The organism is Bradyrhizobium sp. (assembly GCF_022844465.1).
Taxonomy (GTDB): Bacteria; Pseudomonadota; Alphaproteobacteria; order Rhizobiales; family Xanthobacteraceae; genus Bradyrhizobium.
Genome location: NZ_JALHLP010000015.1, coordinates 55,774 through 106,110, shown reverse-complemented (window position 1 = coordinate 106,110; position 50,337 = coordinate 55,774). Strand labels below are relative to the sequence as shown.

Annotated in this window: 53 protein-coding genes and 2 pseudogenes; 18 read left to right on the top strand and 37 right to left on the bottom strand. The window is 63.9% G+C overall.

Annotation, left to right across the window (positions count from 1 at the left end):
- Nucleotides 1-20 precede the first annotated feature (20 nt).
- Complete coding sequence (locus Q0D31_RS19440; RefSeq protein ID WP_291854583.1) at nucleotides 21-206, bottom strand: DUF465 domain-containing protein; 186 nt, start codon at nucleotides 204-206, stop codon at nucleotides 21-23.
- A 237-nt stretch (nucleotides 207-443) separates the two neighbouring features.
- On the opposite strand from Q0D31_RS19440, the gene Q0D31_RS19435 reads away from it, so the two are divergent.
- The 3 genes from Q0D31_RS19435 to Q0D31_RS19425 all read left to right on the top strand — a co-directional run bounded on the left by Q0D31_RS19435 (nucleotide 444) and on the right by Q0D31_RS19425 (nucleotide 1,321).
- Nucleotides 444-650 carry a DUF465 domain-containing protein gene (locus tag Q0D31_RS19435; RefSeq protein WP_291854580.1) on the top strand — a complete coding sequence of 69 codons (207 nt, stop codon included), beginning with the start codon at nucleotides 444-446 and terminating at the stop codon, nucleotides 648-650.
- A 118-nt stretch (nucleotides 651-768) separates the two neighbouring features.
- The gene (locus Q0D31_RS19430; protein ID WP_291854577.1) at nucleotides 769-1,041 is read left to right on the top strand and encodes a hypothetical protein; all 273 of its coding nucleotides are present in this window, start codon (nucleotides 769-771) and stop codon (nucleotides 1,039-1,041) included.
- A 28-nt stretch (nucleotides 1,042-1,069) separates the two neighbouring features.
- Nucleotides 1,070-1,321, top strand: coding sequence for a hypothetical protein (locus tag Q0D31_RS19425; protein WP_291854574.1), 252 nt, complete (start codon nucleotides 1,070-1,072; stop codon nucleotides 1,319-1,321).
- A 28-nt stretch (nucleotides 1,322-1,349) separates the two neighbouring features.
- Here Q0D31_RS19425 and Q0D31_RS19420 read toward each other — a convergent pair whose 3' ends face one another.
- Entirely contained in the window at nucleotides 1,350-2,021 is a 672-nt protein-coding gene (locus Q0D31_RS19420) for a GGDEF domain-containing protein (protein WP_291854571.1), read from the bottom strand.
- Between the two features lie 152 nt (nucleotides 2,022-2,173).
- On the opposite strand from Q0D31_RS19420, the gene purE reads away from it, so the two are divergent.
- From purE to Q0D31_RS19400, 4 genes are all read left to right on the top strand, one after another.
- On the top strand, nucleotides 2,174-2,662 hold the full coding sequence (purE, locus tag Q0D31_RS19415; protein WP_291854568.1) for a 5-(carboxyamino)imidazole ribonucleotide mutase: 489 nt from the start codon (nucleotides 2,174-2,176) through the stop codon (nucleotides 2,660-2,662).
- On the top strand, nucleotides 2,659-3,762 hold the full coding sequence (locus Q0D31_RS19410; RefSeq protein ID WP_291854566.1) for a 5-(carboxyamino)imidazole ribonucleotide synthase: 1,104 nt from the start codon (nucleotides 2,659-2,661) through the stop codon (nucleotides 3,760-3,762). Before purE ends, Q0D31_RS19410 begins: the two co-directional genes overlap by 4 nt.
- 311 nt (nucleotides 3,763-4,073) lie before the next feature.
- Nucleotides 4,074-4,382 (top strand): 30S ribosomal protein S21, encoded by a 309-nt coding sequence (gene rpsU / locus Q0D31_RS19405; protein WP_291854563.1) that lies wholly within the window; start codon nucleotides 4,074-4,076, stop codon nucleotides 4,380-4,382.
- A gap of 299 nt (nucleotides 4,383-4,681) precedes the next feature.
- Nucleotides 4,682-5,173, top strand: coding sequence for a tetratricopeptide repeat protein (locus Q0D31_RS19400; RefSeq protein ID WP_291854560.1), 492 nt, complete (start codon nucleotides 4,682-4,684; stop codon nucleotides 5,171-5,173).
- Nucleotides 5,174-5,309: 136 nt separating this feature from the next.
- Here Q0D31_RS19400 and Q0D31_RS19395 read toward each other — a convergent pair whose 3' ends face one another.
- The 13 genes and pseudogenes from Q0D31_RS19395 to Q0D31_RS19335 form a co-directional block, all read right to left on the bottom strand.
- On the bottom strand, nucleotides 5,310-6,215 hold the full coding sequence (locus Q0D31_RS19395; RefSeq protein WP_291854558.1) for a hypothetical protein: 906 nt from the start codon (nucleotides 6,213-6,215) through the stop codon (nucleotides 5,310-5,312).
- A gap of 208 nt (nucleotides 6,216-6,423) precedes the next feature.
- Complete coding sequence (locus Q0D31_RS19390) at nucleotides 6,424-6,708, bottom strand: cupin domain-containing protein (protein WP_291854555.1); 285 nt, start codon at nucleotides 6,706-6,708, stop codon at nucleotides 6,424-6,426.
- A 58-nt stretch (nucleotides 6,709-6,766) separates the two neighbouring features.
- Nucleotides 6,767-6,994: pseudogene (locus tag Q0D31_RS19385) on the bottom strand (sodium:proton antiporter); the annotation flags it as partial.
- Nucleotides 6,995-7,033: 39 nt separating this feature from the next.
- A complete protein-coding gene (locus Q0D31_RS19380; protein ID WP_291854553.1) occupies nucleotides 7,034-7,840 on the bottom strand; it encodes an alpha/beta hydrolase in 807 nt (268 codons plus the stop codon).
- Nucleotides 7,841-7,856: 16 nt separating this feature from the next.
- On the bottom strand, nucleotides 7,857-9,254 hold the full coding sequence (locus tag Q0D31_RS19375) for an NAD(P)(+) transhydrogenase (Re/Si-specific) subunit beta (protein ID WP_291854551.1): 1,398 nt from the start codon (nucleotides 9,252-9,254) through the stop codon (nucleotides 7,857-7,859).
- Nucleotides 9,255-9,332: 78 nt separating this feature from the next.
- Complete coding sequence (locus tag Q0D31_RS19370; protein WP_291854549.1) at nucleotides 9,333-9,638, bottom strand: proton-translocating transhydrogenase family protein; 306 nt, start codon at nucleotides 9,636-9,638, stop codon at nucleotides 9,333-9,335.
- An 11-nt stretch (nucleotides 9,639-9,649) separates the two neighbouring features.
- Nucleotides 9,650-10,780, bottom strand: a complete 1,131-nt coding sequence (locus tag Q0D31_RS19365) for a Re/Si-specific NAD(P)(+) transhydrogenase subunit alpha (RefSeq protein WP_291854547.1) — start codon at nucleotides 10,778-10,780, stop codon at nucleotides 9,650-9,652.
- Between the two features lie 136 nt (nucleotides 10,781-10,916).
- Entirely contained in the window at nucleotides 10,917-11,069 is a 153-nt protein-coding gene (locus Q0D31_RS19360) for an aa3-type cytochrome c oxidase subunit IV (RefSeq protein ID WP_291854545.1), read from the bottom strand.
- Between the two features lie 93 nt (nucleotides 11,070-11,162).
- The gene (locus tag Q0D31_RS19355) at nucleotides 11,163-11,549 is read right to left on the bottom strand and encodes a type II toxin-antitoxin system death-on-curing family toxin (RefSeq protein ID WP_291854543.1); all 387 of its coding nucleotides are present in this window, start codon (nucleotides 11,547-11,549) and stop codon (nucleotides 11,163-11,165) included.
- Complete coding sequence (locus Q0D31_RS19350; protein WP_291854541.1) at nucleotides 11,546-11,818, bottom strand: AbrB family transcriptional regulator; 273 nt, start codon at nucleotides 11,816-11,818, stop codon at nucleotides 11,546-11,548. The genes Q0D31_RS19355 and Q0D31_RS19350 overlap by 4 nt, the downstream gene beginning before the upstream one ends.
- Before the next feature lie 133 nt (nucleotides 11,819-11,951).
- The gene (locus Q0D31_RS19345; protein ID WP_291854539.1) at nucleotides 11,952-13,823 is read right to left on the bottom strand and encodes a M3 family oligoendopeptidase; all 1,872 of its coding nucleotides are present in this window, start codon (nucleotides 13,821-13,823) and stop codon (nucleotides 11,952-11,954) included.
- 75 nt (nucleotides 13,824-13,898) lie between these two features.
- The gene (locus tag Q0D31_RS19340; RefSeq protein ID WP_291854537.1) at nucleotides 13,899-14,342 is read right to left on the bottom strand and encodes a hypothetical protein; all 444 of its coding nucleotides are present in this window, start codon (nucleotides 14,340-14,342) and stop codon (nucleotides 13,899-13,901) included.
- Nucleotides 14,339-14,671 carry a helix-turn-helix transcriptional regulator gene (locus Q0D31_RS19335; protein WP_291854535.1) on the bottom strand — a complete coding sequence of 111 codons (333 nt, stop codon included), beginning with the start codon at nucleotides 14,669-14,671 and terminating at the stop codon, nucleotides 14,339-14,341. Before Q0D31_RS19335 ends, Q0D31_RS19340 begins: the two co-directional genes overlap by 4 nt.
- Before the next feature lie 101 nt (nucleotides 14,672-14,772).
- Between Q0D31_RS19335 and Q0D31_RS19330 the strand changes: the two genes are divergently transcribed.
- From Q0D31_RS19330 to Q0D31_RS19310, 5 genes are all read left to right on the top strand, one after another.
- On the top strand, nucleotides 14,773-15,114 hold the full coding sequence (locus tag Q0D31_RS19330) for a hypothetical protein (protein WP_291854534.1): 342 nt from the start codon (nucleotides 14,773-14,775) through the stop codon (nucleotides 15,112-15,114).
- Nucleotides 15,115-15,230: 116 nt separating this feature from the next.
- On the top strand, nucleotides 15,231-15,872 hold the full coding sequence (locus Q0D31_RS19325; RefSeq protein ID WP_291854532.1) for a TerC family protein: 642 nt from the start codon (nucleotides 15,231-15,233) through the stop codon (nucleotides 15,870-15,872).
- 83 nt (nucleotides 15,873-15,955) lie between these two features.
- Nucleotides 15,956-17,434 carry a sigma-54 dependent transcriptional regulator gene (locus tag Q0D31_RS19320; RefSeq protein WP_291854530.1) on the top strand — a complete coding sequence of 493 codons (1,479 nt, stop codon included), beginning with the start codon at nucleotides 15,956-15,958 and terminating at the stop codon, nucleotides 17,432-17,434.
- 338 nt (nucleotides 17,435-17,772) lie between these two features.
- Nucleotides 17,773-19,824 (top strand): L,D-transpeptidase family protein, encoded by a 2,052-nt coding sequence (locus Q0D31_RS19315; RefSeq protein ID WP_291854528.1) that lies wholly within the window; start codon nucleotides 17,773-17,775, stop codon nucleotides 19,822-19,824.
- 269 nt (nucleotides 19,825-20,093) lie between these two features.
- A complete protein-coding gene (locus Q0D31_RS19310; RefSeq protein ID WP_291854526.1) occupies nucleotides 20,094-21,704 on the top strand; it encodes a DUF882 domain-containing protein in 1,611 nt (536 codons plus the stop codon).
- 76 nt (nucleotides 21,705-21,780) lie between these two features.
- Here Q0D31_RS19310 and Q0D31_RS19305 read toward each other — a convergent pair whose 3' ends face one another.
- Nucleotides 21,781-22,053, bottom strand: coding sequence for a DUF2312 domain-containing protein (locus Q0D31_RS19305; RefSeq protein ID WP_291854524.1), 273 nt, complete (start codon nucleotides 22,051-22,053; stop codon nucleotides 21,781-21,783).
- A gap of 162 nt (nucleotides 22,054-22,215) precedes the next feature.
- Nucleotides 22,216-22,518 (bottom strand): DUF1244 domain-containing protein, encoded by a 303-nt coding sequence (locus Q0D31_RS19300; RefSeq protein WP_291854522.1) that lies wholly within the window; start codon nucleotides 22,516-22,518, stop codon nucleotides 22,216-22,218.
- A gap of 238 nt (nucleotides 22,519-22,756) precedes the next feature.
- Between Q0D31_RS19300 and Q0D31_RS19295 the strand changes: the two genes are divergently transcribed.
- Together Q0D31_RS19295 and pyk are read left to right on the top strand one after the other, a co-directional pair.
- Entirely contained in the window at nucleotides 22,757-23,323 is a 567-nt protein-coding gene (locus Q0D31_RS19295; protein WP_291854520.1) for a DUF1036 domain-containing protein, read from the top strand.
- A complete protein-coding gene (gene pyk / locus Q0D31_RS19290; protein ID WP_291854518.1) occupies nucleotides 23,320-24,756 on the top strand; it encodes a pyruvate kinase in 1,437 nt (478 codons plus the stop codon). The genes Q0D31_RS19295 and pyk overlap by 4 nt, the downstream gene beginning before the upstream one ends.
- Before the next feature lie 121 nt (nucleotides 24,757-24,877).
- Here pyk and Q0D31_RS19285 read toward each other — a convergent pair whose 3' ends face one another.
- Nucleotides 24,878-25,552, bottom strand: a complete 675-nt coding sequence (locus Q0D31_RS19285; protein WP_291854516.1) for a TetR/AcrR family transcriptional regulator — start codon at nucleotides 25,550-25,552, stop codon at nucleotides 24,878-24,880.
- A gap of 444 nt (nucleotides 25,553-25,996) precedes the next feature.
- Here Q0D31_RS19285 and Q0D31_RS19280 point away from each other — a divergent pair, with 444 nt between their 5' ends.
- A complete protein-coding gene (locus tag Q0D31_RS19280; protein ID WP_291854513.1) occupies nucleotides 25,997-27,496 on the top strand; it encodes a hypothetical protein in 1,500 nt (499 codons plus the stop codon).
- Nucleotides 27,497-27,587: 91 nt separating this feature from the next.
- On the opposite strand, the gene ftsH is transcribed toward Q0D31_RS19280, so the two are convergent.
- From ftsH to Q0D31_RS19225, 11 genes are all read right to left on the bottom strand, one after another.
- On the bottom strand, nucleotides 27,588-29,510 hold the full coding sequence (gene ftsH, locus Q0D31_RS19275) for an ATP-dependent zinc metalloprotease FtsH (RefSeq protein ID WP_291854511.1): 1,923 nt from the start codon (nucleotides 29,508-29,510) through the stop codon (nucleotides 27,588-27,590).
- A 253-nt stretch (nucleotides 29,511-29,763) separates the two neighbouring features.
- Nucleotides 29,764-30,801, bottom strand: a complete 1,038-nt coding sequence (tilS, locus tag Q0D31_RS19270; RefSeq protein WP_291854509.1) for a tRNA lysidine(34) synthetase TilS — start codon at nucleotides 30,799-30,801, stop codon at nucleotides 29,764-29,766.
- Nucleotides 30,802-30,852: 51 nt separating this feature from the next.
- Nucleotides 30,853-31,911, bottom strand: a complete 1,059-nt coding sequence (gene ybgF, locus Q0D31_RS19265) for a tol-pal system protein YbgF (RefSeq protein ID WP_291854507.1) — start codon at nucleotides 31,909-31,911, stop codon at nucleotides 30,853-30,855.
- 228 nt (nucleotides 31,912-32,139) lie between these two features.
- Nucleotides 32,140-32,628, bottom strand: coding sequence for a peptidoglycan-associated lipoprotein Pal (gene pal / locus Q0D31_RS19260; protein WP_291854505.1), 489 nt, complete (start codon nucleotides 32,626-32,628; stop codon nucleotides 32,140-32,142).
- A 287-nt stretch (nucleotides 32,629-32,915) separates the two neighbouring features.
- On the bottom strand, nucleotides 32,916-33,644 hold the full coding sequence (locus tag Q0D31_RS19255; protein ID WP_291854503.1) for a hypothetical protein: 729 nt from the start codon (nucleotides 33,642-33,644) through the stop codon (nucleotides 32,916-32,918).
- Nucleotides 33,645-33,775: 131 nt separating this feature from the next.
- Complete coding sequence (locus Q0D31_RS19250; RefSeq protein ID WP_291854501.1) at nucleotides 33,776-36,109, bottom strand: EAL domain-containing protein; 2,334 nt, start codon at nucleotides 36,107-36,109, stop codon at nucleotides 33,776-33,778.
- 172 nt (nucleotides 36,110-36,281) lie between these two features.
- The gene (gene tolB, locus Q0D31_RS19245; RefSeq protein WP_291854499.1) at nucleotides 36,282-37,646 is read right to left on the bottom strand and encodes a Tol-Pal system beta propeller repeat protein TolB; all 1,365 of its coding nucleotides are present in this window, start codon (nucleotides 37,644-37,646) and stop codon (nucleotides 36,282-36,284) included.
- Nucleotides 37,647-37,695: 49 nt separating this feature from the next.
- Entirely contained in the window at nucleotides 37,696-38,571 is an 876-nt protein-coding gene (locus Q0D31_RS19240) for a protein TolA (protein ID WP_291854599.1), read from the bottom strand.
- Nucleotides 38,572-38,684: 113 nt separating this feature from the next.
- Entirely contained in the window at nucleotides 38,685-39,158 is a 474-nt protein-coding gene (locus Q0D31_RS19235) for a biopolymer transporter ExbD (protein ID WP_291854497.1), read from the bottom strand.
- A gap of 37 nt (nucleotides 39,159-39,195) precedes the next feature.
- Nucleotides 39,196-39,909: a protein TolQ gene (gene tolQ, locus Q0D31_RS19230; RefSeq protein ID WP_291854495.1), complete on the bottom strand. Its 714-nt coding sequence runs from the start codon at nucleotides 39,907-39,909 to the stop codon at nucleotides 39,196-39,198.
- Nucleotides 39,910-40,427: 518 nt separating this feature from the next.
- The gene (locus Q0D31_RS19225) at nucleotides 40,428-41,195 is read right to left on the bottom strand and encodes a serine acetyltransferase (protein ID WP_291854594.1); all 768 of its coding nucleotides are present in this window, start codon (nucleotides 41,193-41,195) and stop codon (nucleotides 40,428-40,430) included.
- A 173-nt stretch (nucleotides 41,196-41,368) separates the two neighbouring features.
- Between Q0D31_RS19225 and Q0D31_RS19220 the strand changes: the two genes are divergently transcribed.
- Nucleotides 41,369-42,457, top strand: a complete 1,089-nt coding sequence (locus tag Q0D31_RS19220) for a substrate-binding domain-containing protein (protein WP_291854493.1) — start codon at nucleotides 41,369-41,371, stop codon at nucleotides 42,455-42,457.
- 200 nt (nucleotides 42,458-42,657) lie between these two features.
- On the opposite strand, the gene Q0D31_RS19215 is transcribed toward Q0D31_RS19220, so the two are convergent.
- Nucleotides 42,658-42,963 carry a hypothetical protein gene (locus Q0D31_RS19215; RefSeq protein WP_291854491.1) on the bottom strand — a complete coding sequence of 102 codons (306 nt, stop codon included), beginning with the start codon at nucleotides 42,961-42,963 and terminating at the stop codon, nucleotides 42,658-42,660.
- A gap of 441 nt (nucleotides 42,964-43,404) precedes the next feature.
- Here Q0D31_RS19215 and Q0D31_RS19210 point away from each other — a divergent pair, with 441 nt between their 5' ends.
- Nucleotides 43,405-43,698, top strand: a complete 294-nt coding sequence (locus tag Q0D31_RS19210) for a GlsB/YeaQ/YmgE family stress response membrane protein (RefSeq protein WP_291854591.1) — start codon at nucleotides 43,405-43,407, stop codon at nucleotides 43,696-43,698.
- Nucleotides 43,699-43,758: 60 nt separating this feature from the next.
- On the opposite strand, the pseudogene Q0D31_RS19205 reads toward Q0D31_RS19210, so the two are convergent.
- The 7 genes and pseudogenes from Q0D31_RS19205 to cobS form a co-directional block, all read right to left on the bottom strand.
- Nucleotides 43,759-44,430: pseudogene (locus Q0D31_RS19205) on the bottom strand (Crp/Fnr family transcriptional regulator); the annotation flags it as partial.
- A gap of 299 nt (nucleotides 44,431-44,729) precedes the next feature.
- Nucleotides 44,730-45,176: a CBS domain-containing protein gene (locus tag Q0D31_RS19200; RefSeq protein ID WP_291854489.1), complete on the bottom strand. Its 447-nt coding sequence runs from the start codon at nucleotides 45,174-45,176 to the stop codon at nucleotides 44,730-44,732.
- A 229-nt stretch (nucleotides 45,177-45,405) separates the two neighbouring features.
- The gene (locus Q0D31_RS19195) at nucleotides 45,406-45,891 is read right to left on the bottom strand and encodes a DUF2852 domain-containing protein (RefSeq protein ID WP_291854488.1); all 486 of its coding nucleotides are present in this window, start codon (nucleotides 45,889-45,891) and stop codon (nucleotides 45,406-45,408) included.
- Nucleotides 45,892-45,996: 105 nt separating this feature from the next.
- On the bottom strand, nucleotides 45,997-46,704 hold the full coding sequence (locus Q0D31_RS19190; protein ID WP_291854486.1) for a TetR/AcrR family transcriptional regulator: 708 nt from the start codon (nucleotides 46,702-46,704) through the stop codon (nucleotides 45,997-45,999).
- Nucleotides 46,705-46,952: 248 nt separating this feature from the next.
- Complete coding sequence (locus Q0D31_RS19185) at nucleotides 46,953-47,378, bottom strand: YciI family protein (RefSeq protein ID WP_291854484.1); 426 nt, start codon at nucleotides 47,376-47,378, stop codon at nucleotides 46,953-46,955.
- 316 nt (nucleotides 47,379-47,694) lie between these two features.
- Nucleotides 47,695-48,276 carry a histidine phosphatase family protein gene (locus tag Q0D31_RS19180; protein ID WP_291854588.1) on the bottom strand — a complete coding sequence of 194 codons (582 nt, stop codon included), beginning with the start codon at nucleotides 48,274-48,276 and terminating at the stop codon, nucleotides 47,695-47,697.
- Between the two features lie 38 nt (nucleotides 48,277-48,314).
- On the bottom strand, nucleotides 48,315-49,073 hold the full coding sequence (cobS, locus tag Q0D31_RS19175) for an adenosylcobinamide-GDP ribazoletransferase (RefSeq protein WP_291854482.1): 759 nt from the start codon (nucleotides 49,071-49,073) through the stop codon (nucleotides 48,315-48,317).
- Nucleotides 49,074-49,264: 191 nt separating this feature from the next.
- Here cobS and cobT point away from each other — a divergent pair, with 191 nt between their 5' ends.
- A complete protein-coding gene (cobT, locus tag Q0D31_RS19170; RefSeq protein WP_291854480.1) occupies nucleotides 49,265-50,281 on the top strand; it encodes a nicotinate-nucleotide--dimethylbenzimidazole phosphoribosyltransferase in 1,017 nt (338 codons plus the stop codon).
- Nucleotides 50,282-50,337: the final 56 nt, after the last annotated feature.

Sequence of the window (50,337 nt, the reverse complement as noted above, 5' to 3'; positions counted from 1 at the left end):
TGAATACTCTGCTGGATGAATTAGTGGAGAGTTCCGCTGGCGGTTTTCTTCAGCCGCTCAATCTCATCCTTGACCATCAACTTGCGGCGCTTCAACTCGACAATCTGCAGGTCGTCTGTGGAAAGGTGCACGAGCGCTTCGTGCAATTCATTCTCGAGAATCTTGTGTTTGCGTTCAAGTTCAACAAGATGCGCCTGTATTGCCATACGAAATCTCCTCGGCGGTTGAAACCTCAGATTCGATCCGGATGAGAAAGTGTACACCAGCGGCGAAATCTGTCGATGGCTATCCGAAATCCGGCCGCTCATATTTTGGCGATTGGCTGTAACCAATCGTGAGCAGGGAACCAGGTCGACTTGCGGAGCAGCCCCGCAGGGAGGATATTTAATCCGGGCTTTGCAATCATGTTGACAACTGAACCGCGTCTTTAGCCAACATACACCATGACCGAAGAAGATGAGCGCGAGCTCGAAAACGAACTCGCCCGCCTGCAGCAGGAGCATCGCGATCTCGACGCGGCGATCGATGCGCTGCATCAATCGCCAGCGCCTGACTTGCTGCGGCTGCAGCGGCTGAAGAAGCGCAAGCTGCAACTGCGTGACCGCATTGCCTTTATCGAAGATCAGATCACGCCCGATATCATCGCCTGATTGCGACGGTCGCGACCGAGCGGCGGGGAAAACAGGTCGCGACGCGCCGTCACACCTTGACTCTTATAGAACAAAAGATGAACATTCGGGATCAACCCGGCAGTAAAGGGAGTCCACCATGTCCGGTCCCGTATCCCGATCCGACGAAAGCCACCACCGTTACGAGCAGGCTTGCGATCAGGCCATTGCGATGTGCGACGGCAACCTGCGATCGACCATCAAGGCGCTGATCATGGCCAACGAGTATCTGGAAATCGAACTGGACGAAGTGCGGGCTGCGGTCGAAGCGGGCCGCGGATCGACCAAAGTCCTTTCAGGTGAACCCGGTATCGGTTCGCTTGAAGCCAACGCATCAACCCCCGCGCCAGCGGCCAGCCGCAACGCCGCCTGAACTGGAGCGATTACCCAGGAGCGATATAATGGCTGATGTCACCTACTACGTCGCCATGCCATTTCTGCAGGACGACAGCGGCTCCCCGGTAGCGGGGGCCGCGGAGGAGTGCCCGAGTCCGACCACAGCGCTGCGGCGAGCCGAAACGATGTCGCGAATGGCCGGCAGCATCGGCGCGGTCGCCTTCAGCCGCAGCGGCGATCCCATGATCGGCGAATTCGGCGATCCACGCTTGTTGCGGAAATTCGGCAGCGTACCGGACGATCTCAGCGGGCTGTAGCCACTGCCACGAGAGGGCGCGTCCGCGCTCATGAAACCTCGTGCCGCCGCTGGGCCTTGCGCACGTACATGGCGCTGTCAGCCACTTCCAGCGCGCGGCCGGCTTCGGCGTGGAGGTCGAGGACCGCGACGCCGGCCGACGCGCCGGCGGTGATGGTGCTGCCGCGAAAAACGAAGGTAAGGCGATCGATCGCCTCTTCCAGCGCGGCCGCCTTGGCCCTGGCGTCCGTCTCGCTGAGATTCCACACCAGGAGCGCGAACTCGTCGCCGCCGAGCCGGCCGACCACGTCGGACGACCGCACCTGACCCTGGATCGTCGAGACGATGGCCTTGAGTACCTGATCGCCTGCGGCGTGACCAAAGGCGTCGTTGATCGGCTTCAGGCGGTCGACGTCGATTACGATCAGGGCGCCGTGGGCGTGGTAGCGCTTGATGTAGGCGATCGAGCGGTGAAGCTCGCGCTCAAAGCCGCGCCTGTTCGGAATATCCAGCAGAAAGTCGGTGTCGGCAGCAGCCTCCAGCTCCGCGATTCGCGCCTGGGCCTTGGCCAGTTTCGCCTTCAACCGACGAATGGTCGACTTGGGGTCTTCGGGCGGGGAAACCGGCGCTGGCGGGAGATGCGGCGCGAGATTGCGCCCGGCACCCGCGTTTCTGGGGCGTTTTGCCGCTCTGGCGGCGGTCGCGCTGGATTTCTTCTTCATGGCCTTCCCTGTGCAGGCCGGCGTATGAAGGCTTGCCGGGATTCACCAAGACAGGATAGTCCATTGCTGATCCCTTGCCACGCCTTGGATGATCCAGGGGCGCCCCCTATAATCCAGCCTATGTTTCTGGATTCCCGAACAGAATTGACGAGATGACCGCACCCGTCGCCATCATCATGGGCAGCCAGTCGGACTGGGAGACCATGCGCCACGCCGCCGAAACTCTGGCGGCGCTTGGAATTGAATGCGAGGAACGAATCATCTCCGCCCATCGAACGCCGGACCGGCTGTTCAGCTTCGCCAAGGGCGCCAAGGCTGCGGGCTTCAAGCTCATCATCGCGGGTGCCGGCGGCGCGGCCCACCTGCCCGGCATGGCCGCTGCGCTGACGGAGCTGCCGGTGTTCGGAGTTCCCGTCGAATCCAAGGCGCTCTCGGGTGTCGATTCGCTTTACTCGATTGTGCAGATGCCGGCCGGCGTTCCGGTCGGGACGCTGGCGATCGGAAAGTCCGGCGCCATCAACGCCGCACTGCTCGCAGCAAGCGTGCTCGCGCTCAACGATGCGGCGCTGGCGATACGGCTCGCCGACTGGCGCAAGCAACTGACGGACGCGGTCAAAGAGCGCCCGGAGGATCCGGCGTGACGGCTTCAGGTCATGTGCGGCTGAAGCCCGGCGACACCATCGGAATTCTCGGCGGCGGACAATTGGGCAGGATGCTGGCCATGGCCGCGGCGCGCCTCGGCCTCAAGTGCCAGGTGTTCTCGCCCGATCCGGATTCGCCCGCGTTCGACGTCGTGCTGAACGCAACCTGCGCCGAATATGCCGACGTAGAGGCGCTCGAGCTTTTCGCCAACGATGTCGATGTCATCACCTACGAGTTCGAAAATGTTCCGGCGGCGACCGCGATGGTGCTGGCGGCACGGCGTCCGGTTCTGCCGGCCCAGAGCATTCTCGAAACCACCCAGGACCGGCTGATCGAAAAGGACTTCGTCAAGCGGCTGGGCATCGGTACCGCCGACTACGCCGACGTCTCGTCGGTGGAGACCCTGCGCGCCGCGATCGCCCGCATCGGCCGTCCCGCCGTGATCAAGACCCGTCGTTTCGGCTATGACGGCAAAGGCCAGGCGATCATCCGCGATGGCGACGATCCCAACCAGGTCTGGGAAGACCTCGGCACCAAATCCGCGATCCTCGAAGCCTTCATTCCGTTCGAGCGCGAAGTTTCCGTGATCGTCGCGCGCTCGGCGGACGGCGAGGTCGAATGCTACGACGTTACCGAGAACGAGCATCGCGATCATATCCTGAAAATCTCGCGCGCACCGGCGGCGATATCCGATGAGCTGGCGACACAGGCGCGCGCGGTCGCCGAGAAGATCGCCAATGCACTGGACTATGTCGGCGTGCTCGCGGTCGAGATGTTCGTGGTCGCCGGGCCGGGCGGGCCGCAGGTGCTGGTCAACGAGATCGCGCCACGGGTGCATAACTCAGGACATTGGACGCTGGACGGCGCCTCGGTTTCCCAGTTCGAGCAGCACATCCGCGCGATCGCCGGCTGGCCGCTCGCCAAGCCGATCCGCCATGGGCAGGTCACCATGACCAACCTGATCGGCGACGACGTGCTGGACTATGAGCGGTGGCTGACGGTTCCCGGTGCGACCGTGCATCTCTACGGCAAGGGGACGCCGCGACCCGGCCGCAAGATGGGCCATGTGACCGAGGTGAGGCCAGGCTCCGGAAAATAGCCTGATCGTCCGGTCGCACCGAAACAGCAAATCACCCGGTTCATGCGTGCGGCAATTCCACACGTTTTCATGACTCTACCCTGGGCCCTTGAAGCGGGGCGAAAATCGGTCGGCGTCAGGAAAACGCATCGAATCGGCCGTCGATGCCCCATCCATTCCACCGAAACCAAGCTGGCAGGAATGGTCGCCTCGCCGGTGGACATTCGCGTTATTGTCTGCTACATGCCCGCCTTCAGGTTCGGGGCGAGGCTGCTCGCCAGCCCTTTGACCTTGCCAGAATTCTTATCCTGTCAATTGAAAGAGGATGCCGCGTGCAGGTTCTCGTCCGCGATAACAACGTCGATCAAGCCCTCAAGGCGCTGAAGAAAAAGATGCAGCGCGAGGGTATCTTCCGCGAGATGAAGCTGCGCGGCCATTACGAAAAGCCCTCCGAGAAGAAGGCCCGTGAAAAGGCCGAGGCCGTGCGCCGCGCGCGCAAGCTGGCCCGCAAGAAGCTGCAGCGCGAAGGCCTGCTGCCGATGAAGCCGAAGCCGGTGTTCGGCGCCGGTCCCGGCGGCGAGCGCGGGGGCGCTGCTGGTGGTCGTGGCGGCCCGGGTGCGGGTCCGCGCGGACCGCGTTGAACGCAATCGGGAAACTGGGACTGGAAAACGCGGGCCTTCGGTCCGCGTTTTGTTTTTCTGCCACTGCGCCGGCAACGCCAGGCCAATCTTGACCGATGCCTTTCTCGGTCCGGCAGGCTACCTATTGCCGCATCGGACGCCCGGGTATTCGCTTCATGGCCATTTTGCTTTGCAACGTTTTTTCCCGACCTTCCCGCAGTTCCGCACCCGCCGCAGCGCTGCTCGCGATCACCCTCCCCCTGGCGGGCTGCTCGTTCGATTTGGGATCCTGGGGATCCAATAACGACAGGCCGCCAGTCGTGCAGAAGCCGGGCGGCAACGCTGCCGAGCAAGGCGCCCGCGATGCGCAGGGCCATACCGCACGCGGCCAAGAACTCGCCCGATCGGGCAGGGCGTCAGAAGCACTCGCCGAGTTCGACCGGGCGCTCGCACTCGATCCCTACAATGTGCCGGCCCTGTACGGCCGCGGGCTGATCCATCAGGGCGAGAAACGGCACCAGCAGGCGATCGAGGATTTCACCGCCGCCAACGGCCTGAAACCGCAGCAGGTCGAGCCGCTGCTGGCGCGGGCGACGAGCTATCTCGCACTCGACAAGGCCAGGGAAGCCGCTTCCGATCTGGACGAAGCGGTACAGGCCGATCCGAACAATGCGCAAGCCTGGACCGCCCGCGGCCTCGCCTATGAACGGATCGGAGAAAAGGTTACGGCGTCCGCATCTTACGGCCGCGCGCTGACGCTCCGCCCCAAGGACGAAGCCGCGCGAAGCGGCCTCGCGCGCAACGGCGGATAGAGCATGATCCGGAAAAGTGTGCAGCGGTTTTCCGAAGAGATCATGCTCAAACGAAAGAGCTGAAGCGCGATGATGATTCATCCCAATCTCATCGCGCTTTAGGCCCTGCCGCCGACGCTTTGGACCTGCGACGGCGCTATTTCGGCAGCACCGCCTGGAACAGCGATTTCGCGGTCGACATCACCTCTTCGGCAACCGCAGTGCCGCGCTCACGCACCGAAGGCTCCGCAACTTCGGCGCGCAGGTCGAGCGGCCGCGACGGGATTTCGGCGGGCGGCGTCGGGCGGTCCGCGGCCCCGGGAGTTGCGGCCAGGGGCGGCCTCGCCTGCGATGAGGGCTGGCCGGGGAGTTCGCCGGTCGGCGGCGTCGCAACCAGGATCGGCGGCGGCAGCGGGCGCGGTACGGGCGCAGCCGCGGGCGGCGCCGCCACGACGCGGGAGACATCCGGCGGACGCGCGGGTTCCGGCATCCGCGGCGAATGGTCTGCGTTGCCGCGCAGGCGTTCGATCGCCGCCCGCGCCAGTTCGTTGGCGTCGCGACGTTCGTCCGGCACGGACTCGGCCGCGGGCGATGCGACCGGGGCGGCGGCGGACGGCGAAGGTTGCACGGGCGACGGCAGCACGACCCTGATCTTTTCCCTTTCGCGCGGCGCGACCGGTTGACGCCGCGGCTCGGCGGGAATGCTCGCGGTTTCTGCCGGGCTGGCGGCGCTTTTCGCGTCGAGCCTTGGTTCGGCTTTGTCTTGCGGTTTTTCGTGGATCTTTTCTGCCACCGCCGGCCTTTCAGCGGCGGTCCTCTCCATCAGGGCCTTCTCGGAAATGCCCCTGGCCTTGACGCCCGCGGCAGGAAGATTGCTGACTTCGGCCGCTGTCTCGGCCGGCGTGGCGCTGGTATCCGCCCTGCCCTTCGCGGCGACCGAAGCGGCGGGGGTATTCGTCGCCGGCTTGCTCACGATGTAGTGGTTGACGATGTAGGCCCCGATGACGGTCGCAGCCACCGAGGGAAAAATGTCCACGGCGAATTTCTTCAGGTATTTCAGCATTCAAGGCACTCCGCGCTGCGGAATTTTTGCTGGAACTTTGAGGCGCATTGAGGGATCAACTGCGACGGATCGGTGGCAATTGGCGCTCCCGGTGGGCCAGTTGGCGGTCCCCAGGCAGCCGCGACGCGAAAAGCGCGGTTCTGGTTTCTCAAAGGTTAACGCCGGCCGCGGCGCGATCCCGCATTCCCAACAGGTCGCCGCCGGCTGGTCACGGCTTCAGCTCGACCTCCAGGAACACGATTTCGCTCGCGGTTTCATTGAGCACGTCGTGCTTGACGCCGGCTTTGCGGAAATAGGACTTGCCGACCCCGAGCTGCGCCTTGGAGCGGTCGCCGTTCGGCGCGACAATGGTCATTTCGCCCGATGTCACTGGCACGATCACATAGTCCATCTCATGGGTGTGATGGCCGGTAGCGCTACCCGGCGCCAGCCGCCATTCGGTGACGCGGACTTCGGGCGTATCGACCTGAACCTCGGACTTGGCGTTGAGCATGGTTATCGGTCTCCGGGTGAAAGGTTAACTTGAGATTCTCCAACTAGCGCGTTGCAGACTATCCGAGAACCGGCGCGAGCGGCAGCAAAGTCAGCAGCAGAAAGATCGGGAAAAGAATCGCGGACGCCCAAACCAGATATCCGAAGAAACTCGGCACCCTGATCCCCCGTTCGGTCGCAATGGCCGCGACCATCAGGTTCGGCGCGTTCCCGATATAGGTAAGCGCGCCCATATAGTCGGCGCCCATCGAAATCGCGGCGAGCGTCCCGGAGTATTCGTTCATCAATGCCTGCGCATCTCAACGATACGCCCACCATGCCATCCCTCAACCTTTGGCGGCGTCGATGAACCGGCGCGCGGCTTCGACTGCTCCGAAACTGTCCAGATCGTTGTGGCCGCCTTCGGCAAACCGGACGAACTGCTTCGGTTCCTGCGCCAGTTCGAACAGCCGCTCGCCGAACACGATGGGTATCGTCGGATCCTGCGCGCCATGCATGGCGAGCAGCGGAGCCTTGACCCGCCCGATGCGCTCGCTGGAACGGAACTGATCCCGCATCAGCAGCCGTACCGGCGCAAACCAGAACGCGGAGGCTGCGACATCGGCGATCGAGCTGTAGGGCGCTTCCAGGATCAGCTTGCCGACGGGCTGGTCAGCCGCCAATGCCACCGCGACGCCGCTGCCGAGCGAAAACCCCCAGACGACGATCTGGTCCGCGCTGTATCGCGCCGTCGTGAAGGCGTAGGCGGCGGCCGCATCCTGCAGTAATCCACGCTCGCTCGGTTGTCCGCTCGATCCGGCGTAACCGCGATAGGACAAGGCGACCACACCGGTCCCGTCGGCAATGATGTCGCGGAAGCGGCCGAAGAATCCGGCGAGATAGTCGCCATTGCCGTGGAAGTAGAGAATGACGGGGCGGCCCGGCTCCGCCGGAACATGCCAGAGGACGACCTTCTCGCCGTCCGCCGTCGTCAGCACATGCTCCTCGGCCGCCGGAAAGCCGGCCTGCTGGGGCGAGATGCGCTGCGTTGTCGGAACCGGAAACAGGACAGCGCGCTGCGCCAGGAACAGCACAGCGAGACCGCAGACGTAACCGACTGAGACGACCATCAAGATCCATTTCAGGGCGGTCATTGCTTCCTGCGCGGGGCTACAACCCCTTGACGATGCTTTCAGTGACCTTCTTGGCGTCGCCGAGCAGCATCATGGTGTTGTCGCGATAGAACAGCGGATTGTCGATGCCGGCATAACCCGACGCCAGCGAGCGCTTGATGAACATCACGGTGCCCGCCTTCCAGACCTGCAGCACCGGCATGCCGTAGATCGGCGAGGTCTTGTCGTCCTCGGCCGCCGGATTGGTGACGTCGTTGGCGCCGATCACAAAAGCGATGTCGGCCTGCGCGAACTCGGAATTGATGTCCTCCAGCTCGAACACCTCGTCATAGGGCACGTTGGCTTCGGCCAGCAGCACGTTCATGTGGCCGGGCATCCGGCCCGCGACCGGGTGAATCGCGTATTTGACCTCGACGCCTTCCTTCTTCAGCAGATCGCCCATTTCGCGCAGCGCATGCTGGGCCTGCGCCACCGCCATGCCGTAGCCGGGCACGATGATGACCTTGGAGGCATTCTTCATGATGAAGGCGGCGTCGTCGGCCGAACCGAGCTTTGCAGGCCGCTGTTCGCCGCCCCCGCCGCCCGCGGCAACGGTTTCGCCGCCGAAGCCGCCGAGAATGACCGAGATGAAGGAGCGGTTCATCGCGTGGCACATGATGTAGGACAGGATCGCGCCGGAGGAGCCGACCAGCGCGCCGGTGATGATCAGCGCGGAATTGCCGAGCGTGAAGCCGATGCCGGCGGCGGCCCAGCCGGAATAGGAATTCAGCATCGAGATCACGACCGGCATGTCGGCGCCGCCGATCGGGATGATCATCAGTACGCCGAGCACCAGCGCGATGATGGTGATTAGCCAGAAGTCGATCGCGCTGCCGGAGCGGACGAGGCCGAAGATGAAGAACGCCAGCGCCAGCGCGAGCGCGATGTTGATGACGTGGCGGAATGGCAGGATAATCGGCGCGCCGCTCATCCGCGCCGACAGTTTCAGGAACGCGATCACCGAGCCGGTGAAGGTGAGCGCGCCGATGGCGACGCCGAGCGACATTTCAACCAGGCTCGCGGCGTGAATGGCGCCGGGCTTGCCGATGCCGAAGGCCTCGGGCGCATAGAACGCCCCGGCCGCCACCAGCACCGCCGCCATGCCGACCAGCGAATGGAACGCGGCGACCAGTTCCGGCATCGAGGTCATCGGCACCCGGCGCGCGATCACGGCGCCGACGCCGCCGCCGATGGCGATGCCCAGCACGACCAGCAGCCACGCCAGCCCGTCCGCCGGCGGATGGCTCGCGAGCGTAGTGGCGATCGCGATCGCCATACCGATCATGCCGAACAGATTGCCCTGGCGCGACGTCGCCGGACTGGACAACCCGCGCAACGACAGGATGAAGAGCACGCCCGCCACGAGATACAGCAGTGCAGCCAGATTGGCGTTCATCTCAGGTCCCCATTGTCTTCGTCACCGCGAGGTGCACGCCGCGCGCCCGCCATCTCACTTGACCGCTCACTTGACCGCTCACTTGGCCTTCTTCTTGTACATCGCCAGCATGCGCTGGGTGACCAGGAAGCCGCCGAAGATATTCACGCAGGCAAAGATCAGCGCGATGAAGCCGAAGCCGCGCGCCCAGCCGCTGCCGCTGGAGATCATGGGAACGCCAACCGCGAGCAGCGCGCCGACCACGATCACCGAGGAGATCGCGTTGGTCACCGACATCAGCGGCGTGTGCAGCGCCGGGGTCACCGACCAGACCACGAAATAGCCGACGAAAACCGCAAGCACGAAGATCGAGAGCTGGAACACGAAGGGACTGACGGCATCCATGGCGGCTCTCCTCAGGCGGATTTGGGCTGGAAGTTCGGATGAATGACGGCGCCGTCCCGGGTCAGCGCCGTGGCCTTCACCAGTTCATCATCCCAATTGACCGCAAGCGCCTTGTTTGGCTTGTCGACCAGGGTCTCGATGAACGAAAACAGGTTGCGGGCGTAAAGGCTCGAGGCCGACTGCGCCACGCGGCCGGCGACATTGGTGTAACCGACGATCTTGACGCCGTCGGTCTCGACGACTTCGCCGGGCCTCGCGCCCTCGACATTGCCGCCGCGCTCGATGGCGAGGTCGATCAGCACCGAGCCGGGCCTCATCGACTTCACCATCGCCGAAGTGACGAGCCGTGGCGCCGGGCGGCCGGGGATCAGCGCCGTGGTGATGATGATGTCCTGCTTCTTGATGTGTTCGGCGGTCAATGCCGCCTGCTTGGCCTGGTATTCCCGAGACATTTCCTTGGCGTAGCCGCCGGCGGTCTGGGCGTTCTTGAATTCCTCGTCCTCGACCGCGAGGAACTTGGCGCCGAGCGATTCGACCTGCTCCTTGGTCGCCGGCCGCACGTCGGTCGCGGTGACCACGGCGCCGAGCCGGCGCGCCGTCGCGATCGCCTGCAGGCCGGCCACGCCGACGCCCATCACGAACACCTTCGCCGCCGGAATGGTGCCGGCCGCCGTCATCATCATCGGGAAGGCGCGGCCGAACGCCTCGGCCGCCTCGATCACCGCGCGGTAGCCTGCAAGGTTGGCCTGGCTCGACAGCACGTCCATCACTTGCGCGCGGGTGATCCGCGGCATCAACTCCATCGCGAACGCCGAGACCCCGGCCTCCGCGATCGTCTTCAGCGCCGCCTCGTTTCCGTAAGGGTCCATGATGGCGATCACCAGCGCGCCGCGCTTGTACTGCGAAAGCTCGGAGGCTTCCGGCCGCCTCACCTTGATGATGATGTCGGCATCCTTGAGCGCGTCGGCGCTGACGGTGGCGCCCACCGCGCTGAATTCGGAATCCGGCAGGCCCGACTTGATGCCCGCGCCCGGCTCGATCGCGACTTCGGCGCCGATCGCCCTGTACTTCTTGACGGTGTCGGGAGATGCCGCCACCCGCGGTTCGGACGGATCGATTTCCTTGGCAATCGCAATCTTCATGGGGCCTCCCGGCGGCACGGCGGGTGCGCGCGCAAGCAAACTAGCGTTTTTTTCGCTGAGTTGGATACCGGTTTCGTAACCGGACGGCGTGCAAGTCCTGGCTGCCGCCAGCGGTGGCGGCGCTGGAAGCGATGCGTCAGGTCAGGAAGAAGCCCATCAAGGCGACGATGATGACAACGGCCGCGGTGCCGTATTTGACCAGCATGATGAAGCCTTCGTAGGTTTGCTCATGCGCCGCATAGTCGTTGCCGTCAGCGGTGGTGTAGGCCGCTTCTTTATGCTCTGCCATCGGTATCCCCCGTCCAGTCCAGAATTCTCGGTGCAATTACCGCAAAGCGCCTGTCGGGGCAACGGCCTGCGCGCCTCCTCCCCGCTTATCGGGTCATGCCGAAGGCCAGTTGTCCCGGATCCAGCGGGTCAGGCTTTCCTCGCTGACCTCGCCGGCGGCGAGCGCCAGGATGATGGCCGCCGCCTCTGCTTCCGGCACAACAAATTCGATGCCGTTAACGCCGAGAAATGTATAGAGCGCCAGCAGCGAGGTGCGCTTGTTGCCGTCCACAAACGGGTGATTGCGCGCGATGCCGAACGCATAGGCTGCAGCCAACTCGGCCAGTTCAGCCTGCTCATAGGCCCACCGGTTTTTCGGCCGGTCGAGCGCCGATTCGAGCATGCCTTCGTCGCGCAATCCGCTGGCGCCGCCGTGGATCGCAAGTTGCTCGTCGTGAATTGCGACGATGATCTGACGGGTGAGCCAAAACGGCTCGGTCATTTGGCCAGTTCAGCCAAGGCATTGTGATAGCGCTTCATGCCACGCCGAGCGACTTCCATGGCCTTCTCGAAATCCGGGTCATGAGGGGTCAACCGGAAACCGCCATCCGGCGTCAGAGTGACATACAGCTTATCGCCGATACTGGCATTCATCCGCGCAAGCACATCCTTGGAGAGGATAAGTCCCGACGAATTTCCAATCTTCTTGATCTCAACGGTTCCAATAACTTGGCCGCGGACCTCGGACTCGATCTTGGGCTTCTCGTTCATTGATCAAACTCCGTTATACAGATCGTATAACACTATCGAGGCCATTGTTCAACAGATGTTTTACTGCTGACGGGCGGCAGGGAAAGGGATGTCCGCAGGATCGAAAACGCCCTTCGGAAGGTGTGCCCACGCGTCAACTCATGGTTTCCAGCTCGTCGATCATGCCTGAGATCACCGACAGCCCGCCGTCCCAGAATTTGGGGTCCCTGGCGTCGAGCCCGAACGGCTGGAGCAGTTCGGAATAGTGCTTGGTGCCGCCGGCGGCCAGCATCGCCAGATAGCGCTCGGCAAAGCCGTCGGAGGCATTTTCGTAGACGGCATAAAGCGAGTTAACGAGGCAGTCGCCGAACGCGTAGGCGTAGACGTAGAACGGCGAATGGATGAAATGCGGAATGTACATCCAGAAATTCTCGTAGCCCGGGCGGATGTCGATGGCGGGTCCGAGACTTTCGCCCTGCACGCTGAGCCAGATCTCGCCGATCCGCTCGGCGGTTAGCTCGCCGCCCTTGCGTTCGGTATGAATTGCGCGCTCGAACGAATAGAACGCGACCTGCCGCACCACGGTGTTGATCATGTCCTCGACCTTGCCGGCGAGCAGCGCCTGGCGTTGCCTGACGTTCCGGGTCTGCGACAGCAGCCGCTTGAAGGTCAGCATCTCGCCGAACACGCTGGCGGTCTCGGCCAACGTCAACGGCGTCGGCGCCATCAGCGCGCCGTTCCTGGCGGCCAGCACCTGATGCACGCCATGACCGAGTTCATGGGCGAGCGTCATCACGTCGCGCGGTTTGCCCTGGTAATTCATGAGCACATAGGGGTGCGCCGACGGCGTGGTCGGGTGCGAGAACGCGCCCGGCGCCTTGCCCGGCCGCACCGGCGCGTCGATCCAGCGATCGGTGAAGAAGCGCTCCGCGATCGCCGCCATCTCGTCCGAGAAGCCGCGGTAGGCGGTCAGCACCATATCCCTGGCCTCGGGCCAGGCGATGGTGCCGGTCGCCGCAAACGGCAACGGCGCATTGCGGTCCCAATGCGCGAGCTTCTTCTTTTTGAACCAGCCGGCTTTCAGATTGTAGTAGCGGTGCGAGAGCCGCGGATAGGCCGCGCGCACCGAACCGACCAGCGCGTCGACGACCTCGCGCTCGACGCGGTTGTTCAAATGGCGCGAATCCGCGACATCCTGGAAGCCGCGCCAGCGATCGGAGATTTCCTTGTCCTTGGCGAGCGTGTTGGTGATGAGGGCAAAGGTTCGCTCGTTGTCCTTGAAGGTCGTCGCCAGGGCTTGCCCCGCCGCCTTGCGCTTTTCCGGCGCGCGGTCCTGCAACAGGCTGAGCGTCGGCTCGATCGCAAGCGTCTTGCCACCGACCTTGAAGCGCAGCCCGGAAATAGTCTGATCGAACAGCCGATTCCAGGCGGCGTAACCGCTCTGGGATTTTTCATGGAACAGTTGCTCGACGCGATCCTCGAGCTGGTAGGGCTTGTCCTTGCGCAGATCCTCGATCCAGGGACGGTAATGCGCCAGTTCCGGCGTCTGCATGGCGCGCTCGATCGCGCTATCGTCGATGCGGTTGAGCTCGAGCGCAAAGAACAGCAGATGCACCGAGGCTGCCGTCAGCCGCTCGGAAACATCGCCGTAGAACTTGGAGATAACGGGATCGACGCTGTCGCCGGCATGAACCAGGCCGGCAAAGGAGCCGAGCCGGCCCGCCAGGTCGTCGATCGCCTCGTAGCGCCGCACCGCTTCGGCGAGCCAGCGGCCGCCGTCTTCCCCGGCCACACCTGCCGCCAGCTTGCCCTTGTAGTCGGCCTCGAACGCGACGCAGTCCGCGTCCATCTGTTGCAAATCGCGCGCGACCTCGGGGGCGCTGATGCCGGTATAGAGATCGGCCAGGTTCCATTCCGGCAGCTTGCCGCTTTTCGGTTTGACGGCCGTCACCTTGCGGACGGTGGCCTGCTTGCCGATGGCGACTTTGCGGGTCGTCGTGCCGGAACGGGATGTCGCGGATTTCATGAACACTTTCAGAGTGGAGAGACCATCGACGGACGTGACGATCAAATTGACGTGGCGGTTAAATCAACGGGATGGTCAGGCGAAAGCCACAAGTTGCGGTCCGAACTGGACCAGCAGCTCTTCGGTCTCCACCAGTACGGGCTCGAGCTTTTCCTGAACCACGCTCTTCACCGCAAACCACACCCCTATCACCCGAACCATCAGTCGCGACGTGGACGGGACCGCAGCCCGTGCGTGCAATGCGACGAGATCGAGGCTTGGGTGCTCGAACAGCAGCCGGCCCGATCCATCCTCTAGAACATAGAGCCTCCCGATCCGGGACACACACAACTCGCAGTTCTGATCCGGACGCGGGCCCAGCAGATAGAACTGGGCATCGCCGCTGTCAGTCATCCCGGTTTCCCAGCCGCGGCCGGCCGACGGCGCCAGCGCTGCATTCAGCGCCGCGACGATAGTGTTCAATTCCCGCTCGCTCCACGCCCGGGCGTCCTGTTGGCGTTTGAACGCAACCACGCTCATTTGCTTTCTGCTCCAAACAACAACCGGTACAGCTCCGGCTCATAGTACATCAAAAGATGCTTAGCGAACTTGGCCTGTTCAAGCCCCAGTTCGCTGGCCCAAGCGCCCATGATTTCGGTAGGCACCCGGCTGAACCCGTTTTCGACCTGTGAGATGAACGTGTAATATTTCAGGTTAAGGCGCGCCGCCAGATCCGCCTGCGACAGTCCGGCCTCAGCCCGGGCCTGCTTGAGCCAATCCCCCGCCTGTTTCCGTAATCGCCGCGCTTCCGGGACGACCTTGTCCCGAGGCCGTCCAGTCAAAATATCTTGATGTTTTACTTGTTTCATGATTACTAAACTACCGAAATGGAATTCCGGAACCCGTGAAGTTCCCTATCATAATTTCACACCCTTAACCCGCGGAAGCTCGGGCAGGACAGCAAAATCGCATGGCTTTCGCAGACCGCCGAGAGATTGCCCGAAGCCGACGCCGAGAAAACCTCGCGCGCGCCAAGGAGCTGATGGCCGGGACCCTGCTGGTGGCTCTGGTTGCCGCCCTCGCGATCCGGAACGCCGTGCCCGCGGAAGCGTTAGCGCCTGCGGTAGTAACAATCCTGTTCGTGGCTGGTGCGGTGACGGCCGGTTTCGCATTGGTTTGTCGGCGCGATCGTTTGCGAACCATGTGGTTCGATCTCGCCGGCAGCCTGACGTTCATCGGCATTGTCCTGTCCGTTCTGATCGAGCCGGAACAGACGATCGGGCTTTTCGGCCTGTCAGATCAACCTGAGTAGCGGGAACAGTTTTCCGCAGCTCGACTGCGTTCTTAGGTATTCGTCCAAGCCCGGGCCCCTCTGGCAGTTCGCGTGAACTGCGATGTCGGATTGGACTTTAAACGGAGTGGCCCCCGATGTTTGAGATGATCACCTCACAATACATGACAGCACTTTTCCAGGTCATCATGATCGACCTGGTGCTTGCCGGCGACAATGCGATCGTCATCGGGCTGGCGGCGGCTGGCCTGCCCGAGGGCCAGCGCAAGAAGGCGATTCTGGTGGGCATTCTGGCCGCCACGCTGATGCGGATCGGATTTGCCTCCATCACGGTCCAATTGCTGCAAATCATCGGACTGTTGCTCGCCGGCGGCATATTGCTGCTCTGGGTATCCTGGAAGATGTGGCGCGAGTTGCGACACTCACATCACCAACCAAAGCTTCATGATCTGTCATCGGCGAGCACGATGGATGCCGCCGCCCCGGGCGGGCATCAGAAAACGCTTGGCCAGGCCATATGGCAGATCACCATCGCCGACGTGTCGATGTCGCTCGACAACGTGCTCGCCGTGGCAGGCGCCGCGCGCGAACACCCGGTGATCCTGATATTCGGTTTGGCGCTCTCCATTGCGCTGATGGGCTTTGCCGCCAGCTTTATAGCGCGCATCCTCGAAAAACATCGCTGGGTCGCTTATGTCGGCCTGGTGATCATCCTCTATGTGGCGCTGGACATGAGCTATCGCGGCGCAGTGGAGATTTGGCCATACCTCAAGGTCTAACCGCCCCCAGCTATTAAGCGGACGTTAACAGGCATCGGCCAGAGTGCCCCGATTCGATACAGTGGTAACGTTCGGGGTAAAGCATGGCTGCCACCATCCTGATTGCCGATGACGACGCGGTGCAGCGCCGCCTGGTCGAAAACATGGTGCAGAGGTGCGGCTACGAGCCGCTTGTCGTTGATAGCGGCGATGCGGCCATGGCCCTGCTCACAGCCGCCGACTCGCCGACGATCGATGCGGTCGTGCTCGACCTCGTGATGCCCGGCCTCGACGGGCTCGGCGTGCTCGCGAGAATGCGTGAAGCGGGCTTTAGCATCCCGGTCATCGTGCAGACTGCCCATGGCGGTATCGACAATGTGGTTTCGGCGATGCGCGCCGGCGCGCAGGATTTCGTCGTCAAACCGGTTGGCCTGGAACGACTGCAGGTGTCTCTGCGCAACGCGCTCAACACCAGCGCGCTCAAGGGCGAATTGCAACGCATCCGCCATAGTCGCGAAGGCCGGCTCACATTCGCAGATATCGTCACCCGCAGCGAAACCATGGCCGGCGTGCTGCGCACCGCGCAGAAGGCTGCCGCTTCCAGCATTCCGGTACTGGTCGAAGGCGAATCCGGCGTCGGCAAGGAATTGTTTGCACGCGCGATTCACGGCAGCGGCGAACGCAAGTCGAAACCTTTCATCGCGGTCAATTGCGGCGCCATTCCCGACAACCTCGTGGAGTCGATTCTGTTCGGTCACGAGAAGGGCGCCTTTACCGGCGCCACCGAACGTCACATGGGAAAGTTCGTCGACGCCTCAGGGGGCACGCTGTTCCTCGATGAGGTCGGAGAATTGCCGCTGGCCGCGCAGGTCAAGCTGCTACGCGCCCTGCAGGAAGGAACGATCGAGGCGGTGGGCGGTCGCAAACCGCTGAAGGTCGATGTTCGAATCATTTCCGCGACCAATCGCAGATTGCTCGACCTCGTGAAGAACGGCGCCTTCCGCGAGGACCTGTTCTATCGGCTGCACGTGCTGCCGCTGACTATCCCGCCGCTGCGGATGCGGCGCGAGGACATCGCGCATTTGCTGCGCCATTTCCTCGCGCGCTTTGCCGCCGAAGAGAACCGCGCCATCACCGGCATCAGCGGCGAGGCCATGGCGCATCTCGCCCGACTCGACTGGCCCGGCAACATCCGGCAGCTCGAAAACGCGGTCTACCGCGCTGTGGTCATGAGCGAAAGCGACCAGCTCGGCCTGGAAGACTTCCCGCACGCGGCCGGATCCGCAGCCCACGCCCACAGCGAGCCGTTGGTAGTCGCGCCGTCGACGGTGCCAGCCATGATCACAGGTAGTTTGATACCGAAGAATCTTGACGGTCCCGGTGCCCTCGCGATGCTCAACGAGCACGGCGAGGTAAGGCCGCTCGAGGACATGGAATATGAGATCATCCGCTTCGCGATTTCGCACTATCGCGGGCAGATGTCCGAGGTTGCGCGCCGGCTCAAGATCGGCCGCTCGACGCTCTATCGGAAACTTGATGAGACCGCCGACCCGGCCGAGGGCGGATCAGAAGACGCCAACTGACTGAACCGGGGATTGTGGCGCCGAGGTGGCAAAATTTGTGACAGACCAAGGAGATGAGCTACCTTAGAAGCTTTGAACCGTGGCTTGCAGGTGACAGACAAATGTCCTGCGGCGTGGCAAAACCGCGCTAGCCGACGGCTCACGGGTTGTTGGATGTCAGTTTGTCGTGAGTTGCCCCGCATGGCGCTGGCTGCATGAAAGGGGCGCATGTATCCTGCGTTGAAGTGCAGGCGTACCGACCGAACCGCTCAAGGCCGGCGCTTTCCCGCGCAAGCTGTGACGAACAATAGCGACCGACTGTTCCATGCCGGGGCAGTTTGGCCCAAGGGGGTGTGACGATGCGTGACTGTTCGACGAACCGTGCCGGGCTGGACCGCGTGCTGATGGCCGTCGCGGCGACACTCCTCACGGTTTCTGCGACCACGGCGCTGGCCGCCCAGTCGACCGCACCCCGCGCCAGCGCCGCCGAACTGGCGATCGATGCGGCAATCCCCCGTCCCGAACCCGCAAACCTCCCGCCTCCCGGGATCGGCGATTTCAAGCTTGAATCCACCGCGTCCGTGCCCGACACCGCCAAAGAACCGAGGCCGGCCGAAACGGTCACCTCGCCTGCGGCGGCCGCGACACCACCCGGCGTCGAACCCGCCGGGGAGCCGTTGAAGGCGGCGAGCAACGTCGCGCCCGCCGACCAGCCGGTCGCCGAGAGATTGCGCGAGTTGCTGGCGGCAAAATCGCTGCGCTATTTCGATCGCAAGAACGAGCGGGTCGCCGTCGACAAATTCTATGCGGCGCGAGAATACGCGCCGCAATGGACCCAGGCGGGCAAATTGACCGCTGGCGGCAACGGCGTCATCGCCCGCCTCAGGGATGCCGCCGCCGAGGGGCTCGATCCGGCCGACTATCAGGTACCGGATTTCGCTGCCGCCGCGGCGTCGCCGGATCAGTTGGCCGAGGCCGAATTGAAGCTGACCGCCAGCATGCTCGACTATGCGCGCCAGGCGCAGAGCGGCCGGATGCACTGGTCGCAGCTTTCGGCTGACGTCCTCTATCCCGAACACCCGACCGATCCCGTAGAAGTTCTGGCCAATATCGCGACCGCCAAGGACAGTTCGGCCGCGCTGGCCAGCTACAACCCGCCGCACAAGCTCTACAAGGAACTGAAGGCGAAGCTCGCTGAGTTGCGCGGACAGGGCGAGGGACCGGTGGCGCGGATCGACGAGGGACCGGCGCTGGCCTTCAAGGCCGCCTCCAAGAAGCAGCCGGCAGTCATCCCGGAGGATCCGCGCGTGCCCCAGCTGCGCGCCAAGCTCGGCATTACCGAGGATGCGGAAGATACGAAATACGACGCCAAAGTCGCCGCGGCCGTCCGCAAGTTCCAGGAGAGCGTCGATCTCAAGCCGACCGGGGTGCTCGACGACCGCACGGTGAAGGCCCTCAACAGCCCGAAACGCGATCGGCAGATCGATACCGTGCTCGTCAACATGGAGCGTTGGCGCTGGCTGCCGCGCCAGCTTGGCGCGGCCTCGATCGGCAACGCCTATGTCATTCTGAACATCCCCGACTTCACCCTCAAGGTGATGCAGAACGAAGCCCCGCTCTGGACCACGCGGGTGGTGACAGGCAAGCCGGGAAAGCACGCCACGCCGCTGCTGACGGAAACGATGAAGTTCATCACCGTCAACCCGACCTGGAACGTGCCGCCGTCGATCATCTACAACGAATACCTGCCGGCCCTGCAGCAGGATCCGACGGTGCTGGATCGCATGGGCATGAGGCTTGAGCGCCGCCGGGACGGCAGCATCCATATTTCGCAGCCGCCGGGCGAGGCCAACGCGCTCGGCCGGATCCGCTTCAACTTTCCCAACAAGTACCTGGTGTATCAGCATGATACGCCTGACAAGCACCTGTTCGCCAAGGAAGAGCGCGCGTTCAGCCATGGTTGCATGCGGGTGCAAAATCCGGATCAATATGCGGCCACCCTGCTCAACATCGTGATGCCGAACGAGCGCTATTCTCCGGAAAAGATTCGCAGCATGTACGGCCGCAGCGAGATCGACCTGAAATTCCCGACGGCGATTCCGGTCCACATCACCTACCAGACCGCTTTCGTCGATGACGCCGGAAAGCTGCAGATCCGCAAGGATATCTACGGCCGCGACGCGGCGATGATCGCGCTGCTCAAGAACACGCGCAACAAGGACCTGGAGATGGTGGTCTCCCATGCCCAGCCGAATTACGCGCGTCCGAGAGACCCCTTTCCTGCGGGGGTCAACTTCGCCGGCGACAGCAGCTACTCGTCCGGGCCCTCGTTCTTCGAGCGCCTGTTCGGAGGGCCACCGACGCCGCCCGCCCCGGTCGGCCGCCGGACGCAACAGCGGTTCACCCGCTAGTACGCATGGCCGCATTCCGGATTATGCTCAGGAAAAATTCCGGAGCATAATCAACCACCTCGCGTTCTGGCTGGTCGGTTTACGTTAACCATTATCCACCTCCAACCCGGCCCTGGGCGCTTTTTCGCCACAGTCAACGGGTTAGGTTAAGGCTGATTTGGGGGCGGGACGGCAAATAAGTCATCCCGCTTTAAGAAAGCGTTCACCCTCTTTTGCTGGGGTCTGCAAGAGAACTCCGTGAATGCTCGTCGATTGGGTGGGCTTCATACGTGCTGGCTGGTTTCGCGCGCCAATTCAATTCGCTTGCTTTGCCAAAGGCCGGATCTCGGATCGGCCTGACATCGCTGCTGCTGTTGGCCGGAGCCGGCTCGGTGCATGATGCGACGGCCCTCAACGAGACCCGCACCCTTTCCTTCCACCATACTCATTCCGGCGAAGACCTCTCCGTCACCTTCAAGCGCGACGGCCGCTATGACGAAGAGGCGCTCAAGAAGCTCAATCATTTCCTTCGCGACTGGCGCAGCCAGGACCAAACCACGATGGATCGTCAGCTCTTCGACATCCTCTGGGAAGTCTACCGCGACGTCGACGGCAAGAAGCCGATCCAGATCATCTCCGCCTACCGCTCCCCCGCCACCAACTCCATGCTCCGCCGCCGCTCATCGGGCGTGGCGCGCTTCAGCCAGCACATGCGCGGCCAGGCCATGGACTTCTACATTCCGGACGTGTCGCTGGAGCAGGTCCGCCACGCCGGGCTGAGGTTGCAGCGCGGCGGTGTTGGCTTCTATCCGACCTCGGGGTCGCCGTTCGTCCATGTCGACACGGGTAGCGTCCGTCACTGGCCGCGCATGACCCACGACCAACTGGCCAGGCTGTTCCCGGACGGACGCACCGTCCACCTCCCGGCCAATGGCGGCCCGCTGAAGGGCTATGAGCTCGCCCGCGCCGACATCGAACGCCGAGGCAATGGCGAGGATGCCTCCAGCGCCGCCAGGAAGCCCAGCCTGTTCGCCGCGTTATTCAGAGGCGGCAAGTCGACCGAAGAGGACGACGAGGGCGGCGCTTCCGTCAGGAACGAGAAGGCTACGCCCGCGAAAACCGCGGATCCGGTTCCGACACCGCGCGCCAAGCCCGCGGTGGCGACGACCATCCAGCTGGCCTCGGCCGACGCCCAGATCGTGCCGGCGCTCAAGTCCCGGGTCGAGCCGAAGCCTGAGGCGAAACAAGCCAAGCCGGTTTCCGCCGAGCAGGCTGAGCCGAAACCGCAGACGCCGGCCGATATCATCAATGCCCGCGGCTTCTGGGACAATGTGCCGACCACGGCGACCCAGGCCACGCCCGCCCAGATCGCCGCGCTGCGGGCACGCGAGGCCTTCGCCGCCGCCGATCCGCAGCCGACCGCCAGCGTTACCGAAGCGTTCAAGAAGGCGCTGGCCTATGCGCCGGCCGCTGTCGCCCCGGTCGATCGCTCCAGCATCGTCGCCGCCGCCGCGCCGGTCCCGCGGACGGTTCGCCCGGCGCGCAACGCCTCTGCAATTGAGATCAACACCGTGGTCGCCAAGGGAGTCCAGGGGACCGCGCCGGGCCCCGACGGCGTCGTCACCACGTCGGCCCGACTTGCCCCCGCGCAAGGCAACGAGAATGTCTGGATGCGCGTCGTGATGCTGGCGCCCAGCGCCAGCACCGCAATGTCGACCACGGTATTCGGCGATACCGAGATGACCCAGATGCGCAGCTACTTCGTCAAGCCGCAGGCCACGATCGCCATGTCGTTCTCGGAAGATCCGATGATGGGCATGGCGTGCGACCGCTTCGCGGGATCGGCGACCGCCAGACTCGCCACCCAATCTTTCGTGCTGCGCACCGCCGCGCTACGATAGGCGCTCATTGCCGGGCGTGACGCTCCCACCGCAGTGTCGGTGGCTTGCGGCTCGGAAAGAACCGCGCGTCGCGCCGCTACAGCATTCCAAGCGCCTGCATGTAGGTTTCCAGGATGGTCTCGTGTTCGGCCCGTTCGTTGGCGTCCTGTTTGCGCAGGCGTACGATGGTGCGCAACGCCTTGACGTCATAGCCGTTGCCCTTGGCCTCGGCATAGACGTCGCGGATATCGTCGGAGATCGTCTTCTTTTCTTCTTCCAGACGCTCGATGCGCTCGATGATGGCCTTGAGCTGGTCCTTGGCGAATTTCGTCGCGGGCGCTTCCTGGACGGCGGCAGCGGTGGTGGCCATCGGTTACTCCTGATTGGAACTGAAGGGGCAGAAAGATCAGGCGCCGCACGCGATAGCGCACGGCGCCTTTCCGGATTGACCCTCAAGATCGCAGGACCCTGCGTCAAGGCACCATCGCGCTCATCCACAGCGCACCCACAGGAAGGTGGGCGCGGTCGGGAATCAGTGCCCGCCCTGCGCCGTTTTCATCGCCGCGATCTGCTCGGGCGTGGCCGTGCCCTGGAATTTCGATTTCCATTCCTCATACGGCATGCCGTAAACCGCTTCCCGGCTGTCGTCCTTGCTGACGGCGATGCCCTTGGCGTCGGCCTCTTCCTTCATCCAGTTCGAGAGGCAGTTGCGGCAGAAGCCGGCCAGATTCATCAGGTCGATGTTCTGGACGTCGGTGCGGGTACGCAGATGACTGACCAGCCGCCGGAACACCGCGGCTTCCAGTTCGGTTCGGGCTTTGTCGTCGATCGTCATGGCCGTTGACCCCGTGTTGGCGAGCCTGTCCCGGAAAGGCACAATGCAGTTTTCCCGATGGCGCCGGGCATATTGATATCAGGTGGGAATTGTCACAGATTTTGCCATATCGGCGCGCAAACAGAAAATCCCGGACAAGCCTCGTGGTCTCCAGCAGGCGCAGGAAACCTCTTTCCTGCCGTTGACAGGCTCGCCCGGGTTACGCGAAATCGTCAATCATTTGATATAGCTTCGCCTGATGACTGCAAGAAATTCCCACCGCCCGAACTCCCGTTCCGCTCGCGTTGCCTGCGGACCGGTGCCGGCGCTCGCGCTGGCGGCGGCGTGCCTGTGGAGCAATCCCGCGGCGGCCGATTTCCGGCTCTGCAACAACACTTCCAGCCGCGTCGGCATTGCGCTCGGCTACAAGGACGCCGAGGGCTGGACCACGGAAGGCTGGTGGAACGTGTCCTCGCGCAGCTGCGAGACGCTGCTGCGTGGCACGCTTGTCGCACGCTACTATTACATCTACGCTTTGGATTACGACCGCGGCGGTGAATGGTCCGGACAGGCATTCATGTGTTCGCGCGACAAGGAATTCACCATCAAGGGCACCGAAAACTGCCTGGCGCGGGGCTATGACCGCACTGGCTTCTTCGAGGTCGATACCGGCGAACAGCGAGCCTGGACCGTGCAACTGACCGAAGCCAACGAGCAGCCGGCGCAGCGCGTGCCTGGAATACCGGGCACCGTGGGACCCAGCGGGGTTCCCGGCCTGTCCAACCCGCCGGGCGTGCCGGGTCTGCCGCCGGCGCCCAAGCAATGAGAAGGCTGCGCAGGATCAAGATTCTCGCGACGCTCGGCCCGGTATCGTCGGACAGCGCGATGATCCGGAAGCTGTTCGAGGCCGGCGCGGACGTGTTCCGCATCAATATGAGCCATACCCCGCACGACAAGATGCGCGAGCTCGTCAAGACCATCCGCAATGTCGAGTCCAGCTATGGCCGCCCGATCGGCATCCTGGTGGATCTGCAGGGACCGAAGCTTCGGCTCGGTGCGTTCGCCGAAGGCTCTACCCAGCTGAAGAACGGCCAGAGCTTCGTACTCGATTCCGACAAGACGCCCGGTGACAACAGCCGCGTGCAATTGCCGCATCCGGAAATACTCTCGGCGCTGCGGCCGGGCCATGCACTGCTGCTCGACGATGGCAAGGTTCGCCTGATCGCCGAGGAGACCTCACCGGAACGCGCGGTGACGCGGGTAGTGATCGGCGGGAAGATGTCGGATCGCAAGGGCGTCAGCCTGCCCGACACCGACCTGCCGGTGTCGGCGATGACGCCGAAAGACCGCCTCGATCTCGACGCGGCCCTTGCCACCGGGATCGACTGGGTCGCGCTGTCCTTTGTGCAACGCGCCGAGGACGTCAACGAGGCCAAGCGGATCATCCGCGGCCGCGCCGCAGTGATGGCAAAGATTGAAAAGCCGCAGGCGATCGACCGGCTCGGCGAGATCATCGAAGCCTCCGACGCGCTGATGGTGGCGCGCGGCGATCTCGGCGTCGAACTGCCGCTCGAACGGGTACCGAGCCTGCAGAAGCAGATGACGCGGATGGCGCGCCGCGCCGGCAAGCCGGTGGTGATCGCGACGCAGATGCTGGAATCGATGATCCACTCGCCGGTGCCGACGCGCGCCGAAGTTTCCGACGTCGCGACCGCCGTCTATGAGGGCGCCGACGCCATCATGCTGTCGGCAGAGTCCGCGGCCGGCAAGTTCCCGGTCGAGGCTGTTTCGACCATGAACCGTATCGGCGAGGAAGTGGAGCGCGATCCGACCTATCGCTCGGTGCTGTCGGCGCAGCGGCCCGAGCCGGAGAATACGGTCGGCGACGCCATCGCCGACGCCGCGCGGCAGATCGCCGAAACGCTGGAATTGTCCGCCATCATCTGCTGGACCTCGTCAGGCTCGACCGCGATCCGCGTGGCGCGCGAGCGGCCGAAGCCGCCGGTGGTGGCGATCACACCCAACCTGGCGACGGGCCGTAAATTGTCAGTCGTTTGGGGCGTGCATTGCGTGGTGGCGGAAGACGCCCACGATCAGGACGACATGGTCGATCGCGCCGGCTCGATTGCCTTCCGCGACGGCTTCGCCAAGGCCGGCCAGCGCGTCATCATCGTCGCTGGCGTGCCGCTCGGCATCCCCGGCACCACCAACATGGTACGCATCGCCTATGTCGGGCCGGAGGAAGAGACCAGGAAGTGAGGGTGAGCCCTGCCCTTGCCGCGCGCCAGCGTAGCCCGGCGCGCTGGAGCGAGATGACACCAGTTCTTCGTTTGAGCATGATCTTCTCGGAAAACCGCTACACACTTTTCCGGATCATGCTCTAGGCCCCGACCAGTGTCCTTGCCGGCAGCACCGCCTGCACCACGAGGCCGCGGGCGCGGGCGTCCATCACGCCGACGGCACGCAGCGCCAGCAAGGTGACGGTTTGCACGGCGTCGCGAAGCCGCGCGGGATCATCCAGATTGTCAGGCGCCAGGGGACCGACGAGGGATTCATGCAGCGCGCCCAGCAGCGCGGTTGCGGCGAGCGCCGTGTCCTGCGCCGGCAGATGACCGGCGCGCACCGCAGCGTCGATCCGCGCGGCAATCTCGCCGGCGATGTCGCGGCGGCTGGCGAGCCGCGACGCGCTCACGTCGACATCAACCGGCTCGGCCAGAATGCCCCAGGCAAGCTTGCGCTGTGACAATACATGCACGGCAACCGTCGTGACGGCGGCCGCGAGGGCCGAGGACGGCCCGGGAGCGGCATCCGCCGCGCGGCGGATCGCCATCAACTCATCGCGCGAGACCTCGGCGATCAGTTCTGAAATCAGCTCGGCCTTCGAGGGAAAGTAGCGGTAGACGGTACCGGCCGCGACGTTGGCGCGAATCGCGACCGGCGCGATCTGCACCGCGGCGATGCCGCCATCAACCGCGGCGTCCCGCGCCGCCGCCAGGATGGCGCTGCGCCGCGCCGCCAGCCGTTTCACGACCTGATGGGTCCGCCTGTACACCATGCGCAATGTTCCGTCCCGGCGCCCCGGCAAGCCGAACGGCCCTGGAACGCTCGTTTGTTCATTGTTTCAGCGAGAAGCGTTGTTCTCGCCTCGAAGAAGTGAACAACTATTCATGCTGGCTGACAAGAAGCAATTATGACGGTCCGGGCTTCGCGCACGACCTGGTGCGCGATGAAGGGCTGGGCCGTCGCCCGCTCGATGCGCCCACGTGTTTGTTGACGTGGCTCGCGCCGTGGTTGGCATCTGCCTTCGAAACTTCGTGCTTCGTCACGATGGTAAATTCTGACTGAAGCGCTGGCCTGCCCGGTTAACGGCTTCTTCGCCAAACATCGTCATTATGCGGCCGCGCCGGTCGGCAATTCACCCGAATATATGGCGGCCATGGTCTGGTAGCGAGAGTCTTGGCGACTTGTCTTGCGCCCGTCACACCAACCCAAGAAACCGATGTCCATTTCCTACGCCAACCCGATCGCCGGTGATGCAAACACCCGCAGCATGGCGCGGGCCGCCATGCCATGGCTTGCCGGCGCGACCGCCTATCTGATCTTTCTATCCCTGGGCGAAATCCTGTTGCGGGATTCCGACACGCTCTGGCAGATCAGGATCGGGCAGTGGATCGTCGAGCATGGGGCGATGCCCTACACGGACGTCCATTCCTTCACACGGTTTGGCGAGCCGTGGATATCGAGCTCCTGGCTCTCGCAAGTGCTGTTCGCCGGCGCCTATGGGGCGCTGGGCTGGGCCGGCCCCGTGATCCTGACCTCGGTCGCGATCGGGACGACGGTTGCGATCTTCATGCATTTGATGGACGGCTATCTGGATCCGGCCCGCACGATCCTTTTGGTGACGCTGGCGGTGCTGGAATCGGCGACGCACTTCCTGGCCCGCCCGCACATGCTGGCCTTCCCTGTCATGGTGGCGTTTCTTGGCGGGCTATTGGCGGCCGCCGATCGGCGTAGCGCGCCGTCCTGGCTGCTGCTGCCCCTGCTGGCGCTGTGGGCCAATCTCCACGGCGGCTTTGTGCTGGGAATAGCACTGATCGGACCAATTGGGCTGGAGGCGATCTGGAACTGCCAGCGCAAGGATCGCATCGCGCTTGCCGCGCGGTGGACCCTGTTCGGTATCGCTGCGGTGGTTGCCTGCTGCTGCACCCCCTATGGCTGGAACACGTTATTGGGCGCGGCGAAGATTTTGAGCCTCGGTAAGCTGCTGTCGATGATCTGGGAATGGATGCCGGCGAACTTCGCGACCTGGAGCTTCTTCCAGCTCACCCTGCTCGGGCTGATCGGCTTCGCCTTCTATCGCGGCCTCACCCTGTCAGTGCCGAGGATCATGCTGCTGTTGGGCCTGCTCTGGATGGCCCTCTCGCATGCCCGGAACATCGAAATCTTCGCGTTCATAGCGCCGCTGGTCCTGGCCAAGCCGTTCGCCGAACAATTGGGAACGCTCCAGACACTCGTTCCGGCCCGGGAGAACCGGGTCCGCTCGCATGTCATGATGCTGGCAGTGCTCGCGGTGGCAGGATGGGCGTGCACCAAGGCTTTCGTCGCCTACCACCCCGTCAAGTTCCTCGAGGCGCAGATGCCCGTTAGGGCGGTCGAGGTTCTGCAGCAACACCGAATAGAACGCGTCTTCAACACGGCGCCGTTTGGCGGCTATCTGCTGTCCCGCGACATCAAGGCTTTCATCGACGGACGCGCCGAACTCTATGGCGAAAGGTTCGTGCTCGACTACTTCGACGCCGTGACCGCCACCGATGTTGAGACCCTGTTGCGGCTACTCGATGACTACAGGATCGACGGCACGCTGCTGGCGCCGACCCTGCCGGCAACCAAGGTGCTGGATCATCTTCCAGGCTGGAAACGACTATACTCGGACAGCATCGCGGTCATCCACGTCCGCGACGACCAGCGAAAGACCAGGCCGTCGGCCGCACCGAAGTGACCGGTTCGAAGCAAGCGGGCCATCCACAACGAAACGGGCGCATATTGCGCCCGTTTCGCAGACTTCAATTTCGATGGCGAACCAGCTTGCGTCAAGCCTGCGGTTGCGGCTCCAGGCCGGCGTCGGGATCCGGCCGCGGCCGCGGCTTGCCGGTCGGCGGCACCGCCGAGGCGCGCGGGGTGGTCGGCTCCAACACCGACTCGCGGTTCGGTTTCTTGCCCTTGAGCAAATCCTGAATCTCGTCGCCGGAAAGCGTCTCGAATTCGAGCAGTCCCTTGGCAAGCGTCTCGAGATCCTGGCGCTTCTCGGTGAGAATACGCGTCGCTTCGTTGTAGCCTTCCTCAACGAACCGTCGGATCTCCGTATCGATCTTCTGGACCGTCGCCTCGGAAGCATTCTGGGTGCGCGACACCGACATTCCGAGGAACACCTCGTCCTGGTTCTCACCGTAGGAAACAGTGCCGAGCGCCTCGGAAAGTCCCCAACGCGTCACCATCATGCGCGCCAGCCGGGTGGCCTGCTCGATGTCCGACGACGCGCCCGAGGTGACCTTTTCACGACCGAACACCAGTTCTTCGGCAACTCGGCCGCCCATCATGATGGCGAGACGCGATGTCATCTGCTCGAGCGACATCGACAGCTTGTCGCGCTCGGGCAGTTGCATCACCATACCGAGCGCCCGGCCGCGCGGGATGATCGTGGCCTTGTGGATCGGGTCGGTCGCGACGACGTTGAGGCCGACGATGGCGTGGCCGCCCTCATGGTAGGCCGTCAGCAATTTTTCTTCCTCGGTCATGACGAGCGACTTGCGTTCGGCGCCCATCATCACCTTGTCCTTGGCCTCCTCGAACTCGGCCTGCGTCACCATGCGCTTGTTGCGCCGCGCCGCGGTCAGCGCCGCCTCGTTGACAAGGTTCATCAGGTCGGCGCCGGAGAAGCCGGGGGTGCCGCGCGCGATGGTCTTGAGGTTGATATCCGGCGCCAGCGGCACCTTGCGGACGTGAACCTTGAGGATCTGCTCGCGGCCGACGACGTCGGGATTGGGCACCACTACCTGGCGGTCGAAGCGTCCGGGGCGCAGCAGCGCGGGATCGAGCACGTCGGGACGGTTGGTCGCCGCAATCAGGATCACGCCTTCGTTGGCCTCGAAGCCGTCCATCTCGACCAGCAGCTGGTTCAGCGTCTGTTCGCGCTCGTCATTGCCGCCGCCGAGACCGGCGCCACGATGACGGCCGACCGCGTCGATTTCGTCGATGAAGATGATGCAGGGCGCATTCTTCTTGGCCTGCTCGAACATGTCCCTGACGCGCGAGGCGCCGACGCCGACGAACATTTCGACGAAGTCAGAACCCGATATCGTGAAAAACGGCACATTGGCCTCGCCCGCCACCGCGCGCGCGATCAAGGTCTTGCCCGTTCCGGGAGGGCCGACCAGCAGCACGCCGCGCGGAATGCGGCCACCGAGACGCTGGAATTTCCCGGGATCGCGCAGGAATTCGACGATCTCCTGCAGATCCTGCTTGGCTTCGTCGACACCGGCGACGTCATCGAAGGTGACGCGGCCATGCGCTTCCGTCAGCATCTTGGCGCGCGATTTGCCAAAGCCCATCGCTTTGCCGGCGCCGCCCTGCATCTGGCGTGACAGGAATATCCAGACGCCGATCAAGGCGATGAACGGCAGCCAGGAAACCAGGAGCGAGACGAACCACGGCACGTTGTCGCCGGGCGGCTTCGCGGTGATCGAAACCTTGCCGTTATACAGCCGCGAAACCAGCGTCGGATCGTTCGGCGCGTAGGTCTGGAACGAGGAGCCGTTGGTGAAGGTACCGTGGATTTCAGGGCCCTGGATCACGACATCGCGAACGCGGTTCTGATCGACTTCACTCAGCAGCTCTGAAAACGAAATGTCGCGCGCCGACGCGCGCTGTCCCGGATTCTGGAACAGCGTGAACAATGCCAACAGCAGCAAGACAATGATGACCCAGAGGGCGAAGTTGCGCAGATTGGCGTTCATTGATCTTCCTTCGTGGTCGCGCGGATCGCGGCCGTATATCCTTGGCGGTCGTCCGTCGAATAGTGAGACGAGGATCCCCGATCCACTGCCAACAATCTAGGTGGCGTAGGGGTCAATGCCAAGGGAACCGCACAGGACTATTTAACGCATCCTGGCGCGATTAGCGGACAAAAACGGCGTGGAATTCAAGGCTTTTTCCCGACTGGTTAAGGCCTATCGCCAAATTGTGCGGGGTTATCGCTGTATCGGGGCGTTATCCCGGCTTCCTGCCACGGCGCGGCGGCGCAGAACCGATACAAATTCGTTCGCCCGCCAGGCTGATCACTGCCCCGGCAAGGGTCTGCTTCAGCCTCGCCCGTCCCTTGCCTTCAGCCATGGCCTGATCCAGCGCCGCCAGCAGGGCTTCCAGTTTGCCCAATTCCGCGCTCCCCTCATGGCCGGCCCGGTCGATCGAACGCTTGAGCAACCGAAGGCGGACTTCCTCGGGCAGGCCGGCAAAGGCCGCCGCGTCCAGGCCGAAGCGCGCGGCGTCGTGGCGGTCCCTCAGCGCGAGGTAACGCTCGGCGCCATCGACCAGCACTTCGATTGCCGCATTCGCGCGCGCCAGCCTTGAGGCCAGCCGCGCCAGGCTTCGGCTGTCGCCGCCCTCCTCGGCCAGAACAGGCATCAACGCCCGTAACCTGGGACGGGTGAAGGCGATATCGCCGTTGGAGGGATCGTCGGCGAAGGCGATCCTGGCCTTGCCGAGCGTCGCGACCAGCCGGGATTTCGGGACGTCCAGCAACGGCCGCGCCAGTCGGACGCCTTCGCGCTCGGTCTCGCGCGCCATCGCCGCAAGACCGGCGATGCCGCTGCCGCGCAGCATTCGCATCAACAGGGTCTCGGCCTGGTCGTCACGGGTATGCGCGGTGAAGATATGCGTGGCGCCGCAAGTCCGCGCCGCCTGCACCAGCAGGCGATAGCGCGCCTCGCGAGCTGCGGCCGGCAATCCGGATTTCGGTTTGACGCCGCTCCAGCGCAGCGTGCGATGAGGCATATCGAGCGTGCGCGCGAGTTGTTTGACGTCGCGCGCCTCGCGCGCGGCTGCAGGCCGCAAACCGTGATCGACGGTGACGGCAATCAATCGCGGCCCGCGCACCAGCGCGCGACGCCAGCGCGCCGCAAGCCACATCAGCGCCATGGAATCGGGGCCGCCGGAGACCGCCAGCACGATCCCGGGCGCCGCCTTCCAGCCGGCAAACAGACGTTTGGCGTCGCCGGCCGAGATCGCGGATTGGTCGTCGTTGGACATGGCTGGACCGGCGTTTGCTCGGAGGCCGGACATGGCTCTCCCGTCCACAGTCTAGCACTTCACCCGCTTTTGCTCACGGTCCACCGCGGCTTTGACGCCGGCCGAGGCGCGCGGATATTTCCGGGTCACTTCGCCGAGCGCGGCGCAGGCGGCCTCTTTTTCCTTCAGCGCCGCCAGCGACTGGCCGAGCCGCAGCAGGGCGTCGGGGGCCTTGCCCGATTTGTCGTATTTGGTGGTTACGCCAAGAAACGCTTCGGCAGCGTCACGATATTGCTGGCGCTGGAAGTAGCTTTCGCCGAGCCAGTATTGCGAATCCGCAATCAGGGGGTCATTCGGATATCTCTGGGCAAAGCCCTTCATGGTTTCTTCAGCGAGCGCGTAGTCCTTGCGCTGCATGTAGCCGATACCGAGATCGAACTCGTCCCTGGGCGTGGCCGAGGGCGGCAGCGTGGTCAGCGCGGCGCTGGCGGGACCGCGCGGCGGCGCGGCGCTAACGGCGGGTGGCAGGGCCCCCCCGGATTCCCGTGGGGCCGCACCGAGATCGAGCGGCTCGCCCGGCCCTCGCCCGCCGGGCGCTTCGGTCGTGATCGGCATCTGGCCGCCGCCCAGCGCGCGCGGCGCACCGGGGGCGTTCGGGTTCTGGCTGGGGTCGAAGGCATCTCCACGGCGACGGCCGCCCGCCTGCGGGCCCGCTGGATCCTGAACGTTCGGGGCCGGCGACGCGGTCTGCGGCTGAGGGTCGGGTGCGCCCTGCCGGAGCGGGGGATTCGGCTGAACCGGGGGTGGCGCCGCGGCCACACCGGGCGGGACGGCTGCCGGCTGGCCCCCTGGCGCAACCGACCCGCCGCCGAGCTGGCGCAGCCGTTCCTCCAGCTGACGGTTACGGAACTGCAGTTCCTCGTTCTGGCCGGTCAGCTGGCGCAGCTGGTTCTCGAGCCGCTGGATCCGGATATCCGCGTCGACGTCGTCGGATGGCGCTTGACCCGGCGGGGGGGCCTGCGGCGATCGATCCCACGGGAACGAGATTTGCGCGAAGGAGGCCGGCGAAGACAGGGAAAGCATCGCGGCGAGGGTGACGGCGCCGGCAGCATTGAGAAACCTGAATGACATTTTGCCCTGACGACGTTGATCGCGTGACATCGAAAGCCGGTCCCATTGAGAGAGGGAGTGCGCCGGAATTGTGACTGGCGCTTAGGGAATTCATCCTACGAAGCTAAGGGTAACTGCTTGATGTGATTGATCAGCACTAACCGGCATCCACTTGGCCTGTAAGCGCTATACGCAACGAAACCGGCGCGTGAAGGCACCGGTTTTGAGGCTTGATAATGGTCGAATGCGTCAGGCGCCGGCGTTCAGCACGGTAACGGCGCGGCGGTTCTGCGACCAGCAGGAGATGTCGTTACAGACGGCGACCGGACGCTCCTTGCCGTAGGAGATCGTACGCATGCGATTCGGATCGACGCCACGCGAGGCGAGATAGCTGCGCACCGACTGGGCGCGCCGCGCCCCGAGCGCGATGTTGTATTCGCGGGTACCGCGCTCGTCCGCGTGGCCTTCGATGGTGAAGGAATAGCGGTTGTAGGTCTGCAGCCACTGCGCCTGCTTTTCCAGCGTGGCGATCGCCTGCGGGCTCAGTTCGGTCTGGTCGCTCTCAAAGAACACGCGGTCGCCGACATTGACGACGAAGTCCTGCTGGCTGCCGGGGGTCGCCGCGCTCGCCATTGCGCCATCGGCGCCGACGTTGTTCTTGGCGCAGGCGCCCAGCGACAGCGCCACCGCGACCAAGGCCGCCAGCTTCCATCCCTGGATACGCTTCTGATATTTCATTCCGGAGCCTCCACGCTCACGTTTTCGACTGCCATCCGGTCTACAGGGCGATGGTTAAGCGGACGTTCCGTCAACCTTGATGGAACCTTGCCGGAGCCTATCAAATGCTGACAAACCGTGAAAAGCGACCGCGATAGTTACTGATTTGTAAATGTGGCGCGAGGGTGAAGGCAAGCAGGTCCTGGCGCGAAATCAACCGGATTCGGGGCCTGGCAATCGGGCGGAAGACCGCGCCGTCGCCAATAACGACGTTTTCGGCAAATCGCCGCTGGGCAGGGCCGTTCTTTTCAGGCGCTCGGAGCGATCGAGGCGCGCTCGTATCGGGAAGCCAACCGCGCTTGCCGTTCGCCGGCGCGTTCAAACAGCATGCGCCGCTCGAACGCGGTCGAGCGCATCATCGGATAGCGCTCAAAGACCCTTTCCTTCAGCGCCGGAAAATCCGCTGCCATCAGCCCGACCGGCTTCAGAAGCCCAGGGAAGAAACGCGGTTCGGCGATGGTCTCGTGCAGAAATACCCGGCGGTAGAAGGCCTGATGCTCGGCGCGCACGATCGCGAGCCCGAGATCGGCGTTGAAATATTCGCATGCCATATAGGCGAGCCGCAGCGTGACATAGGGTAATTCCGGAAACCGCGCGGCCGTGTCCGGGTCGGCAACGAAGCGGGCGGGATCGATGATGACCTCGCCCCGGTCAAGCCGGGGGTTCAACAACTCACCAAACGCTTCGTTTGAGCAGGATTGCCGCCACTCGCGGGTCAGCACGCTGATCCGAACGGAACTGTAGAGCTTCCCGTGCAGATGGACGCCAAAGGTCCAGGAATTCGGCAAATCGTCATATTGATCGGTGACGCGCCGCTCGGGAGATTCCTTCACAGCGCCCTCGCGAAGATAGGCGCGGTATCGCAGATTATAGATTTCTTCTTTTTCTTCAGACGTTTGCGCTAGACGATAGTCGACTTGATCCAACAGGTTCGAACTTCGTCCAACGGCCGCAGCGAATCCGGCCGGGGACCTCATACTGTACTCCTCACGCTACCAGGCAACTTCTGCGAGCCGGTCGAGGATTAACAGCTTGTTAACGAGTTTGCAAAGGGTTAGCAGGGTTTAGGGTTAACTGCAGGGCCGCCCACAACCCGGGGATGCCGGCTTCAAGCAATCGACCGAGACGGTATTGCCGCGGGCTGCCGCTCCGGCAGCCGCCGACCATGCGACACGTTCAGGAGCTGGCGGATTCGCGTCACCGGCACCGGCGGGCTGAACAGATAGCCTTGCACCTCGCTCACCGTGCCCTCGGCGCCGATCAATTCCAGCTGTTCGTTGGTCTCGACGCCTTCGACCACGACGGTCATTCCAAGATCGGCCGACAGCCGGGCGACGCCGCGCAGCAGCGTCAAAGGGCGGTCGCTGTCGATCCCCTCAAGGAAGGAGCGGTCGATTTTCACTTTCTGAAGCGGGAAATTGTGCAGGTAGCTCAGGCTTGAATAGCCGGTGCCGAAATCGTCAAGCGAAATCCGAACCCCGAGCGAATGCAGCTGTGACAGAACGTCGTGCGTCTGCTGCGTGTTGCGCAGCAGCGAGGATTCGGTGATTTCGATTTCGAGCCGGCTTGCCGGCAGGCCGGAGACCTCGAGCGCGTAGCGCACTTCGCCCAACAGGCCGCGTTGATGGAACTGCTGCGGCGAGAAGTTGACCGCGACGCTGACGCCTTCGGGCCACTTCATGCATTCCATGCACGCCTTGCGCAGGATCCAGCGGCCGAGATCGACGATCAGGCCCATATCCTCAGCAATCGGGATGATCTCGGACGGCGAAACCATGCCGCGAACCGGATGGTCCCAGCGCAGCAACGCCTCGCAGGTGGATATCCGTCCGGATTTGAGATTGACCAGCGGCTGGTAGAGCAGTTCGAACTCCTCGTTTGCCAGCGCCTTGCGCAGATCGAGTTCCAGGATGCGGCGGGATTCGACCACCTGCGCCATCTCTTCCCGGAAGAAACAGTAGGTGCCGCGGCCGTCGGCCTTGGCGCGATAGAGCGCCATGTCGGCATTCTTCAGCAGTGTATCGGCGCTGACGCCGGGCGACGTCATGGCGATGCCGACGCTAGCGCCGATTTCGACCAGATGGTTGTCGATCTTGTAGCGTTCGCTCAAACGATCGACGATGCGCCGGGCGAGGCCGGCCGCGTCGTCGGTCGAGTTGATGTTCTGCTGGAACACCACGAACTCGTCGCCGCCGAATCGTGCGACGAAGTCCTCGGGTCGCAGCAACTCGCGCATGCGGCCTGCCACTGCGCACAACAACTGGTCGCCGCAGGGATGGCCGAGCGTGTCGTTGACTTGCTTGAACTGGTCGAGATCGACGAATAGCAGCGCCGATAACTGCTCCGCGTCTTGCTGGACGGCCAGAAGCCGTCCGATCTCGTCGCGGAAATTGACGCGGTTGGGCAGCGCCGTCAGTTCGTCGTAGCGGGCCAGATGACTGATCCGGGCTTCCGCGTTGCGGCGCTCGGTGATGTCTTCGACCAGCACGACCGCGCCGCCGTCCGCCATCGGCTGGAATTTCCAGGACAGCGACCGGCCGCGCGCGGCGACGGGATCGGTCGTGATCATGTCCCCGACATGCGTATTCTCGATCTCCGACAGGATCATCTTGCCGCATGAAGCGGCAATCGATTCCGAGGCGACGCAGGCCGCGATGATGTCGGACGCGCTGGCGCCGTGCTGAATGAGGTCGTCGGACAGGCCCATCATCTGGCTGAAGCGATGGTTCATCACCGCGAGCCGGCCATCGGCGCGGAACATGCACAGGCCGTGGGGAATGTTGTTCAGCGCCGTATCGAATTGCCCGGCGAGCGCCGCTTCCCGGAAGCTCGAGGTCAGCGCCTTGACGAAGATGGCGTGGAGGCTGAGGTTGATGTTCTTGAGGCCGACAAAGAACAGCACCAGCAGCACGGCGAGGCTGACGTAATAGAAATCGGCGTGAAGCATCAGGGCCAGCGACATCGGCCCGCACGCCAGCAGAATATGATACTGGATCAGCCTCGGATGACCGTAATTGCGGGCGGCGCCGCCAGCGGTGTAGCCGATCGTCACCGCGACGCACACCATATGCGCGATCACATCGTTGCTGCCGTAGATGGTGAGGAAACACCAGATGCCGAGCACGCTGGCGTAAGCAATGGCGCCGACTGCGTAGCGAGGCTCCCAGTGCCTCGCCTGTTCGAACGTCAGCACCTGCGTGCGCCGTTCGTACTTGCGCATCTGGAAGGCGCGGATCGTACCGATCCCGATAATCAAGACCGCGCATGGCCACAGCAAGACGTTGCCGGTCTTGAGCGCGGTCAATACCGCGGCGATAGCGGTGGAAAGCGAGCCGATGAACATCGGCCAGAAGTTCTGGCACATGGAATCGACCAGCGCCGCGTAAAGTATCGGCTCCAGCTCTTCCCGGCTGTTTCGTTTTTTCTGATCGACCAACTGCATCGGCAGCGCGCGCTTCCTGTCTGGGTGCGCAGTCTTACCTTTCCCAGATGAAGCCTTTCTGAGGGAACATCGTTACCGAGACGTTGTTGCAGCGGGGCGAACCAGGAAAATGTCTGAAAGATCAGCTAAGTGGGCCGTTATCGCGATCAACGCGAGGTTGCGCGCGCGGCGGTCAGGACAGCAGCGGCGACCATGCCGGATCGGAGGCGAAGCCGGGCGTCGGGACGCGCAGTTCGTTGCGCCCGGAGATATCGACGGTGAACAGCGAAGGCCCGCCGCTGCCGCCGGGTTCGCGAAAGAACATCAAAACCCTGCCGTTCGGCGCGAAGGTCGGCCCTTCATTGTGGAATCCCGAGGTGAGAATCCGTTCGCCGGATCCGTCGGTCTTCATGATGCCGATGGCAAACTGCCCGCCGCCCTGCTTGGTGAAGGCGATATAGTCGCCGCGCGGCGACCACACCGGCGTCGAATAGCTGCCCTCGCCAAAGGAGATTCGCTGCGCCGCTCCGCCGGTTGCCGGCATCACGTAGATCTGCGGCTTTCCGCCGCGGTCGGATTCGAAACAGATACGGGCGCCGTCGGGCGAATAGGACGGCGAGGTGTCGATCGCCGGCGTGTCGGTCAGCCGCGTCGTCGATTTCGAACGCAGGTCCATCACGAACAGGTTGGAGTTGCCGCCCTGCTGCAGGCTCATGATGATGCGCTGGCCGTCCGGCGAGAACCGCGGCGAGAACGACATGCCGGGAAAATTGCCGACGATCTCCCGCTGCCCGGTCTCGATGTTGAACAGATAGACGCGCGGATCGCCCTGGCCGAACTCCATGTAGGTGATCTCCTGGGTCGACGGCGAGAACCGCGGCGTCAGCACCAGATCCGAACCCCTGGTCAGGTATCGGACATTGGCGCCGTCCTGGTCCATCAGCGCCAGCCGCTTGACGCGGCGTTCCTTGGAGCCGGTTTCGTCGACGAACACGACGCGGCTGTCGAAATAGCCCTTTTCGCCGGTCAGCCGCTCGTAGATCTGGTCGGAGATGATGTGCGCGATCCGCCGCCAGTATTCCGGCGAGGTGAAGTATTGCTGGCCGGTGAGCTGCTGGGCGGTGTTGACGTCCCAAAGGCGAAACTCCGCCTTCAGCCGGCCGTCGCCCTGCCGCGTCATGCGCCCCGTCACCAGCGCCTGCGCGTTGATGGTCTTCCAGCTCTGGAATTGCGGCGCGGAGTCGATGTTGGAAATCCGCTCGATGAAGGCGGCCGGATCGATCGGCGCAAACAGGCCGCTGCGCTTGAGATTGTTGGTGATGACCTGCGACACGCCGACACCGACCTCGGTATCCCCGGGCGTGCCCGCGACGAAATTCGGGATCGCGATCGGCAGCGGCGTGAACTCGCCCTCGGGAACGATGATGCGCTTTGGGGCCTGGGCGACGGCGCTGCCGGCATGACCGCCGAGCACAACGCCGGTCGAGGCTATCCCCGAAATAATCTGGCGCCGGGTCAGGCGGAAAGGAGCGTTCGGCAATTCATTGTTGTCAGTCATCGCTTCAAACTTTGCTCATGTCTATGGTCGCGAATGCCCCCGGAATTTTTCAGGTCTTTTGTTCGGTGAACACCGGCGCAAAATACTTCCACTCCTCGAAAAACGCGGCGGGCAGCCGATAGGGCTGGCATTCGATAATCGCGCGCAGCGCGCTCTCCTGATAGACGCGAAGATACGGCGTCGCCGGCGCTCCTTCCGGCACCGGCATCCCCTCCAGTGTGCCGTCGCGCTTGAGGCGGATGGCGAAGGCGGCCTCGGGCTTTTGCGACTCGATGCCGCCATAGGGTTTTTTCCAGCAGCGCTCGACCTGTTGCTTGAACATCGAACCCCAGGTCGCGGAATTGTCCGCGGCCGCGCCCTTGGCGAGGCCGAGCGCGGCGTTGGAATTCAGCGTGTCGCCGGTGGCGGCCTGCCGCGTCGGGTCGCGCTTGTCGAGCAGGGCCGCGATCTTCGACTGGTCGAAGGTGCGCTCGACTTTCGGCTTCGGCGGCTCGGGCGGCCTGGCGGCCTGCACCGGCTTCGCCGGCGGCTTTTCTTCTTTCCTGATCGCCTCGGCGATCGGATCGACCTTCGGCGGATCCGGCTTCTTCTCGACCGGCTTCGGCTCTTGCTTGGGCTCTTCTTTGGGCTTGTTCTCGACGACCTTCGGCGGGTCGGGCTTCTTTTCGACCGGCTTTTCCTCGGCCTTGGGCTGGGGCGGCGGCGCGGTCTCGGTCAGAACCGGCGCCTTTTCCGTGATCTTGCCCACGGCGTCGTCGGCCGGCTTGGCTTCCGCAACCTTCTCAACCAGCGGCTTCGGGTTTTCCTTCTTGCCGGTCTTCATGCCGGCCATGACACGCGCCAGCTGATCGGCGGAGACGACATCGACGGGAACGGAATCTTCCGGCGCCATGTCGAGGGCCTTGGTCGAGACCGACACCAGCATCCACCCCAGCACGAACACATGCAGGGCAACCGACGCCAGGACAGTCTTGTCGACCTTGACCTTCACTTGAGCTTTCCCGCTCCGCCGTCAGCCATCGCGCGCCGGTTGATGCGTCATGAGCCCTGCTCCGGCACGATGACGATATTCGCCTTGAACCCCGCGGTCCGAATATACCCCAATAATTTCATCATATCCGTGTAGCAGACATCCTTGTCGCCGCGCAGATAAACCACGCTGTCGGCCTCCGACCGGTTCTCCCGGATCGCCTTGATCTTGGGCAGCAATTCGTTGGCCGAAATCAGGGTATCGCCGAGATAAAGCTCGACATTGGAGTTGCAGGCCCCGCCGGTGCGCTTGACCGAAAGCGTCAACGGCGGTGCGTTGGCGGCCAGCGACTTGCCGCCGCTGGCGACCGGGAGGTCGATGTCGATGGTCGACGTCATCAAGGGCGCGGCCACCATGAAGATGATCAGCAGCACCAGCATCACGTCCACCATCGGGGTGACGTTGATCTCCGCCATCACGGCGGCGCGACGCCGACCGCGCCGACCGCCTCCACCGGCGGAGCCTGCCATGTTCATCGCCATGATATCGATCTCACGATGCGCCCGTCATTCGCCGCCCTCACCCACGCTCGTCGATCTGCCGCGACAGGATAGCCGAAAACTCGTCGGCAAAGCCCTCGAGCCGCTGCGCCTGCCGGTTCACCTCGGAGGTGAACTTGTTATAGAAAATAGTCGCCGGGATGGCGGCGATAAGGCCGATCGCCGTGGCAAACAGCGCCTCGGCGATGCCGGGCGCCACCACCGCCAGCGAGGTGTTTTTCGACGCCGCGATCGACTGGAAGCTCGACATGATTCCCCAGACGGTTCCAAACAGGCCGACGAAGGGACCGGCGGAGCCGACGGTGGCCAGCACCAAGAGGCGCCGTTCCAGCCGCTCGACCTCGCGGGCGATGGAGACGTTCATCACCTTCTCGATCCGCATCTGCAGGCCGGCAAACGAGCGGGTCTGGCTCTCGAACGAGCGCTTCCATTCCCGCATGGCCGCGACGAAACAGGCCGCCATCGATTGCGTCGGCTTGGCCGACAGCGCGCGATAGAGCTCCTCGATCGACTGACCGGACCAGAACGCCTGTTCGAAGCGGTCCATCGACCGTTTGGTGCGCGAATAGAGGAATATCTTGTCGATCGCGATCGCCCAGACCCAGACCGAGCAAGCCAGAAGCCCCAGCATGACCGTCTTCACGACCAGATGGGCCTGCAGGAACAGGGCGATCAGCGATACGTCGGTGGAAACCAGCGGCAGGGCTGACTGGGCCACGTCGGCGGGATTCATGTGCGGTATCCTCTCAACGCAAGTCTCCCTAATTGCTCCGGGAGCAAATGGCTGCCGGTTCCACGGCCGCGCGCCGGGCGCGGCGACTGCGCCAGCGCGAGAACCTTGAACTTGTGTCGCATGGGGGGCCCGCCGAAAGCCGGGTCCTGCTTCCCCCGCCAACATGTCAAAACAAGGGCCATCCGCGCGTCATTCCGTCCCCCAACCAGACGCTAAACATGGTTAATGCGAGGTTACCAAAGGGGAATTCGGCTGCCGGAAATCAAGGCAGGCCGGGCGGTTAGAGGGTCCCGGATGCCAGCTCCAGCGGCCGCCCCCCGAAGGCTGGGGCCGTCTGGAGGCCGGCGGTCTGCGTATGCCTGGGTATTCCGTATGCCTCGGCCCATCCACCGTCATTGCGAGCGCAGCAATCCATCTTGCTGCTTGTCGAAGCATGGATTGCTTCGCTGCGCTCGCAATGACGGTGGACACAGTTTCGCGAAAGCGATTTGCCCGACAAGCGCCGACGGCGACCACTCTCAGGCGGAGACCGCCGGCTCGGGGCAATTGGTCAACCGCGCGGGGACGCCGACCGCGGTACATCCGGCCGGCACGTCATGCTCGACAACAGCGCCGGCGCCGATCCTGGCGAAGTCGCCGATATCGACGTCTCCGAGAACAGTGGCCCCGGTACTGAGCAGGACGCCACGGCCGATCCTGGGCGCGCGGTCCGGACGTGAAGCCCTGCGGCCGATGGTGACGTTCTGCATGATCGTCACCTCGTCGCCGATGACCGCCAACGCGCCGACGATGATGCCGGTGGCATGATCGAGGAACACCGACGTTCCGATCGATGCCGACGGATGAATGCTGACCTGAAGGGAATCCGACGACAGGCTTTGCAGCATCAGCGCGAGGTCGTGGCGGCCCTGGCGCCAGAGCGCGTTGGAGACGCGAAACGCCTGCAGCGCGACGTAGCCCTTGAAGTTCAGGAGCGGCGGCAGCAAGCCGCGCGTGGCGGGATCGTGAACCGCGATGCTTTCAAGGTCGCGGCAAGCCGCTTCGACCAGATCGGGCACTCGCTCAAAGGTCTCGCGGGCAATCCGCGCGAACTGCGGGCGCTCGGCCGCTGTCTTACCGAGCCGCGCGCCGATCCGGTGCGCCAGCGCATCGGCGAAACCGGCATGGTCGAGAATGGCCGCCGACAGCGAGGCGCCAAAGGCCGGGTCGCCGGCGACGATGGCTTCAGCCTCGCGCCGAACCGTCAGCCAAAGCCGATCAACCGCTGCAATTCCGTCCTGGCTCATCACGATGCCCTTTGCCAGCGCCGCCTTTGCAATATAGGCCAGCCACGGCACGACGCCAATATGCGCCGCTTCCCCACCAGCGCTGAAGTCAGGTATGGTAAGGGATCGAAAGGTTTCGAACGGGCCGTCTTGCCCCGCGCCGACGCAGTTGCAATCCAAGGGAGTGAGCCATCATGAAACGCCGGACGTTCCTCAAGGGCAGCGCCGTGGTCGGCGCGACCACGCTGGTTACGGCGCCTGCGATCGCGCAAAGCTCGCCCGATATCAAGTGGCGGCTGACCTCGAGCTTTCCCAAGGCGCTCGAAACCATCTTCGGTACCGCGCAGACCTTTGCGAAATACGTCGCCGAGGCCACCGACAACAAATTCCAGATCCAGACTTTCGCCGCCGGCGAGATCGTGCCCGGCCTGCAGGCGCTGGACGCCGTCAGCACCGCGACCGTCGAGATGGCGCAGACCCCGCTCTATTTCTACATCGGCAAGGAGCCGGCGCTCGCTTACGCCACCGGCGCGCCGTTCGGCATGAACCATCGCCACCAGCATTCCTGGTGGACGTTCGGCGGCGGCGCCGAACTCGTCAACGAGGCGCTGAAGCCGTTCAAGGCGCACGCCATCCTGTGCGGCAATTCCGGCACCCAAATGGGCGGCTGGTTCCGCAAGGAAATCAAGACGGTCGAGGATCTCCAGGGCCTCAAGTTCCGCATCGCCGGGATGGGCGGCCATGTGCTGGCCAAGCTCGGCGTGGTGCCGCAGCAGATCGCGGGCGGCGATGTATATTCGGCGCTCGAGAAGGGGTCGATCGATGCCGCGGAGTTCGTCGGTCCCTATGACGACGAGAAGCTCGGCTTCCACAAGGTTGCTAAGTACTACTACTTCCCCGGCTGGTGGGAAGGCGGGGCGATGCTGCACATGGTGGTCAACGACGAGAAGTGGAACGCGCTTCCCAAATCATACCAGGCGATCCTCACCCAGGCCGGTTCGGCGGCGGGCGCGTGGATGGTCGAAAAATACGACAGCGTCAATCCGGCCGCCTTGAAGCGGCTGGTCGCCAGCGGCGTCGAGCTGCGAGCGTTCCCGCAGCCTGTCATGGAGGCGTGCTACAAGGCGACGCAGGATCATATCGGCGAAATCGCCGAGAAGAGCGCGCTGTTCAAGAAGACGAGAGAGAGCCACGACGCCTACATGAAGGAAGTGCTGTTCTACACCCAGGTCGCGGAGAACTATTACGACAACTTCCTGCTCGGCAAGATGCGCAAGGGGTGAGCGAGAGGCGGCGGCCTGCTCGCGCGGAAAATTCAGTTAGGCGTTCACGGAGGTGATACTTCATGAACTCGAGACTGGCTTTGGACGCTGTGGTGCTGCCAATCATCGGCACAATTATCGTGATCGCGCTACAGCCACCTGCATGGATATTGCTTCTGCCCGGCTCCTCGGCACTGGCTGGGCTTTACATCGTCGCAAGATCAAGGTCGCGTTACGATTCGCTCGACCCGCGTTTCGGCAGCTGCATACCGCCCATTTCGAGGCCAAAAAACCGGTGAGAGCCAATGGCGACGTTGAAGAAAACCGGAAAGAATTCGGACCGAACCGCTTCCCGGGAGCGCCAGGCGCGCAAAACGAACCGCGTCGATCAATAACGCTTTGGCCTTACGCATGGCGCGCACCGCGCGATACAGCCAGAACGAGAGGCTGAACGTGGCGCCTGCGATCAACATCCAGTTGAGGCTCCGCCTGGCAGGCGCGTGCGGCGTCGTGACGGTCTGATTCATGAGCGACCGCGCTTACTTCGGCGGTTTCAGCTCGCCTGCAATCCAGCCGGCTGAGACCGCATTCATCGGGTCGGTGGCGACCGCCGTCGTGAAGCTGTGGCCGCATTTCCCGCAAGCGAAGGTGCGCAGATCAAACCCCTTCGGGCCGGCCGCAATCCCCCCGAGCATCACTCGGCCCTGGCATTTCGCACATCCGGGTCGTCCTATCGAAAGCATGTCGGGCTCTGGAAGCTGATGTGGTTCGGGCATGATGCATTCCCCCTGCCATTACCCCGGGCGGGTCGAATGCAAACAGCATCCCGCAGTCGGTGGAACTCCGCTGTTCCATTTTGCTCATTGCCGAAAAAATTAAAGCGTCACGGCGCAGCCGACTGGTCAATTCGATACAGACAGCGGCAGGCTGGTCTGGAAAGCCTCTCGGGCAAACCGCGAGGTCACCCCATGCACATGTCGAGCGAAAGCCTGCTGGTCATCCTGTTCGTCGGCCTGGTTGCGGGCTGGCTTGCCGGCCAGATCGTGCAAGGGACCGGCTTCGGACTGCTCGGCGACATCGTCATCGGAATCCTCGGCGCTTTTTTCGGAAGCTGGTTGCTGCCCCGGCTCGGCATCCATCTCGGCAGCGGATTGATCAGCGCCATCGTCAACGCCACCATCGGTGCCGTGCTTCTTCTGCTCATCGTGCGCCTCGTTCGAGGCGGCGGATGGGGGTGGCGAAGGAGTTGGTGGCGCCGCTAGCGCCACGCGCAGATTTGGTTCCGCGACAACGTCTGTACACAACGCGATGTCAGATGACGGCTCGCGCTTGATCTCGGGCTTGTCGTACAGGACCGCGTTCAGCAATGAACTGTTGACCTCGATTTTTCCGTTGTAGGTGATGAAGCCGAGCTTGCGGAATTTATTCATGAAGAAGCTGACGCGCGATCTCGTCGTTCCGATCATTTCGGCCAGGGTTTCCTGGCTGATATTCGGGCTGATCAGTTGGGGGCTGCCCTCCTTGCCGAAGTTCGCCAGCAGCAGCAGCAGACGCGCCAGCCGTTTCTCGCTGGAGTTGAAGAGTTGGTCGATCAGATCCTCTTCAATCCGGCTGTTCCGGGTCAGCAGGTAGGCCATGAACAGCTCGGAAAACTTCGGTTGATCGTGAAGCGCCGCGACCATGGCCGACTTGGTTATCGCGGTGACCAGGCAGTCCTCCATCGCGGTCGTGGTCGCGATGCGTAGCGCGTGGCCGTTCATGCAGCCTTCGCCAAAGAACTGGCCGGGTCCCAACATTCCGACCACGGCTTCCTTGCCCTGCTCGGATATCACGACAACCTTGACCCGGCCTTCCTGAACATAGAAGACCGTGTCCGCCACATCGCCCTGGGCGAAGACGACCTGTTCCTTGCGAAACCTGAGAATGGTCTTTCCCTCGCCCACCATGGCGAGAAACGCCTTCGGATCAAAAGCTTCATTGGCATTTCTGGCCATGTGTGGTTCCACGATGAGGTACCTATCTTAGCCCGTCGTGGCCGAGGGCGTCTGAAATAAGTTGCCCGCATTGATGGCATTTGCATCCGGAATCAGCGAGTGAGCCCTCGTTTATCCTCAAACCGGAAGTCGAACTTGACTGCTTCCCGGCATACAAAGCAAATCGCCCAAACCGCCCACCTGCTTTCGGATGGGCGGATTGTACCGGCCGTGAAGCGTGCGTGGGCGTGACGAACGCAAGGGGACTCACTCCTGCCGCAGGATCGCGGACGGTACGACGGCACCACGCGGTTCGTCTGTCAGCCTCCGGGGCCGTCCCTCATGACGTAGCCCATCAGGTCGCCTACGTTGTGCTCCAGATCCCGGATGATGTCCTTGACGACGTCTCCGATCGAGATCACGCCCACGACCTTGCCCGCGTCCAGCACTGGCAGATGGCGAAAACCGCGCGCAGCCATCATTGCCATACAGCCTTCCAGCCGATCGTCCGGCTTGACCGTCACCGGCTTGCCCGTCATCACCTGGCCCACCGGCGTCTGCTTCGCATCGAGCCCGGGCAGCAGCACCTTGATGGCGCAGTCGCCCTGGGTCACGATACCGACCAGCACGTCGTCGTCGATCACCAGCACCGCCCGGACCCGGTTGTCGCGCATCCGGCGCAGGGCTTCGACGACCATGTCGCCGGAGCGAACATGGATCAGGGCGGCGCCACTCTTCTGGGCCAGAGCGCTCTTTACTGTGCTCATCGATCTCCTCTCGTGGGCCCTGCCCTGCCCCGTCCTGATGGCCCACATTGAAGGTTAGTCAAAATACCTTGCCTTGTCAGCACTGCGCCGATGTCGCCGGCGAAGCCTGCCACCGATCCCGACAGCGATCGCCGAGCCGAAAAGCAAACCGCCCACCTGCTTTCGCGGATGGGCGGCTGGATCCTCTGCAAGGCATTACGCCCGAGGCCGAAGGCTTGGTTGATGGACCTCAGCCCTGCTGTGGCTGGTCGTTCGGCGGGGTCGGACGCGGCTTGTGCTGCGCCATGAAGGCGTCGAACTCTTCCTTGTCCTTGGCGTGCCGCAGCCGGTCGAGGAAATTCCTGAACTCGACCTGCTCCTCCTCAAGACGCCGCAGGGTCTCGCTGCGGTACTCGTCGAAGGCGCGGTTGCCGCTGGTGGGCGTTCCGAAGCCGAAGCCGCCGAAACCACCTCGCTCCATGCGGCCGCGCATCCGGTCCATCTTGTACTGCATCCGCTCCATCTTGTTCTGCCAGCGGTCTCCATTGCTCCAGCAACCCATTTTCCTGCTCCATAGTGTGAAAAAGAGAAGGGCAAGCCCGATCGGCCACCAGATGATGAAGCCGAGGATGGTCCCGATGATCCAGCCGGGGTGCCAGGGGCTGTCCAGCATCCGCGGGCGATGGACTTCTTCGCTGCTGCCGCGCCATCGATTGACATCTGCGGTGTAGGCCATTTCCCTCTCCATGACGGTCACGCCGTTGTGAATGTAAATAACATTTACATACGTAAACCATCCCGCGGTTTTGTCAAGCGGGCGGCGGCAGGGGCCTTCGAAAATTTATCGTGAGGCACCCCACGGGCCCGAAGCGCCGCCCGCGGGCGGCACCGGCGGCGGCTCGGGCCGGCGGTCGGTCGGGAAGCCGAGGCCGCGCAGATAGATCAGCACTTCCGCTTCCAGGAGATCCTCGGGCGACATCGGCAATTTGCGCCGCGCGGCGTCGCCGCGGCCGAACAGCGAGGCCACGCCGTGCGACATCGACCAGATATGCAGCGCCATCATCATCGCGGGTGGGCGCGGCACGCCCGGCGGGGCCAGCGCCGCGAGCCGCTCCGACGCCGCGCGAATGATCGCGAAGGCGCGCTCGCTGGCTACCAGCAGCGTCGCATTTGAATCGACCGGCAGGCCGGATTCGAACATCGCCGAATAGAACGCGGGCTCGTTGCGCGCGAACGCCAGATAGGCCTTGCCGAGACGTTGGAACGCGCTGACGGTGTCGGGGCGGCCGTCGTCCCAGGCCTGCGTCAACAACGCCTCGAACTGCTCGAAGCCGCGCTGCGCGATCGAGGACAGCAATTCGTCGCGGTCGCGGAAGTGCCGGTAGGGTGCCGCGGGGCTGACGCCGGCCATCCGCGCCGCGTCGGCAAAGGTGAAGCCGGCCGCGCCTTTTTCGGCGATCAGGCCGAGCGCTGCCTGCAGCAGCGCCTCCTTCAGATTGCCGTGATGATAGCCGCGCTCGGCGCGGCGCTCTTCCTTGCGCCAGCTCATGTGAAAGGCTTTTACATGAGCCGGCGGCAAAGGTCACTGGTTTTGCGGGTTCAGATTTCGCGCGTTCAGCAAGGTTAACGCCGGAATAAGTTCGGTTTACTCCCTCGCCCCGCTCTTTGTTCAGACCGGGGACAAGGTGGACAGGTGTTCGGAGACATCGTGGACACTTTTTGGCTCGTGGAGAGAGCCCCTCACCCCGACCCTCTCCCCGTAAGAACGGGGCGAGGGAGTGGAGGGACTGCCTCACGTTACCTCGCCCTGGACGCACTCTTCTTCTGCAACTCGTCAAAACCCCTGGCCGCCTCCTGCACCTCCTCGGAGAAATCAGCCATCTCCCGCACCTGGCGAATCTCGATGATCTCGTTCGCGGAGGCCGGGCATTTTCTCGCCCAGGCGATCGCCTCTTCCCGCGATTTCACCTCGATCATCCAGTAGCCACCCAGCACTTCCTTGGCCTCCGCGAACGGGCCGTCGGTGAGCACAGGCGCGCCGGTGGCGAAGGAAACCCGCGCGCCGGTCGACGGCGGATGCAACCCGTCGAGCGTGATCAGGACGCCGGCCTCCTTCAGCGCCTCGTTGTACTTCATCATCGCCCTGACCCGCTCGGGATCGAGTTCGACGTCCGGCGGCGCGGTTTCATATCCAAGAGGGATCATCAGCATCATGAATCGCATGGTGGGTCTCCTCGCTAGGTTGTCGTCATTCCGGGGCGATGCGAAGCATCGAACCCGGAATCTCGAGATTCCGGGTCTGGTCCTTCGGACCATCCCGGAATGACGGGAAACGTTGCTTCGTCGCTGCCTGCGCCCGCAGCCGCGCTCACCCGTTTGCCGCGGGGTTGCGCCGGTTGTCTCCAGCGCTCGTCGACAAGACGAGCGGGCTTTTACGACGCCGACATGACCCGAGAAATTATCCCGGAGGTCATGGTCCGCGGCCGATCGGCCGCCCGCCGCGAAACGCTGCGCGGAGAACGGCGCAACGGTTAGGAGATCAGCGCTGGTTGACCGCGACGACGCGCCAGCCGTTTTCCAGGCGATCGATCCGGGTCAGCGACAGCGGATCGATCACGAAGCGCAACGCGGCGTCGGGCGTCAGGTCGAGCGCGATGGCGAGCAATGCGCGGATGGTGCCGGAGTGCACGACGAGCACCGCGTCCCCTTTCGGCAGCAGCGCGAGCCCTGCCCGCGCGCGCTCGATCTGATCGACAAAACTTTCGCCGCCCGGCGGCTTGTTGCCGGCCGGCGATTGCCAGAATGCGCGATAGGCCGCGCCGGGTTCGGCGGCGAGATCGTCATGACGCCGCCCGGTCCAGGCGCCGAAATCCTGTTCGCGAAAGGCCTGTTGTTCGACCGCGTCGAGACCAAGTGCTGCGGCGGTCTGCCGGGTCCGGCGCGCCGGGCTGCAGACGGCGAACGCGTTCGCGGGCAATCGCGCTTTCAGCGCGGCAAGGGCTGACGCGTCGCCGAGATCGGCCGGGGCGTCGGGGCCATGAATGACGCCGCGCGGTCCGTTGACCGGCGCGTGGCGGATCAACCACAGATTTGTCGCGCGCGAAGTGCTGCCGGTGTTCACGGCTGCGCCAGCCTTGCTCACGGCTGCGCCAACCTTGGTCACGGCTGCGCCAACCTTGCCGCCAGCAGCACCAGGATCGCGGTCTCGCCGATTTGTTCGGCGCCGCCCAGCACGTCGCCGGTCTGGCCGCCGACCTGCCGCAGCGCCAGCCACGCCATGCCGAGCCCGCCGAGACCGGCGAGCCCCGCGGCCAACAGCGCGTTGGTCCAGGACAGCGACAACAGCGCGATCAGCAGCGCCAGGCCGGCCGCCGTCGCCGCCGTCGCCGCATCGGGCCGGCCGGCGGTGCGGGCCAGCCCGTCCTTTCGCGCATAGGGCAGCTGCATCGACATCGCCGGCAATATGCCGCGCGCCAGCGCATGCGCGGCAATCAGCGCCGGCACGACATGGCCGTTCGGAATCACCGCCAGCGCGGACAGCTTCGCGGCAAAACTCACCAGCAGGATGAGGGCGCCATAGGTGCCGAGCCGGCTGTCGCGCATGATCTCCAGCTTGGCTTCGGGATTGCGGCCGCCCCCGAATCCGTCGGCGACATCGGCCAGGCCATCCTCGTGCAGCGCGCCGGTCAGGACGGCGCCGCCGCCGAGCGCCAGCGCCGCGGCGGCCAGATCCGGCACCCCGACATGTCGCAAGCCGAGACACAACAATCCCATTGCCGCACCGATCAGAGCGCCGACGACGGGAAACATCCGGTGCGCGCGGACGAAATTCGCCGGCGTCGCGCCATCGGGATGCGGCATCGGCAGCCGGGTCAGGAAGGCGACGGCGGTCCTGAAATCGTCGAGCCATTCGTTCATGGTGGCGTCCGGAGAATCGTTCTAGACCGGGATGACTTTCTTCGAATCGTCATCCCGGTCTAGCTCTTTGTTTGAGCATGATCTTTTCGGAAAACCGCTACACACTTTTCCGGATCATGCTCTAGCGTGCGGCCTTGAGGACGCCCGAGCGTATCGTGGAAGAATATCCTGGAAGAGACCAAGAAAGCCGCATGCCGTTCGACAGTCTAGACCACATCCGCGCCTTCTGTCGCGACTTGCCCACGGGAGACGCGCCCGCCGCCGAGGCCGCCGTGCGCCGGCAGCAGCATCTGACCAAGCCGCCGGGAAGCCTCGGCCGCCTAGAGGAGCTCGCGGTCTGGCTTTCGCGATGGCAGCGCCACGGACGACCGCGGCTCGACCGCGTCACCATCGCGGTCTTTGCCGGCAACCACGGCGTCGCCGCGCGCGGCGTCTCGGCCTATCCGCCCGCCGTCACCGCGCAGATGGTGGCGAATTTCACCAGAGGCGGCGCGGCGATCAACCAGATCGCGCGGCTGGCCGGCGCCGAACTCGTGGTGGTGCCGATCGAGCTCGATCGGCCGACGCGCGATTTCACCGCGGCCGCCGCGATGGACACGGACGAATATCTCGGCGCGGTCGATGCCGGCAGCCGTGCCGTGCCTCACGATTGCGACCTGCTCGTGGTCGGTGAGATGGGCATCGCCAACACCACGGCGGCGGCGGCCTTGTGTGCGGCGCTGCTCGGCGGCGGCGCGGCGCGCTGGACCGGCCGCGGCACCGGCGTCGACGATCACGGGCTGGCGCGCAAGCGCGCGGCGATCGACAAGGCGCTGAATTTTCATCGCGGCATCCTCGGCGATCCGCTGGCGGTAGCGGCAGCACTTGGCGGCCGCGAACTCGCGGCGATCGCAGGCGCGGTTCTTGCCGCACGGCGGCGCGGCGTCCCGGTCCTGCTCGACGGCTTCGTGGCAACCTCTGCGGTGCTGCCGCTGGCGCGGCTTGACGCCGCAGCACTCGACCATTGCCGCGCCGGGCATGTCTCGGCCGAGCAAGGCCATCGCGATCTGCTGCGCGAACTCCATCTCGAGCCTCTGCTCGATCTCGGCATGCGGCTCGGCGAAGCCTCGGGCGCGGGCGTCGCGGTTGCCCTGCTGCGCGCGGCGCTGGCCTGCCATCAGGGAATGGCTACCTTCGCGGAAGCCGGGGTTTCCGGTGCGGAAGAATGACGAAACCTTGCCACGATGTCGGCGTAACTTCCCGGCGAATCCGTGTTGGTGAGGGA

What these genes read in the sequence shown, in the direction of transcription:
- cobT (WP_291854480.1), top strand. Translation starts at nt 49,265, where the DNA reads ATGCCGTTCGACAGTCTAGACCACATCCGCGCCTTCTGTCGCGACTTG.
- Q0D31_RS19340 (WP_291854537.1), bottom strand. Translation starts at nt 14,342, where the DNA reads ATGAGCGTGGTTGCGTTCAAACGCCAACAGGACGCCCGGGCGTGGAGC.
- Q0D31_RS19300 (WP_291854522.1), bottom strand. Translation starts at nt 22,518, where the DNA reads ATGACGATCGACGACAAAGCCCGAACCGAACTGGAAGCCGCGGTGTTC.
- Q0D31_RS19355 (WP_291854543.1), bottom strand. Translation starts at nt 11,549, where the DNA reads ATGACCGAGCCGTTTTGGCTCACCCGTCAGATCATCGTCGCAATTCAC.
- Q0D31_RS19235 (WP_291854497.1), bottom strand. Translation starts at nt 39,158, where the DNA reads ATGGCGATGAACATGGCAGGCTCCGCCGGTGGAGGCGGTCGGCGCGGT.
- Q0D31_RS19425 (WP_291854574.1), top strand. Translation starts at nt 1,070, where the DNA reads ATGGCTGATGTCACCTACTACGTCGCCATGCCATTTCTGCAGGACGAC.
- Q0D31_RS19280 (WP_291854513.1), top strand. Translation starts at nt 25,997, where the DNA reads ATGTCCATTTCCTACGCCAACCCGATCGCCGGTGATGCAAACACCCGC.
- Q0D31_RS19250 (WP_291854501.1), bottom strand. Translation starts at nt 36,109, where the DNA reads ATGCAGTTGGTCGATCAGAAAAAACGAAACAGCCGGGAAGAGCTGGAG.
- Q0D31_RS19220 (WP_291854493.1), top strand. Translation starts at nt 41,369, where the DNA reads ATGAAACGCCGGACGTTCCTCAAGGGCAGCGCCGTGGTCGGCGCGACC.
- Q0D31_RS19335 (WP_291854535.1), bottom strand. Translation starts at nt 14,671, where the DNA reads ATGAAACAAGTAAAACATCAAGATATTTTGACTGGACGGCCTCGGGAC.
- pal (WP_291854505.1), bottom strand. Translation starts at nt 32,628, where the DNA reads ATGAAATATCAGAAGCGTATCCAGGGATGGAAGCTGGCGGCCTTGGTC.
- Q0D31_RS19430 (WP_291854577.1), top strand. Translation starts at nt 769, where the DNA reads ATGTCCGGTCCCGTATCCCGATCCGACGAAAGCCACCACCGTTACGAG.
- Q0D31_RS19195 (WP_291854488.1), bottom strand. Translation starts at nt 45,891, where the DNA reads ATGGCCTACACCGCAGATGTCAATCGATGGCGCGGCAGCAGCGAAGAA.
- ybgF (WP_291854507.1), bottom strand. Translation starts at nt 31,911, where the DNA reads ATGTCATTCAGGTTTCTCAATGCTGCCGGCGCCGTCACCCTCGCCGCG.
- Q0D31_RS19365 (WP_291854547.1), bottom strand. Translation starts at nt 10,780, where the DNA reads ATGAAGATTGCGATTGCCAAGGAAATCGATCCGTCCGAACCGCGGGTG.
- Q0D31_RS19360 (WP_291854545.1), bottom strand. Translation starts at nt 11,069, where the DNA reads ATGGCAGAGCATAAAGAAGCGGCCTACACCACCGCTGACGGCAACGAC.
- ftsH (WP_291854511.1), bottom strand. Translation starts at nt 29,510, where the DNA reads ATGAACGCCAATCTGCGCAACTTCGCCCTCTGGGTCATCATTGTCTTG.
- Q0D31_RS19185 (WP_291854484.1), bottom strand. Translation starts at nt 47,378, where the DNA reads ATGCGATTCATGATGCTGATGATCCCTCTTGGATATGAAACCGCGCCG.
- Q0D31_RS19305 (WP_291854524.1), bottom strand. Translation starts at nt 22,053, where the DNA reads ATGGCCACCACCGCTGCCGCCGTCCAGGAAGCGCCCGCGACGAAATTC.
- tolQ (WP_291854495.1), bottom strand. Translation starts at nt 39,909, where the DNA reads ATGAATCCCGCCGACGTGGCCCAGTCAGCCCTGCCGCTGGTTTCCACC.
- Q0D31_RS19375 (WP_291854551.1), bottom strand. Translation starts at nt 9,254, where the DNA reads ATGAACGCCAATCTGGCTGCACTGCTGTATCTCGTGGCGGGCGTGCTC.
- Q0D31_RS19190 (WP_291854486.1), bottom strand. Translation starts at nt 46,704, where the DNA reads ATGAGCTGGCGCAAGGAAGAGCGCCGCGCCGAGCGCGGCTATCATCAC.
- Q0D31_RS19225 (WP_291854594.1), bottom strand. Translation starts at nt 41,195, where the DNA reads ATGAGCCAGGACGGAATTGCAGCGGTTGATCGGCTTTGGCTGACGGTT.
- Q0D31_RS19320 (WP_291854530.1), top strand. Translation starts at nt 15,956, where the DNA reads ATGGCTGCCACCATCCTGATTGCCGATGACGACGCGGTGCAGCGCCGC.
- Q0D31_RS19285 (WP_291854516.1), bottom strand. Translation starts at nt 25,552, where the DNA reads ATGGTGTACAGGCGGACCCATCAGGTCGTGAAACGGCTGGCGGCGCGG.
- Q0D31_RS19255 (WP_291854503.1), bottom strand. Translation starts at nt 33,644, where the DNA reads ATGAGGTCCCCGGCCGGATTCGCTGCGGCCGTTGGACGAAGTTCGAAC.
- Q0D31_RS19315 (WP_291854528.1), top strand. Translation starts at nt 17,773, where the DNA reads ATGCGTGACTGTTCGACGAACCGTGCCGGGCTGGACCGCGTGCTGATG.
- Q0D31_RS19390 (WP_291854555.1), bottom strand. Translation starts at nt 6,708, where the DNA reads ATGCTCAACGCCAAGTCCGAGGTTCAGGTCGATACGCCCGAAGTCCGC.
- Q0D31_RS19395 (WP_291854558.1), bottom strand. Translation starts at nt 6,215, where the DNA reads ATGCTGAAATACCTGAAGAAATTCGCCGTGGACATTTTTCCCTCGGTG.
- Q0D31_RS19325 (WP_291854532.1), top strand. Translation starts at nt 15,231, where the DNA reads ATGTTTGAGATGATCACCTCACAATACATGACAGCACTTTTCCAGGTC.
- purE (WP_291854568.1), top strand. Translation starts at nt 2,174, where the DNA reads ATGACCGCACCCGTCGCCATCATCATGGGCAGCCAGTCGGACTGGGAG.
- tolB (WP_291854499.1), bottom strand. Translation starts at nt 37,646, where the DNA reads ATGACTGACAACAATGAATTGCCGAACGCTCCTTTCCGCCTGACCCGG.
- Q0D31_RS19435 (WP_291854580.1), top strand. Translation starts at nt 444, where the DNA reads ATGACCGAAGAAGATGAGCGCGAGCTCGAAAACGAACTCGCCCGCCTG.
- Q0D31_RS19200 (WP_291854489.1), bottom strand. Translation starts at nt 45,176, where the DNA reads ATGAGCACAGTAAAGAGCGCTCTGGCCCAGAAGAGTGGCGCCGCCCTG.
- Q0D31_RS19295 (WP_291854520.1), top strand. Translation starts at nt 22,757, where the DNA reads ATGACTGCAAGAAATTCCCACCGCCCGAACTCCCGTTCCGCTCGCGTT.
- Q0D31_RS19215 (WP_291854491.1), bottom strand. Translation starts at nt 42,963, where the DNA reads ATGAATCAGACCGTCACGACGCCGCACGCGCCTGCCAGGCGGAGCCTC.
- Q0D31_RS19350 (WP_291854541.1), bottom strand. Translation starts at nt 11,818, where the DNA reads ATGAACGAGAAGCCCAAGATCGAGTCCGAGGTCCGCGGCCAAGTTATT.
- Q0D31_RS19345 (WP_291854539.1), bottom strand. Translation starts at nt 13,823, where the DNA reads ATGAAATCCGCGACATCCCGTTCCGGCACGACGACCCGCAAAGTCGCC.
- Q0D31_RS19210 (WP_291854591.1), top strand. Translation starts at nt 43,405, where the DNA reads ATGCACATGTCGAGCGAAAGCCTGCTGGTCATCCTGTTCGTCGGCCTG.
- tilS (WP_291854509.1), bottom strand. Translation starts at nt 30,801, where the DNA reads ATGTCCAACGACGACCAATCCGCGATCTCGGCCGGCGACGCCAAACGT.
- Q0D31_RS19440 (WP_291854583.1), bottom strand. Translation starts at nt 206, where the DNA reads ATGGCAATACAGGCGCATCTTGTTGAACTTGAACGCAAACACAAGATT.
- pyk (WP_291854518.1), top strand. Translation starts at nt 23,320, where the DNA reads ATGAGAAGGCTGCGCAGGATCAAGATTCTCGCGACGCTCGGCCCGGTA.
- Q0D31_RS19420 (WP_291854571.1), bottom strand. Translation starts at nt 2,021, where the DNA reads ATGAAGAAGAAATCCAGCGCGACCGCCGCCAGAGCGGCAAAACGCCCC.
- cobS (WP_291854482.1), bottom strand. Translation starts at nt 49,073, where the DNA reads ATGAACGAATGGCTCGACGATTTCAGGACCGCCGTCGCCTTCCTGACC.
- Q0D31_RS19330 (WP_291854534.1), top strand. Translation starts at nt 14,773, where the DNA reads ATGGCTTTCGCAGACCGCCGAGAGATTGCCCGAAGCCGACGCCGAGAA.
- Q0D31_RS19240 (WP_291854599.1), bottom strand. Translation starts at nt 38,571, where the DNA reads ATGCTGGTGTCGGTCTCGACCAAGGCCCTCGACATGGCGCCGGAAGAT.
- Q0D31_RS19370 (WP_291854549.1), bottom strand. Translation starts at nt 9,638, where the DNA reads ATGGATGCCGTCAGTCCCTTCGTGTTCCAGCTCTCGATCTTCGTGCTT.
- Q0D31_RS19380 (WP_291854553.1), bottom strand. Translation starts at nt 7,840, where the DNA reads ATGACCGCCCTGAAATGGATCTTGATGGTCGTCTCAGTCGGTTACGTC.